A 54,394-nucleotide genomic window follows, 5' to 3' on the forward strand; every position below is an offset into this window, starting at 1 on the left:
GAGCGCGCCGAACGCCACCGGCGCGGTGTTGGCCAGCAGCGCCACCGAGGCGGCGTGGATCGGGCGGAAGCCGAGCGCCATCAGCATCACCACGGTGATGGCAACCGGCGTGCCGAAGCCGGCCAACGCCTCCAGCAGCGCGCCGAAGCAGAACGCGATGATGATCGCCTGGATCCGCATGTCCGGACTGACCCGTTCGAACGAGCGGCGCAACACGTCGAAGTGTCCGCTCTCGACGGTGAGGTTGTAGACCCAGATCGCGTTGAGGACGATCCACAGGATCGGGAAGAAGCCGAAGGCGGCGCCCTCGGTGGCCGACAGCACGGCCTGCCCGACGGGCATGGCGTAGATGGCGACCGCCACCACCAGCGCGACCGCGAGCGAGATCAGCCCGGCCAGCCAGGCCCGCACCTTCAGCACGCCGAGCAGCACGAAGAGGGTGAGCAGAGGCAGGACGGCGAAGATTGCCGACAGCGCGACGGAGTCGCTGACGGGATCGGTGACGACTGTGAACTGGTCGAACATGGGTCACCTCGACGCTCGGAGACGGTGGCGGGTGAGTTGGGGCCCTACAGCAGCTCCTCCACCGGGCGGGCGCGGAGGGAGGCGTCGAGGACCTGGGCGGTATGGGCCAGCGCGATGTCGCCGCCGGCGCGGGTCACCGCGGCGGCGACCTGCATGAGGCAGCCGGGGTTGGCGGTGACGAGCAGCCGCGCCCCGGTGGCCAGTACGGTGCGGGCCTTGCGGTCGCCGAGTTCGGCGGCCGGCCCGGGGTGGAGCACGTTCCAGATCCCCGCCGACCCGCAGCAGATCTCCGGGTCGGCGATCTCCCGCAGCTCCAACCCGGGAATGTCGCGCAGCAGCCGGCGGGGCTGGGCGCGGACGCCCTGGGCGTGGGCCAGGTGGCAGGCGTCGTGGTAGGCGACGGTCACCGGCAGTGGGTGCCGGGTGGCGACCGGACCCAGCTCGTCGAGAAGCTCGGACAGGTCACGCACCTTGCCGGCGAAGTCGGCGGCGAGCGCCGCGTAGCCGGGATCGTCCCGGAGCAGGTCGCCGTACTCCTTGAGGGTGGAGCCGCAGCCCGCCGCGTTGACCACGAAGAAGTCGATGCCGGCGGCGGCGAACGTGTCGAGCATCCGGCGGGCGAAGCGCTGCGCCTCCGCCTCGCGCCCGTTGTGCACGCTCAGCGCACCGCAGCAACCCTGCCGGTCGGGCAGGATGACCACGTCACAGCCCTCGGCGGCGAGCACCCGGGCGGTGGCGGCATTGACCTCGGGGAGGAACGCACCCTGTACGCAGCCGGTGAGCATGCCGACCACGGCCCGCCTTGGGCCGACCGCGGGAACCCGCTTCGGTGGGCGTTGCGGCCGGCGGAGCCGGGGGGCGAGGGACTCCAGCGCCGCCAGGGTGGGCGCCAGCCGGGGCAGCAGTCCGGTCCGCTGGACCAGACGGCGCACTCCGCTGGCCTGGTACGCGCGCAGCGGGCCACGTAGCAGCCGCAGCCGCCGCGGGTACGGGAAGAGCGCGAAGATCGCCGCCCGAAGCGCCCGCTCCCGGGGCCCGCGGTGGTGCCGGCGTTCGACCTGCTGCCGGGTGTCTTCGATGAGGCGGTCGTAGCGGACGCCGGACGGGCAGGCGGTCACGCAGGACATGCAGCCGAGACACTGGTCGAAGTGGGTGACCATCGAGTCGGACAGCGGCTCGCCCTCCAGGCCCTCCTTCATCAGGTAGATCCGCCCGCGCGGCGAGTCCATCTCCTCGCCCCACAGCACGTAGGTGGGGCAGGTGGGCAGGCAGAAGCCACAGTGCACACAGTCCGAGACCAGCTCGGCGGCGGGTGGATGGTGCGCGTCGAACGCGCCCTGGCCGGGCGGTTGGGCGGCCAGGCCGAGCACGTCGCGGGGCCCGCTTGCCGGGCGGGTTCCGCCCGGCGAGCTGAGCGGCGCGGTCTCCGCGGACCGGGCCGCGCTCGCCGGATCGCGACGGTCGGGCTGCCGGGGAATGGCCATCAGATCCCTCCCACGAATCGGCCGGGCGCGAGCCGGGCATCGGGGTCGAAGCGCTCCTTGACCCGGCGCATCAGTGCCAGACCGTCGACGGGCCCCCACAGGTCCACGCGGTCCCGAACGGGCGGGGGCGCGGTGAGCACCACGACGTGTCCGGCGACGGCGGCGCTCGCCGTCCGCAGCGCGTCGGTCAGGCCGGCGACCCGCTCCGGGTCGGCCGTGCCGGGCAGCCCGGCGTAGAGCACCCCGACGCCGGCCGAGCCGCGCAGCGCGAGCGGCAGACCACACCGGTCGGCCGCCGCCCGGGCGTCGGCCAGCAGCCGCGGTACGCCGGAGAGGGCGGCGGTCAGCTTCAGCCCGATGTCGCCGTCCCGCCACGGGTACCGGCCCCAACCGTCCGGAGGCTCGTCGGAAGCGGTGGCGTCGCCGCCGAGGAGCCGTCGGGTCGCCTCCACGCGGGCGGCCACCCCGGCCGCGGTGCCCTCCAGCAGCACCGTCACCGCCGCTCCCCCACCGGCCGGCGCGTCCACCTCCAGCGCGGTGGGCACGAGCTGCGCGGCGCGTACGGTGCCGGCGAGCCGTCCCGCCTCGGCCGGGTCGTCGGTCCGACGGGTGACGTACGCGACCGCGGACGGCAGCGGGTGCAGCCGGAACGCGCACTCGGTGATCAGCCCGAGCGTGCCGTACGCGCCGGTGACCAGCTTGGCCAGGTCGTAGCCGGCGACGTTCTTGACCACCTTGCCTCCGGCGTGCGCGACCACACCGTCGGCGCGGACCAGGGTGACCCCGATGATCAGGTCGCGCACGGTGCCGTAGAGCATCCGGCGAGGTCCGCTGGTGTTGGTGGCGACCGCGCCGCCGACGGTGCCGCCGGGCAGCGGCGCGTCGAGGGCGAGTTGCTGGCGGGCGCCGGCCAGGGTGGCGGCCAGCTCGTCGAGGCGGGTGCCGGCCCGGACCACGGTGATCAGGTCACCGGCGGCGTGCTCGACCACCCCAGCCAGCGCCGTGGTGTCGAGGATCAGGTCGAGTCGCCGGGGCGGGCTTCCCCACGCCTGCTTCGTGGCCGCGCCGCGGACCGTCACCGCGAGGTCGAGCGAGGCGGCCGCCCGCAGCAATGTCGCCGCCCCGGCGGTGTCGCGGGGTGTGGCGACGTAGCGCGCGGGCATCCCGGCGATCACGTCGTGGTCGCCGGCCGGCCGGACCGACTCGGAGCCGTCGGACCGCGGGCCGTCGGTCGCGGCCTCAGGGGCGGCGGCGCGGAGCCGGTCGAGGATCGCGTCGGCGGGCATCAGAACGCCTCCGCCAGACCGGCCTCCTGCGCGGGGTGGACCCCCTTGCGTCGACCGGGGATCTCGCCGCAGAGCCGGGGTGTCGGAAAGACCTTGCCCGGATTCGCCAGACCGGCCGGGTCGAACGCGCAGCGCAGCAACTGCATGGTGTCCAGGTCGTCGTCGGTGAACATGCGCGGCATGTACTTCGCCTTGTCCATGCCGACGCCGTGCTCTCCGGTGATCGAACCGCCGTGGCTCACGCAGAGGTCGAGGATCGCGCCGGAGACCTCCTCGGCGCGTTCGGTCTGCCCGTCGACGCCCGCGTCGAACAGGACGAGCGGGTGCAGGTTGCCGTCGCCGGCGTGAAAGACGTTGGCGACCCGGATGCCACGTTCGGCGGAGAGTTCACCGATGCGGCGCAGCACCGCGGGCAGGGCGGTGCGCGGAATGACCCCGTCCTGGACGATGTAGTCGGGGCTGATCCGTCCGACGGCGGCAAACGCGGACTTGCGACCCTTCCAGAACAGCGCCCGCTCGGCGTCGTCGGCGGCGATCCGGATCTCGAACGCCCGGTTGTCCCGGCAGAGCCGTACGACCTGGTCGAACTGGGCGGCCACCTCCGGGTCGGGCCCGTCCAGCTCGACGATGAGCACCGCGCCGGCGCCGGCCGGGTAGCCACAGTGCACGGCCGCCTCGGCAGCGGAGATGGCGAGCGCGTCCATCATCTCCACCGCCGCCGGCACCACCCCCGCCGCGATGATCGCCGAGGTCGCCGCGCCCGCCTGGTCGGTGCTCTCGAAGGCGGCCAGCAGGGTGCGCACCGACTCGGGCAACCGGGTCAGCCGCACGGTCACCTCGGTGGCGATGCCGAGGGTGCCCTCGGAGCCGACGAACGCTCCGAGCAGGTCGTAGCCGGGGGCGTCGGGCGCGCGGCCGCCGAGGTGTACCCGGTCGCCGTCGGGGGTGACCAGCTCGACGCCGGTGACGTGGTTGGTGGTGAAGCCGTACTTCAGGCAGTGGGCGCCGCCGGAGTTCTCCGCCACGTTCCCGCCGATGGAGCAGATCTGCTGGCTGGACGGGTCGGGCGCGTAGTACCAGCCGTGCGGGACGGCGGCCCGGGTGACCGCCAGGTTGATCACGCCGGGCTGCACTACCGCCCGCTCGTCGGACGGGGCGATCTCCAGGATCTCCCGCATCTGCGAGGTGACGATCAGGACGCCGTCGGCGTGCGGCAGCGCGCCCCCGGAGAGCCCGGTGCCCGAGCCACGGGCCACGAACGGGGTGTCGGCGGCGACGCAGGCGCGGACCACGGCGGCGCACTGCGCGGCGTCGGCGGGGAGGGCGACGAGGGCCGGGACCACCTTGTACTGGGCCAGCCCGTCGCACTCGTAGGTGCGCAGCTGTTGTCGGTCGCTGATCACCCGGTCCGCGCCGATGGCGGCTCGCAGCGCGGCGGTGAGAGTTTCGAGGTCCGTTCCGGCTGTGCTCATCGCCCACCTCCGCGCGTCGGGTCGGTCGTCGGTCAGGGCATCCGTTCGTACGCCGGCACGGTGAGGAAGTCGGCGAAGTCGTCGGCGACGGCGACCTCCATGAACAGCGCCCGGGCGGCGGTGTAGTCGCCCGGGTCGCCGGGGAGCTTGGCGATCTCCTCGTCGGCGATCCGCTCGACCAACTCCCGGGTGACCCGGGCGCCGGTGTCGTCGAGGGTGAGGTCGTTGTGCAGCCACTGCCACACCTGGCTGCGGGAGATCTCCGCCGTGGCGGCGTCCTCCATCAGGTTGAAGATGGCCACCGCGCCGGAGCCACGCAGCCAGCTGGCCAGGTACTGCACCCCGACGCTGACCGCGTTGCGCAACCCGGTCTCGCTGTGCGGGCCGGGGGTGGCGCCCACCGAGAGCAGGTTGGCGGCGACGACCCGTACGTCCTCGCGGGCGCGGTGGAGCTGGTTCGGCCGGTCGCCGAGCACCGTGTCGAAGACCTCCCGGCAGATCGGCACCAGGTCGGGGTGGGCCACCCAGGAGCCGTCGAAACCGTCGCCGGCCTCGCGGGTCTTGTCGTCGCGGACCTTCGCCAGGGCGGTCTCGTTGACCTGCGGGTCGCGTCGACTGGGGATGAAGGCCGCCATCCCCCCGATGGCGTGCGCGCCGCGCCGGTGGCAGGTCCGCACCAGCAGTTCGGTGTACGCCCGCATGAACGGCACGGTCATCGTCACCGCGTTCCGGTCCGGCAGCAGGAAGTCCGCGCCCCGGGTACGGAACTTCTTGATCACGCTGAACATGTAGTCCCACCGGCCGGCGTTCAGCCCGGCGGAGTGCTCCCGCAGCTCGTAGAGGATCTCGTCCATCTCGAACGCGGCCGGGAAGGTCTCGATCAGCACGGTGGCCCGGATGGTGCCGCGCGGGATGCCGAGCCGTTCCTGGGCGGCCAGGAAGACGTCGTTCCACAGTCGCGCCTCGAGGTGGCTCTCCATCTTCGGCAGGTAGAAGTAGGGCCCGGCGCCGCGGTCGAGCTGCCGGCGCGCGCAGTGGAAGAAGTAGAGCCCGAAGTCGACGAGGCTGCCGGAGGTGCGCTCACCGTCGACGAGGATGTGCTTCTCGGTGAGGTGCCAGCCGCGCGGCCGCACCACGATCGTGGCCAGTTCGCCGTCGTGCAACGCGTACTGCTTGCCCTCGGGGGACGTGAAGGCGAGCTTGCCGTCGATGGCGTCGCGCAGGTTGAGCTGACCGGAGATGACGTTCTCCCAGAGCGGGGTGTTGGCGTCCTCGTGGTCGGCCAGCCACACCTTCGCGCCGGAGTTCAGGGCGTTGATGGTCATCTTCGCTTCGGTGGGTCCGGTGATCTCGACGCGGCGGTCGACCAGGCCCGGCGCCGGCTCGGCGACCCGCCAGTCGGCCTCGCGGATCTCCCGGGTCTCCAGCAGGAAGTCCAGCAGCCCACCGTCGGCCAGCTCTGCCTCACGCTGCCGTCGCAGGGCGAGCAGGTCTCGGCGACGCGGGTCGAAGGCGCGGTGCAGATCGGCGAGGAAGGCCAGCGCCTCCGGGGTGAGGATCTCGTCGTACCGGGGGTGCATCGGGCCTGTGACCTCGACGCCCGCAGGGATGGTCATCGACTCGCTCCTCACCGTGACATGCGTGGTGATCGATCGGACGCGCTCCTGCCGACTGTAGTTCTTGCCGTACGGGGCCATGCCTGAGCGACGACACAGTCGCCGGGAGCGGTCGACCCGGTGCGGCGAACGGCGCTTCAGGCGCGGCGAGCGGCAGATGGGCCGAACCGTGCGGCGGCGAGGGGGCGGATACGACCCGAAACACCGGCCCGGCGCCGCCATGATCGGCCGGCCGCGCCGGTCCCCACCTGCGGTCGAGCCGCCCGTTGATCTGCCAGCGCCACCAACCTTCGGAAGTTTCGAACCGAACGACACCAGCACTTCGCAGGTCACGCGACGGATTTCCGGAAGTGTTCGACCTTGACGGGGTCCATCGACAGCCTTAACGTTTCGGGCAGGTTTCGGGTCTCCACCCGAAGAGCTGTCGGAGCCACCACGGTCAGCCCGAGACCTCGGACACCCGACACCGACCCTGCTCCCAGCCCATCAGCACCATGCCCACACCCTCCATCTGATGATCGATCAAGATCGATTGGTGCCGAAAGGAAGGCAGATGAAGCAACGACGGTGGATCAGTGTCGGCGCGGTCGCGGTCGCGACCGTCGCGGCACTGAACGCGGTGCCAGCCACCGCGAGTCGGCCGTACGATCCCACCGCCCAGAGCCTGGCGGCTCTCGGGCTGCGGCACGGTCTCCAGGTCGGCACCGCGGTGGACATGGCGGCCCTCAACGACGCCAACGACCCGCAGTACCGCAGGCTGGTCGCCTCCGAGTTCTCCTCGGTCACCGCGGAGAACGCGATGAAATGGGAGAGCCTGGAGCCCACCCGCGGCGTCTACGACTGGGCCGCGGCCGACCAACTCGTCGAGTTCGCCAGGCGCAACAAGCAGAGCGTGCGCGGCCACGTGCTGGTCTGGCACAACCAGTTGCCCACCTGGCTGACCAGTGGCGTCGCCGACGGCTCGATCAGCAAGCAGGAGCTGCGCGAGCTGCTGCGCAAGCACATCACCACCGTCGTCAACCGCTACAAGGGCAAGATCTGGCAGTGGGATGTGGTCAACGAGGCGGTCAGTGACCCCTGGGACACCCCGTCGACCCTGCACTACAAGGGCTTCTGGGCGCAGAACCTCGGGCCTGGCTACATCGCCGACGCGTTCCGCTGGGCGCGGGCCGCCGACCCCCGGGCGCTGCTGTTCTACAACGACTACAACATCGAGGCGTTCGGCTCCGGCAACCCCGCCGACGACAAGTCTCAGTTCGTCTACGACATGGTCAAGGGGTTGCGCGCCCAGGGCGTCCCGGTCGACGGCATCGGCTCCCAGGGCCACCTGGGCACGCAGTACGGCAACTACGACACCCTCCAGGTGACCGCCGCGCTGAAGAAGTTCACCGCGCTCGGTGTCGCCACCGCGTTCACCGAGGTCGACGTCCGCAGCGAGATGACCGAGGCCGTCCGGGCCGGCAACGCGGCCGAGATCAACCCCCGGTTGCAGGCGTCGGCCGCCAACTTCAGCGTGCTGATGAAGGCCTGCCTGGCCGTGCGTAGTTGCCTGTCGTACACCGTCTGGGGCTTCAGTGACCGGCACTCCTGGGTGCCGGGCTGGTTCAACGACCCGCCAGAGGGCATGGCCACCATCTACGACGAGAACTACCAGCCCAAGCGGGCGTACCACGAGCTGAAGTCCGACCTGATCTTCGCCGGCCCGCCGTACGTCCTGCCGCGCACCACTCCGAAGCCGCGCCGCTGACCGACCGCTTCGGCTGAGCCGACGAGGGTCACCGGAGCACGACCGGGCCGTGTGGGGCTCCGCGCCCCACACGGCCCGCAGGCATGGTGCTCCTGCCGGTGGGCCGGCAGTAGGATCGCTGCACCTCGGCGACGACTGTCGCCTGCTTCATCCGGAGTCCGCGTGTCCGAGCAGTCAGCCGTCGACGTCACCCGCGAGACCCGTCTCCGGAGGTGCCGCGTGCCGGGCGGTGCCACCGTTGGTCAGACTCCGCGATCCGCGCATGGCTGACCGTTGGTACCGATCTCTGCGCTGGGCACTGGCCGTCGTGTGCCTGGTCGCCGCCGCCGCGGTGCCGGCCCGTCCGACGACGACCACCAGGACCGAATCCTCGGCCCTGCGGGTGCTCCAGATGAACCTCTGCAACAGCGGCCGCGCCGGCTGCTACACGGGTCGGTCGGTGACCGCGGCAGCCGAGGCGATCAGCGCGGAGGCGCCCGACGTGGTGGCTCTCAACGAGATATGCCAGGGCGATGTGGCGGTGCTGAAGGCCGCGCTCGCAACCGTCCACCCCGACGGCACGGTCGTGTCGGCCTTCAAGGCTGCGGGCGACCGCCCCAGCGGCGCCGTCACCCGGTGCCGCAACGGCGAGCCCTACGGCATCGGACTACTGACCCGCGTCGATGCCGCGTCCACCCCGTACACGATGCGCAGCGGTATCTACACGGCGCAGGATGTCTCGGACCCTGAGGAACGGGCCTGGCTGTGCGTCCACGTCCCCGGCTCGCTGCACACCTGCACCACCCATCTCGCGGCCACCAGCTTCACCGTGGCGCTCGCCCAGTGCCGTCACCTGCTCGACGCGGTCGTGCCCGCGATCCGCAGGAGCGTGGGGTACGCGCCGACGGTGCTGATCGGCGACCTCAATCTCCGGCACGACCGTTCCCCCAACGTGCGGTCCTGCGTACCGCCGGAGTACCTGCGGATCGACGACGGCGCGCTGCAACACGTCATGACGACAGCCGACGTCACGATCTGTTGCCGCCGGTCGATAGGAATGCACGGGGCGACGGACCACCCCGCGCTGCTTGTCACACTCACGATCGAGGGTAGACATCCCGGCTGGACAGATTGGGCGCGCAGGCGCAGGGACTCGTCGCGGTGAGCGAGCAGCCTTCCGCCGGTGGCTATCGCACGATGCGGGCGACCGCGCCGTTGAAAGACACGTCCTGCACGGATGGCCGCGGCTGCGGCGCGTCATCCGCGCGCCACCGCGCCACGGACACGATTCCCGGATCGACGAGCTCCATCCCGGCGAGCATCTCGGCGAACTGCTCCGTGCTCCGGGCGCGGAACCGTCCGTCGTGATTGCTGGCTTCGAGCCTCGCGGTCACGATTGGCGGCAGGTATTCCCAGGTGACGTGCGAGGCGACCACGTAGCTGCCGGCCGGGAGCGCGGCGACGAGTCGGTCGAGAATGCCCTTGGGGTCTTCGTCGTCACGGATGAAGTGCAGGATCGCCACCAGCATCACCGCGACGGGCTGGGACAGGTCCAACGTGGCCCGCAGGTCCGGGTCGGCGAGGATCTTGTCGGGCTCACGCAGGTCGGCGTCGAGGTAGGCGGTATGGCCCTCGGGCGTGCTGTTCAGCAACGCGCGAGCGTGGGCGAGGACGATCGGGTCGTTGTCGACGTAGACGACCCGGGCTGACGGGTCGATCGCCTGGGCAACCTCGTGCGTGTTGTCGGCGGTCGGAATGCCGGTGCCGATGTCCAGGAACTGCCGGACGCCCTGTTGCGCCAGGAACCGCACCGCCCGCTGCAGGAACATCCGGTTCTCGACCGCGGCCAGGCGGACCGTGGGCATCGCGGCCGCGAGGGCGTCACCGGACTCCCGGTCAGCAGCGAAGTTGTCCTTGCCGCCCAACAGGTAGTTGTACCTGCGAGCCGGGTGCGCGACCGTGGTGTCGATCCGGTCCGCCGCTGACAGTTCCCCGCTCCGGCCAGTCACCAGCCCCCCCATCGCCGCGTTCGATTTCTACAAGGTACACACCCGACGGTCGTAGCGAGCGCCCGCCGAGAGCGGCACCACGGGCGCGGGCCACCGCCCCCATTCCGGCCAGCGCCATGATCACCTGGTGGTTGATCGCCGACGGCCGCCGCCGGGAGTAGCGGACCGATTCTGTCCGCTGGGCGTGGCAGGGTGACTCATGGATGAAGGTCTGCCCGCAGCGCGACCTCCGAAACCCGCTACGAACGGAGCAACCCGATGAGCCGCCACATCCAGGTCACCTTCGACGCCCACGACCCGCGGGCGCTGTCGCGCTTCTGGTGCGAGGTGCTGGGCTACGTGCTCCCCGGCCCGCCCGGAGTCGACCTGCCCGAGGGCGCCGACCCGCTGGCCGCATGGGACGACTTCCTCGCGCGGATCGGCGTACCGGAGGAGGAGCGCAACACGAGATCGGCCATCGAGGACCCGGACGGGCACGGCCCACGGCTGTTCTTTCAGCAGGTGCCGGAGGACAAGGTCGCCAAGAACCGCGTCCACCTCGACATCCGCGCGGCCCCCGGGCTGCAGGGAGAGGAGCGGATGGCGGCGCTGGAGGCCGAGTGCGACCGGCTCCTCGCGCTGGGGGCGACGCGGGTACGTCGCTCCGAGCCCGCTCCCCCACTGGACGCCGGCTTCATCGTGATGGCCGACCCCGAGGGCAACGAGTTCTGCCTGGACTGAGGCGGCTCACCTGTGACGTCGCGGCTGGTGCGGCGACCTGCCGCGCTCGTCAGCTGATGGCGGGGCTACGGCGTTCCAGCAGGACGACGTCCCGCCAACGGTCGTGATGGCGACCGACGCGCTCGCGAACGCCGATGACGCGGAACCCGGCACGCTCGTGCAGGGTCAGGCTGGCGGTGTTCTCCGGAAAGACACCGGACTGGATCGTCCAGATGCCGGCGGCTTCGGTCGAGGCGATCAGCGTGTCCAGCAGCAGTCGGGCGATCCCGCGCCCGTGGGCGGCCGGATCGACGTAGACGGAGTGCTCGACGACGCCGGCGTAGACCGCGCGGGTCGAGGTCGGCGAGACGGCGATCCAACCGACGACGCCGCTCTCGCCGCTGACGGCCACGAACCGGTGCGCGGTCAGGCGCGTGGCGTCGAACGCCGACCAGGTCGGCGCGGTGACCTCGAAGCTGGCGTTGCCGGCGTCGAGCCCGGCCTGGTAGATCGCCAGGACCCGCTCGGCGTCACCGGCAGCCATGGGACGCACGGAGATGTCAGCCATCAGCAGCTCAGCCCTGGCCGGGCTCGCCGGTCTGCTCCCACATCGACTTCATCTCGCCGAACGCCTGCTCCATGATCTGGACCATGGCGGCGCGGGCGCGGTCGCCGTCGCGGCGCTGGATCGCCTGCGCCACGTCGGCGTGCAGTTGGAGAGCCTGCTCGTGGGGGTAGTGCGGCATCAGGTCGTAGTGGTGGCGGCCGGTGAGCACCTCCGCCACCAGGTCCTGCAGCCTGACGAACATCTCGTTACCCGAGGCGGCCAGCACCCGCCGGTGGAACTCGATGTCGAGGTGAAGGAAGCGCTCCTCGTCCCCGGCCTTCCCGGCGGCCCACATCTTGGCCGCCAACCCGACGAGGTCGCTCGCCTCGTCGTGGTCGACCCGGCGAGCGGCCAGCCAGGCGGCGTGCGGCTCGACGGCCGTCCGTAGCTCGGTGATCGAGCGCATCTGTGCCATCCGGCCGTCCGAGGCCAGTCGCCAGCGGATCACCTGCGGGTCGAAGACGTTCCAGTCGCGGGTCGGCCGGATCAGCACCCCGACCCGGCGGCGGGTCTCGATGAACCCCATGGCGGCGAGCACCCGCAGGACCTCGCGGACGACCGAGCGGGACACGCCGTACCGGTCGACCAGCTCGTCGATGTTGAGGACGGAGCCCGGCGTCAGCTGGCCTCCGCAGATGGCGGTGCCGAGGTGGTCGAGAACTTGTGCGTGCAGCCCGGCCTCGGCAGGGGCCTTCTTCTGGACGGCTGCAACCCCTGATGAGGACCGGTCCACGCGTTGCAGCATATCAGTTGGAGATCACCCCTTGAATAAATCCGCTTTATCGGCCTAGCATCCGGACGTTAAGCGGACGTTAACAGCGAGGTCGTGCTCTACCCCCGAAGCGGCGACCACGACAGAAGGAGAGATGGACGTGCGGCGTCGATCGATATTTGGAACTTCTCTGGCCGTGGTTGCCGCCATGGGCCTGTCAGCGTGCGGCGGCGGCGGGGACGACAGCGCCTCGTCGAAGACCGTGCGGGTGACCCTGGCCAACCACGTGTGGACGGAGAACATCAAGCAGGCCCTGCCCGAGTTCGAGAAGCAGTCCGGCCTGAAGGTCGAGATCACGCAGCTCGGCGAGGACCAGCTCTCCGACCAGTACAACGTCAAGCTGAACGCCGGCTCCAGCGACATCGACGTGATGATGTACCGCCCCCTGCAGGAGGGGAAGCTGTTCGCCAAGAACAAGTACCTCGCCGACCTGTCCGACAAGGTGAAGTCCAACAAGGACTGGGACTTCAGCGACTTCCAGGCCGGCCCGGTGGACGCCACCTCGTACGAGGACAAGGCGGTCGGCGTCCCGATCATCACCGAGCAGGAGGTCCTCTACTACCGCAAGGACCTGCTGGGCAAGGCCGGTCTGACCGCCCCGCCGAAGACCCTCGACGAGCTCAAGGCGGCCGCGGCCAAGATCAAGGCCGCCGACCCGAGCATCGCGGGCTTCGTGGCGCGTACCGGCAAGTCGCCGGCGGTCACCCAGTTCTCCAGCTTCCTCTACAGCTTCGGCGGTGACTTCGTCGACAGCAGCGGCAAGGCCACCGTCAACAGCGAGCAGGCCAAGCAGGCGTACGCCTACTACGGCGGGCTCCTGAAGGACCACGGCCCGGCGAACGTCAGCACCGACATGAGCTGGCCCGAGGCGATGGCCATCTTCACCCAGGGCAAGGCGGCGTTCTACACCGAGGCCAACTCGCTCTACAAGAACGCCACCGACCCGGCCAAGTCGAAGGTTTCCGACACCGTCGGCTTCGCGCCCTTCCCGGCCGGCCCCGCCGGTTCGAAGCCCTACAACATCCCCTCGTGGGCGCTGGGCATCAACGACAACTCCGAGAACCAGAGCAACGCCTGGAAGTTCGTCGAGTGGGCGACCAGCAAGGAGCAGACGCTCGCGCAGCAGAAGTCCGGCGTCCCGGGCGCGCGTACCTCGGTCTGGGCCAACCCGGAGGGCACCGCCACGTACCCGAAGGACCTCGTCGAGGCCATCGCGGCCAGCACGAAGGACGGCGTGGGTCACGACCGCCCGCTGGTCAACAAGGTCGCCCAGGCCCGGGAGATCGTCGGCCAGCCGATCGTCGACGCCATCGCGGGCAAGGACGCCGCGGCGGCGGCCGACTCCGCCAACGAGGCGTTCCAGCAGTTCCTGGACGACGAGGCCAAGTAAGCCTGGCGCGGGGGTGGCGGGGCCGTCCGGCTCCGCCACCCCCGCCGGGCCCGCCCACCCCGGAGATCTCATGGCAGCAGTGACCACCCCCACCAGACCGCCCCGCCGAGCATCGGAGACGCCGGACACGCCGGCGTGGGCCCGCTGGGCCAACGACCATCGCAAGTGGCTCTTCGCGACGCCGGCCATGGTCTTCGTCGCCGCGCTGATCGTCTTTCCGCTGGCCTGGACCGGATACCTCAGCCTCACCGACGCCGAGGGCTCGGTTCGGGCGGAGTCCGAGTTCGTGGGCTTCCAGAACTACGTCGAAGTGCTCTCGGACACCGACCGGTTCTGGCCCGCCGTCGGCCGGACCGCCGCGTTCACCGTCGTCGCGTTGCTGTTCGAGGTCGTCCTCGGCATGGCGGTCGCGCTGCTGCTGTGGCGACCGTTCCGGGGTCAGAAATGGGTCCGGGTCGCCATCCTGATGCCGCTGGTCGCCACCCCGGTCGCGGTCGGCATGATGTGGCGGCTCATCTTCGACCCGAACATCGGCATGGCGAACCAGGTACTCGGCTGGGTCGGCATCGGACCCCAACCGTGGCTGGCCGGCCAGCACTCGGCGCTGCCCACGACGATCTTCATTGACGTCTGGCAGTGGACCCCGATGGTGGTGCTGATCCTGCTCGCAGGCCTGACCTCGCTGTCCGACGAGCCCCAGGAGGCGGCGCGCATCGACGGCGCCAGCACCTGGCAGCGGTTCCGGCACGTCACCCTGCCGCTGGTGATGCCGACCGTGATCGTCGCGATCCTGCTGCGCGGCATCGACGCGCTGAAGACCTTCGACATCCTCTACGCCACGAAGGGCCGCGGCGGCGGCTCCTTCCACGAGGTCGAGACGCTCAACGTGTACGCCTACGGACTGAGCTTCGACTACAACGAGTACGGCATCTCATCGACGGTCCTCATCGTCTTCTTCCTGATCATCATCGGGTCGATGTGGGCTCTGACCTCGCGTAGGAAGGAGGCGAAGCGATGAAGTCCAGCCCCGCCTACCGGGTGTTCCGCGTGGTGGCGCTCACCGTCGTGGTGATCGCGCTGCTCGCGCCGCTGCTCTGGATGGTCGCCGCCTCGTTCAAGACGAACGTCGACATCTACGACACGGGCAAGGCGTTCGCCTTCTCGCCCACCCTGACGAACTACGCGAACGTCCTGGAGCAGGCCAACTACGTCGAGTTCATCGTCAACAGCCTCTGGGTGGCCTTCGCGGCCACCGTGCTCTCCATCGTCCTGGGCGTGCCCGCGGCGTACTCCATGAGCCGCTTCAACATGAGGAAGTCCGCGCTCGTCGTGCTGATGGCGCGGGTCATCCCCGGCGTCTCCCTGCTGGTGCCCTGGTACTACGTCTTCTCGAACCTGAAGATGGTCGGCGGCTTCAGCGTGCTCATCCTGAGCCACATGTTCGTGTCGCTGCCGCTGGTGGTCTACATCATGATGGGCTACTTCGACAGCCTGCCCATCGAACTCGAGGAGGCGGCGCTCGTCGACGGGCTGACCCACATCGGCGCGTTCCGCCGGATCACGCTGCCGCTGTCGATACCGGGCGTGGCCACCGCCGGCATCCTGTCCTTCATCTTCTCCTGGAACAACTTCATGTTCGCCCTGGTGCTCTCCGGCGCCGACACCAAGACCCTGCCGGTCGCGATCTTCGACTTCGTCGGCTACGCCAGCATCGACTGGGGCGGACTCATGGCGGCGGCCAGCGTCGTCACCCTGCCGATCATGCTGATCGCCCTGTTCGTGCAGAAGTACGTCGTCTCCGGCCTCACCGCCGGCGCGACGAAGGGCTGAGGACACCGTGACGACAATCGCTCGGGTCGAGACCTTCCTGGTCGCCCCCCGCTGGCTCTTCGTCCGCGTCGAGACCGAATCCGGGATCGTCGGCTGGGGCGAGGCGACCTGCGAGGGCCGCTCGGAAACCGTCCGCACCGCCGTGGAGCAGCTCAGCGAGCTGCTGATCGGCCGGGACGCGCTGCGGATCGAGGACCACTGGCAGACCATGACGAAGGGCTCCTTCTACCGGGGTGGCCCGATCCTGGCCAGCGCGGTGTCCGGTCTGGACCAGGCGCTGTGGGACATCGCCGGCAAGCGGTACGGGGCGCCGGTGCACCAGCTGCTCGGCGGCCCGGTCCGGGACCGGATCCGGGTCTACGGCTGGGTCGGCGGCGACGAGCCCAGCGAGGTCCGCGACCACATCGCGGCGCAGGTGGAGGCCGGACTGACCGCGGTCAAGATGAACGCCTCGGGGCGGATGAGCCCGATCGCGTCCGTCGCCGAGCTGGACGGGGTGGTCCAGCGGGTCGCCGCCGCCCGGGAGGTGCTGGGCGACGAGCGTGACGTCGCCGTCGACTTCCACGGCCGGTTCACCCTCGCCAACGCCCGCCGCGTCGCCCCGCTGCTCGAGCCGTACCGCCCGCTCTTCCTCGAGGAGCCGGTCGTACCGGAGAACTCCCACCTCATCGGCGACTTCGTGCGGTCCACGACCACGCCCGTGTCGACCGGGGAGCGGCTCTACAGCCGGCAGGAGTTCCTGCCCGTCTTCCAGGCCGGCATCGCGGTCGCCCAGCCGGACCTCTCGCACGCCGGCGGGATCTCCGAGGTACGCCGGATCGCCGCGCTCGCCGAGGTCTACGACGTGCAGCTCGCCCCGCACTGCCCGCTCGGGCCGATCGCCCTCGCGGCGTGCCTGCAGATCGGCTTCGCCACACCCAACTACCTGATTCAGGAACAGAGCATCGGCATCCACTACAACCTCGGGGCCGAGGTCCTCGACTACGTCGTGGAGACCACCCCGCTGCTCTTCGTCGACGGGCACATCGAGCGGCTCACCGCGCCCGGGCTCGGCATCGAGGTCGACGAGCAGGCGGTACGCGCGGCGGACAAGCGCGGGCACGTGTGGCGCAGCCCCACCTTCCGGCACCCCGACGGCTCCTACGCGGAATGGTGAGCATGACCCTCGACCTCACCGGTGAACTCGCCGCGGCCCGCCTTCTGGGGATCATCCGCGGCACCGACACGGCCGCCTCGATCGCCACCGGCGTGGCGCTGCTCCAGGAGGGCGTACGCGTCGTCGAGGTGGCCCTCACGACGCCCGGAGCGTTACGCGCCATCGAGGCCATCCGGGCGGCCGCGCCGGTCGGCGCGCTGGTCGGCGCGGGAACGGTGCTGACCGCCGCCGACGTCGCCGACGTGGCCGCCGCCGGAGCGCACTTCGTCGTCACCCCGGCCGTCGTCGACTCGATCCCCGAGGCCGTTCGCCGCGGGCTGCCGGTCGCCGCCGGGGCGCTCACCCCGACCGAGGCGTACACCGCGGTCCGGATGGGGGCGTCGGCGGTGAAGCTCTTCCCCGCCTCGCTCGGCGGCCCGGCGTACCTCAGGGCGCTACGCGACCCGTTCCCCGAACTTCCCCTCGTCGCGGTCGGCGGGGTGGGTCTGGCCGAGCTGCCCGCCTACCTCGACGCCGGGGCCATCGCCGTCGGCGTCGGCGGCCCGCTGGTGGGCGACGCCGCGTCCGGCGGCGACCTCGACGCGCTGCGCGCCCGGGCGCGCGGCTACCTGACGGCGGCGACCCACCGGCCGGTCCCATGACCGCGGTCGACCTGCTCACCTTCGGCGAGTCACTGGTGTCGCTGCGGGCGGCCGGACCGCTCGCGGTCGGTGGCGCCCTGACCATGCACCTGGCCGGCGCGGAGTCGAACGTCGCGATTGGCCTGGCCCGGCTCGGCCACCGGGCCGCCTGGGTCGGTCGGGTCAGCGACGATGAGCTGGGCGAGTACGTGCTGCGGCAACTGCGCGCCGAAGGCGTACGCGTCGACGGCGTGAACACCGACCCCACCCGGCCCGCCGGGTTGATGTTCCTGGAACGGCGCACCGCCGACGTGACCCGGGTGCGGTACCACCGGTCCGGCTCGGCCGGGTCCGCCCTGAGCATCGAGGACGTGCGCGCGCCGATCGCCGAGGGCGCCCGGGTGCTGCATCTGAGCGGGATCACCCCGGCGCTGTCCGACAGCGCCCGCGAGGCCACCACCTGGGCGGCCGAGGCCGCCTCCCGGTCCGGGACGCTGGTCTGCCTCGACGTCAACTACCGGGCCCGGCTCTGGACCCGGGGAGCGGCCCGCACGGCGCTCACCCCGCTGGCCGCGTACGCCTCGCTGGTCATCGCCTCCGCCGACGAGCTGGACCTCGTCGACGAGCCCGGGGCGGACGAGTCCAGCGTCGTCGCGCGCCTGCTGGCGCGCGGCGTGCGGACCGTCCTGGTCAAGCTCGGCGCCGACGGCGCCCGGGCCCACACCCGCCAGGGCGTCCGGCACGTCGCGGCGGTGCCGGTGACCGCGGTCGACACGGTGGGCGCCGGTGACGCGTTCAGCGCCGGCTACCTCTCCGGGCACCTCGACGGGCTCGACCTCGACGGCCGCCTGCGTCGGGCGGTGACCGTGGGCGCCTTCGCCGTCGCCGCTCACGGTGACTGGGAGGGCCTGCCGCGCCGCGCCGAACTGTCCCTTCTCGACGAACACGAGACTGGAAGCACCATCCGGTAAACCCGCCCAGCGCGGCACCTGAGAAAGGCACCCCGTGAAGATTGTCGCAGCGGACGTCATCGTCTCCAGCCCGGACCGCAACTTCGTCACCCTGAAGATCACCACCGACGACGGGGTCACCGGACTGGGCGACGGCACCCTCAACGGGCGGGAACTGTCGGTCGCCTCGTACCTGCGCGACCACGTCGTCCCGCTGCTGATCGGGCGGGACCCGCACCGCATCGAGGACACCTGGCAGTTCCTGTACCGCTCCGCGTACTGGCGGCGGGGCCCGGTGACCATGGCGGCGATCGCGGCCGTGGACGTCGCCCTCTGGGACATCAAGGCCAAGGCCGCCGGCATGCCGCTCTACCAGCTGCTGGGCGGCGCGTCGCGGACCGGCATCATGGCGTACGGCCACGCCTCGGGGCGGGACGTCCCGGAGCTGTTCGACTCGATCCGCCACCATCTCGAACTCGGCTTCCGATCGATCCGGGTCCAGACGTCCGTCCCGGGCATCAACGCCGTCTACGGGGTCGCCGCGCAGCCCAGCGCCGACGGCACGCGGTACGACTACGAGCCGGCGCAGCGCACGCCACTGCCGGCCGAGGAGGACTGGGACACCCGCTCCTACATGCGTCACCTGCCCGGCATCTTCGAGGCGGTACGCAACGAGTTCGGACCCGAGCTTCCGCTGCTGCACGACGGTCACCACCGGATGACCCCGATCCAGGCCGCCCGGCTCGGCAAGGACCTGGAGCCGTACGACCTGTTCTGGCTCGAGGACTGCACTCCCGCCGAGAACCAGGAGGCCCTGCGCCTGGTCCGCCACCACACGACCACGCCGCTGGCGATCGGCGAGGTCTTCAACACCGTGTGGGACTACCAGACGCTCATCCGCGAACAGTTGATCGACTACGTCCGGTCCGCCGTCACCCACACCGGGGGCATCACGGCGATGCGCAAACTGCTCGACTTCGCCGCGCAGTACCAGATCAAGTCCGGCATCCACGGCCCGACCGACATCTCGCCGGTCGGCATGGCCGCCGCCCTGCACCTCGACCTGGCCATCCACAACTTCGGCATCCAGGAGTACATGCGGCACGGCGCCCTGACCGACGAGGTCTTCCGGCAGTCCTTCACGTTCGCCGACGGCTACCTCCACCCCGGCGAGCAGCCGGGTCTGGGCGTCGAACTCGACGAGGAGGCCGCCGAGCGGTTCCCGTACGTGCCGGCCTACCTGCCGTTCAACCGGCTCAAGGACGGAACCGTCCATGACTGGTGAGCAGGGTGCCGCCGCCGGGCCCGGCCGCCAACAGCCACCCCGGCACGTCGTCGTGATGGGCGTGTCCGGTGCCGGCAAGACGACCGTGGCGAGGGGAATCAGCGACGTCGCCGGCCTGACCTTCGCCGAGGCCGACGAGTTCCACTCCGCGGCCAACGTGGCGAGGATGAGTGCCGGGGTACCCCTCGACGACGAAGCCCGCTGGCCCTGGCTGCGCGCCCTCGCCGACTGGATGGCCACCCGTGACGCCGAGGGCGTGTCGACGGTGCTGGCCTGCTCGGCGTTGAAGCGGTCCTACCGGGACGTGCTCCGGCAGGGACCGCCGAGCGTGGACTTCGTCCACCTGGACGGGACCGCGGAGGTCATCCGCGAGCGGATGGCCCGACGCGCCGGGCACTACATGCCGGCGAGCCTCCTGGACTCTCAACTGGCCATCCTGGAGCGGTTCGAACCCGGCGAGCCGCCGGGCCTGGTGCTCGACGTCGCGCTGTCTCCGGAGCAGCTCGTGTCGGCCGTGGTGGACCGTCTCGGACTGCCCACCGGAGCCGCCGTCGTCGGCGGATAGCCCCTCGCCCGCCATACCGCCGTCACCCCGACCTCGGTCGGGGTGACGGCGGTGGTCTGGACCCGTTCGACTGGCCCAATCTCCGTTGCCTGACTAAAGTCAGCTATATGACGCTCGATCTCGTCGCCGCGGTGCGGCGCTTCAACCGGACCGTGACCCAGCGCGTCGGCGCGCTCGACGACGAGTACATGGCCTCCGGACGCCCTCTCGCGCAGGCGCGACTGCTGTGGGAGATCGGTCCGGACGGCGCCGAGGTCGCGGCGCTACGGGCCCGACTCGGCCTGGACTCGGGCTACCTCAGCCGGCTGCTGCGCACCCTGGAAGGCGACGGGCTGGTCACGGTCGGGCCGGCCGAACCGGTCGGCGGTGACGCGCGGGTCCGGGTGGCCACGCTCACCGAAGCCGGGCTGGCGGAGTGGACCGCCCTCGACGCGCGCTCCGACCAGCTCGCCTGGTCGATCCTCGAACCGCTGTCGGGGCAACGACGCGAGCAGCTCGTCGCGGCGATGACCCAGGTCGAGCGGCTGCTCATCGCGTCGATGGTGGTCGTCGAGCCCTGCCCGCCCAGCGATCCGCGCGCCCGGGCCTGCCTGCGCGCCTACGCCCGGGACGTCGCCCGGCGCTTCGACGACGGGTTCGACCCGGCACTGAGCAAGCCTGTCCACGACGAGGAACTCGTCCCGCCCGCCGGCGTGTTCCTGCTGGCCACGCTGAACTCCGAGCCGGTCGGCTGCGGCGCGGTCAAACTGCACCCCGACGCACCTGCCGAGATCAAGCGGGTCTGGGTGGCGGACACCGTGCGCGGTCTCGGCATGGGCCGGCGGATACTGAGCGACCTGGAGCGGTACGCGGCCGAGCGAGGCCGGACCAGCGTACGGCTGGACACGAACCGGAACCTCACCGAGGCGATCGCCATGTACCACTCGTCCGGGTACCGGGAGATCGAGCCGTACAACAGCGAGCACTTCGCTCACCACTGGTTCGAGAAGCAGCTCGACCCGCCCCGGCGCTGGGGCGGCGCGTGAGAGTGGTCCGATGTGGGGGCTTGACGTCCGGCTTCAGTCGCGCCCGGCACCGCGATCGGGTGCGCTCATGTCCCCCGTGCCGGGGATGCCACCGGCGAGCCCGTAGCGCAGGTACACGGTGCCCTTCGGACTGGCCACCGGCGGTTCGAGGAGTGTGAGGTTCGCGGGCACCGCGCCACCGTCGAACACCTTCTTGCCGACACCGAGCACGATCGGGTGCACCCAGAGGTCCAGACGGTCGAAGAGCTTCTCGCGCAGGAGGGTCTGCACCAGGTTCAGGCTCCCGACGACCTTCACGTGTTCGTGCCGGTCACGGATCTCGCGTACCGCGCCGGCCAGATCGGGGCCGAGCTGCGTGGACCCAGCCCAGGAGAGGTCGGGCCTGCCGCGGGAGGCCACGTACTTCGGGACGCGGTTGAAGAGTGTGGCGATCTCGTTGTCCTCGCCGCCCTCCTGGTGCGGCCAGTAGGCGGCGAAGATGTCATACGTCCGTCGGCCGAGCAAAAGGGCGTCCGTGCCCTCGTACGCGGCGAACACCTGCGCCCCGGCGACCTCGTCCAGCAGGGGGGCCTGCCAGCCGCCGAACGGGAACCCCACCGGGTCCTCGTCGGGGCCGCCGGGCGCCTGCCCGACGAGGTCGAGGGTCGCGAACAGCTCGATGTGGATGAGGCCCATGCCCTACTCCTGATGGGTTGATCGTCTCGGTCGGGAGGTAGACCTGTGGGCGCCGGCAGACTCATCGCCGCGACGGCACCCCGTTCGTACCCGCCGACCTACCCGGCCGGAACGTCGCACCGGCCCTCCCCCGCGCACCGTACAACACGGACCGCGTCCAAACTGGTGGCTGCCCACGTCCGGTGTCACCGCAGAGATCCTTCGGGTCGAGCCGTCCCCGATTGACCCGGTCGACGGCGCGGCCACGCACCCCGACGATCCTGCCGCCGGCGACCGCGATGTCCATCGCGTCTCCGTTGGAGTGCAACACCGACGCCGACTGGACCCACCGATCGACGTCCGCCTCGTTGCGGTCACTGTCGAGGAACGGGTCCACCCGGACCGGCCACTCCTGCCCAGGCCCGTACGGGGTTCGCGCACCCCACGGATCGGCGATCCGATCAACCATCACGCGCTCCTCTCGTTGAGGACATGTCGGACACCGCCCACACCGGCATGGGCCGACCCGACACCCGACCGTACGACCAGTCCACGGCGGTGACGAGGACCACCGCGCCGGCCGCGATGAGCAACTGCGTCGGGGTACGCAGCAGGCCCAGACTCACGATCAGCGTCGTCGCGCCCGCCGGGGGATGCGACGCCTTCAGCAGCACCAGCACCAGCATGGTCACGGCCAGCGACCCTGCCGCCGCGACGACCCGCAGCCCGTCGACCCCCTCCTGAAGCGCCGAGGGGTCGTCGGACAGTCCGCAGACGACAAGGAACACGTACCCGGCCAGCAGGGCCACCCCGTGCCCGATGAAGGTGCTGCGGGGCGACGACTGGGGCGCGTCCGGCTTCTCCACGTGCAGCATCACCGCCGGCCCGAGACTGGGAAACAACCACGGCTGATGGGTGAGGACCGCGACCGCTCCGGCAACGACGACCGCCAGCGCGCTGCCCGCGAAGGCGTGCACCGACCGCCGCAGCTGCCTCATCAGACTCCCCTCCGCCTCTGATCGTCACACTTCTCCCGTCCTGGTCAGCGCAAACAACCAACCCGCCCGCAGGGTTTGTCCGCCCGAGGGCCGGGAACTCGGGGCGACCTCACTCTGGCCACGACGGGAGCGGACGAACGATGGCGCGACGTTCCACGGTCACCACCGCCGCGCGACCGGGCACGGACGTGCTCACGCTCGGCGTGGAGGAGGAGTACCTGCTCCTGGATCCGGAGACGGGCGTGAACTTGCCGGTGGCCGACCAGGTCCTGACCGCCCTGCATGGCGAAGCCCGCGAACAGAGCCGTCAGGAGTTCCGGCACAGCATGATCGAGATGGTCACGCCCGTCTGCACGGACCTCGACGAGCTCCGGGACCAGCTGGTGGAGCTGCGCGAGGCCGCGTCGCGGGCCGCTGCGAACGCGGGCGCCCGCCTGGTGGCGGTCGGTGCGACCCCCGTCGCGGAACCACACCTGTCAGTGCCGGACAGGCCGCGCTACCACGCCATGTCGGACCGCTACGGGCCCGTCGCCCACGACCCCGCCGTCTGCGCCTGCCACATCCACATCGGCATCCCCGACCGGGAACTGGCCGTGCAGGTCTGCAACCACCTGCGGGTCTGGCTGCCAGTCGTCCAGGCCATCACCGTCAATTCACCCCTGCACGACGGGGCCGACACCGGCCACGCCAGCTGGCGCTCCATGCAACTCGAACGCTGGCCCAGCATCGGCCCCACCCCGCACTTCGCCTCCACCGCCGACTACGACCAGACCGTCGCCGCGCTGGTCACCGCCGGCGTGATGCTCGACGAGGCGATGGTCTACTGGTACGCCCGACCGTCCGCCGCCTACCCGACGGTGGAGATCCGGGTCGGCGACGTGTGCTCCACCGTCGACGACACGGTGCTGGTCGCCGGGCTGGTCCGCGCGCTGGTCGCCACCGTGATCGAGGACATCAACGCCGGAGTCGCCGCGCCCCGGGTCCGAGGCTGCCTCGTCTCCGCCGCGCACTGGCGGGCAGCGCACGATGGCCTCGACGGCACCCTGATCGACCTGCGCGCCGGCGGAGCCCGCCCCGCCTGGGAACTCATCGACGAACTCTTCGCCACCGTCGCACCGGCGCTCCTGCGCCACGGCAACCTCGGCTACGTTCTGGCCCAACTGGCCCGGCTACGCCGTGACGGCACCGGCGCCCAACGACAGCGCCGAACGCTCGAGCGCACCGGCGACCTCCGCGCCGTGCTGGATCTGCTGGCGACACAGACCACCGCCCGGTGACGGCCTGGATCCGCGGCGCGCCGGTTCTGCCTGGTCACCGACCACCCACCGGAGACCGCACCCCGGCGCGGGCCCCTACCTCCGCCGTCCGGATTCGGCGTGGGCGGTGGCGCGCGGCAGCGGGCCCACGTCGGAACGGCGACCGGGACGCAACGCCGCGTGCCGCTGGCCGGGGCCGGCGCCGCCGCGGGAGGCGAGGGCATCCGCGACCGCTCCGGTAGCGGTCATCACCGCCGCCCCCGCCAGCCCGGCCACCAGCCCCTGCCACACCGCACGCTTCAGCATGGCCACCCCCTACCCGCCGCTTGGGCGCCTACACCCGCCAAGCTGGGGGCGGAGCCCATAGCCCGGAGCTCGGGATCGTGTCGGCCCGAGCAGGCACCAGCCTCCTCGGGCCGGAGGTGTCACCGGTTGCGTGGTGCCACCAGCCCCGATTCGTAGGCGAGGACCACGAGTTGGGCGCGGTCGCGGGCATGGAGCTTGGCCATGGCCCGGTTGACGTGGGTCTTGGCGGTCAGTGGACTGATCACCATGCGTTCCGCTATCTGGTCGTTGGACAGGCCCTGCGCGACGAGGGCCACGCTCTCGCGCTCGCGGTTGGTCAGCCCCTCCAGCCGCCTGTCAGCGGCTGTGTGGAGCGGCTCGGTGACGTACCGATTGATCAACTTGCGGGTGATCGACGGTGCGAGGAGCGCGTCGCCGCGCGCGGCGACGCGCATGGCGTGCAGGAAGTCCTCTGGCTCGATGTCCTTGACGAGAAATCCGGCGGCCCCGGCGCGCAGGGCGTGGAAGACATGTTCGTCGAGACCGTAGTTGGTCAGGATGACGACGTGCACCCGGGCCAGCGCCGGGTCCGCGGCGATGCGCCGGGTCGCCTCGATGCCGTCCATGACCGGCATCTGGATGTCGATGAGCGCGATGTCGGGCAGGTGTTCCCTGGCGAGAGCCAGGCCCTCCTTCCCGTCGGCGGCCTCGGCCACCACCTCGATGTCGTCCTCGACGTCGAGGAGCGCCCGGAAACCACTGCGAAGGAGCGGCTGGTCGTCGACCAGTAGGACGCGGATCATGACGGCCAGGCCACGGGCAGATCGGCCTGGACGGTGAAGCCGCCCTCGTTGCGTGGTTCGGCGCGCAGTCGACCGCCGAGGGCGGTGACTCGTTCGCGCATCCCGAGCAGCCCGACGCCGGGAATCGGGGCGGCGTCCGGTGTAGCCCTGCCGTCGTCGTCGACTCGTATCGCGAGGGCGTCCGGACGGTAGTCGACCCGGACCGACGCCGTGGCGGCGGCGGCATGACGGGCGATGTTGGTCAGCGACTCCTGAACGATCCGGTACGCGGTCCGGTCCACCGCGGCCGGCACGTCGTGCCGTTGTCCCTCAATGGTCAACGTCGCGTCCAGGCCCGCCATGCGGGCCCGTTCCACCAGTTCCGGGAGGTGGTCGAGCCCGTGTGGCGGGGTCGCGTCGTCGCGCAGCGTCTCCAGGGTCGCGCGCAGTTCGCGGTTCGCCTCACGACCGGCCTCGCGGATCGCCAGTAGGGCCTCCGGCACCTGCTCTCCGCGCTTGCGGGCCAGGTGGACGGCCACTTCGGCCTGCACCTTGATGATCGAGATCTGGTGGGTGAGCGAGTCGTGCAGCTCCCGCGCGATGTGCAGCCGCTCCTCGTCCGCGCGCCGCCGCGCGGTCTCCTCTCGGGTGCGCTCGGCCTCGTCCGCCCGCCGCTCGGCCTGCCGCAGCGCTTCCCCCGCGGCACCGGCGGCGATCAGCCACGCCAGTTCGAGAGCACCCCGGGCCCGCGCGAGCGCCTCACCCATGGGCATGTCCTGCGGCGGGGTGAGGGCCGCGAGCGGGAGAGCGGCCAGCATCAGCACGGCCGCCACGACCGTGCTGACGCGGTGGCCCGCCCGCACGGCGGCGTACACCGCGAACAGGAACGCGACGGCGGGCACCTCAATACCGACCGCCTGGTAGCCCACCGCGCAGAGCCCGGTGACGGCCAGGACGGGAACCGGAGCCCGGCGGCGCGCGGCCAGCGCCAGGCCACCGGCCGCCAACAAGGCATAGCCGAGCAGGTCGGTATCCGCGGCAGGGCTCCCGGACCGCCCAGCGACCAGCAGCACGGCCGCCACGCAGACCGCGATCGCCCAGTCTCTGACACCGGCCCGAACACCGGACGGTCCTGTGCTCATGCGCGCACCTTAGCTGGATGCCGCCGGCCGGCGACTCCTGCTCACGGAGGACCGGCCGCCTACCGCGCACGCAGTATCTTCGCGGCGCCTGCGGCGTCTGCGGCAGCCGGGTGCGGCAGCGGCGGCAGCGCGAAGTGCATCCGGCTGTGGGACGACCGGCGGCGCCACCGGCGACATGCTGAGCCTCGTATCCAGACGCACGAAAGAGGAGCTAGACATGAGCCGATCCGGAGCCCTGATGTCAGTCCGACTTGTCCTTGCCTCGATCGGAGCCGCCCTGATCGGAACTCTCGGGCTCGCCGCGCCGGCCGCCGCGCACGTCGCGGCTGGGCCGATCGCCGCCGGTGTCGGCACCATGAGCACCGGGCGACTCGGGGCATCCGTGGGCGCCCTGCTGGGGCTGGCCGGCGTGATCATCGGTGGGCTGGCCCTGGCCCGCCCCACCAGTCGTATCGGCATCGGGAACGGACGAGTCGGAGCCACGATGGCCCTGGTGGTGGGGCTGATCGGCATCGCCCTCGGCGGTCTGGTCGTGGCCACCTCCGACAGTGGCATCGGCACCGGCAACGGGCGAGGCGGAGCCTACGTGGCCCTGGCGGTGGGGCTGATCGCCGTGGTTCTCGGTGGCCTGGCCCTGGCTCGCTTCCGCCGCGTCGGCTGATCGGCGACGGCGACAGCACGGCCTGTGCGACGGCCGACCTCGACGGTCGTGGGCACGTCGCGTGTTGCGCCATCATCGGATGTCTATTGCCCACCGGGCTGAACGAGTGGTAGTCATCTTGGAGAAGGTTGATCACCAAGCGACCCGGGAGGCGGCCATGCTCGTAGCCGCGTCCAGCCACCCGAGCACCCGGATGGTCGGCGCCGCGACCACCTCTGTCCGGTAGGGATCGACCGGCGAGTGTTCGGAACCCGTGGACCGTCCATCGCACCGAGACATCGGGGTACGGCTGGCGGGCGTCGCCGCGCCGGCGGCGGTGATCCTCGCAGCCGGCGTGGCGCAACCACGAGCGGCCGAACCCTCCCGTCCCGACCGCTCCCGGCGGTCCCTCGGGCGCGGGCCCCACCGTGCCGGTCGGCCAACCCGGCACGATCTCCCGCACCCCCGAGAAAGGTGGACCAAATTCATGAACCACCCGCAGAACGAAGGGCTGAGCCGGCGCCGCATGCTGGGCGGAGCAGCCGGACTGGCCGCTGGTGCCGCGGTGGTCGCCGCGGGGCTGCCGTCCGCTGCCGCCGCCGCACCCGCGCGGACCGCGCCCGACGTCGCCCGCTGGCGCAGGCAGGCCGCACACGTGACGATCACCCGGGATGACTGGGGCATCCCGCACGTGGTGGGCAGGACCGACGCCGACGCGGTGTTCGGGATGATGTACGCCCAGGCCGAGGACGACTTCAACCGGATCGAGAGAAACTATCTGGTGAGCCTCGGTCGCCTCGCCGAGGCCGAGGGCGAGAGCGCCATCTGGCAGGACCTGCGCCAGCGGCTGTACGTCGATCCCTCGGCGCTGAAGCGGGACTACGCGCACTGCCCGTCCTGGCTGCGCAAGCTGATGCAGGCCTGGGCCGACGGGCTCAACTACTACCTCGCGACACACCCCGAGGTGCAGCCGCGCGTGATCAGGCGGTTCGAGCCGTGGATGCCGCTGAGCTTCTCCGAGGGCAGCATCGGTGGCGACATCGAACGGGTGCCACTCACCCAGCTCGAAGCCTTTTACAGCGGGCGCTCGGTGCCGTTGACCGATGAAGAGCGCGGGCTGCTGTTCCGCGAGCCCAGTGGCTCGAACGGCATGGCGATCGCGCCGAGCCACACGCGCAACGGCCACGCGTTGCTGTTGATCAATCCGCACACCAGCTTCTTCTTCCGCTCCGAGCAGCACGTGACGAGCCGGGAGGGGCTCAACGCCTACGGCGCGGCCACCTGGGGGCAGTTCTTCATCTACCAGGGTTTCAACCCGAACACCGGCTGGATGCACACGTCGAGCGGCGTCGACAACGTCGACGAGTTCGCCGAGACGATCGTGACCGGCGCGGATGGGCGGCACTCCTACCGCTACGGCGACGCCCTCCGGCCGGTGCTGACGAAGACGATCACACTGTCGTATCGCACGGCCGATGGCGGGCGCGCTCGGCGCAGCTTCACCACCTTCGCCACCCACCACGGCCCGATCGTGCGAGAAGCGGACGGCAAGTGGATCGCGTTCGCGCTGATGAACAAGCCCGTCGAGGCGCTGCAGCAGAGCTTCCTGCGCACCAAGACGCGGGACTACGCGGACTTCATCCAGGTGGCGGGCCTCAAGGCCAACAGCTCGAACAACACGCTCTTCGCGGACTCCAGGGGCGAGATCGCGTTCCTGGTGCCGCAGTTCATGCCGAGGCGCGACGATCGCTTCGACTACCGCAGGCCCGTCGACGGCAGCGACCCGGAGACCGACTGGCGCGGACTGCACAGTCTCCGGAGTCTCCCGCAGGCGGTGAACCCGAGAAACGGCTGGGCGTTCAACACGAACAACTGGCCCTGGACCGCGGCCGGCACGGACAGCCCCGACGCCGCCGACTATCCGCGCTACTTCGACCAGGCCGGGGAGAACCCCCGCGGACCGCAGGCGATCCGGGTGCTCAGCGCCCGGAACGACTTCACCCCGCAGACGCTCATCGCCGCGGCCTTCGACACCTACCTCACCGCCTTCGCCCGGCTCGTGCCCGGGCTGGTCGCGGCGTGGGACAAGCTGCCCGAGGGCAACCAGCAGAAGGCGACGCTCACCGGTCCCATCGGCCTGCTGCGGGGCTGGAACTACCGCTGGAGCGCGCAGTCGACCGCGACGTCGCTGGCGGTGTTCTGGGGGGAGGCGCTCTGGGCACCCCTGGCCCAGGCGGCGCGAGACGCGGGCATGTCGATGTGGGACTACCTGGCCGAGCGCGCCACCGACGCGCAGCGGCTCGCGGCGCTGGAGGCCGCGGCGGATCGGCTGACGCAGGATTTCGGCAGCTGGCAGGTGCCCTGGGGCGAGATCAACCGCTTCCAGCGCAACGACGGCGCGATCGTCCAGACGTTCGACGACGCCAAACCGAGCAGCCCGGTGCCCTTCACGTCCGCGCAGTGGGGCTCGCTCGCCTCGTTCGGGGCGAGGCGCTACCCGGGAACGAAGCGCTACTACGGCACCAGCGGCAACAGCTTCGTGGCGGTCGTGGAGTTCGGGCCGAGGCTGCGGGCCTGGGCCGTAACGGCGGGGGGCGCGAGCGGCCACCCGGACTCGCCGCACTTCAACGACCAGGCCGAACGCTACGCGAGCGGCAACCTCCGGCCCGTCTACTTCTACCCCGAGGACCTCAAGGGCCATGTCGAGCGACGCTACCGGCCGGGCACGTGACCAGTCGCCGACGGCGACCTCATCGGTGCTGCGCTCGTCGAGGTCGATGACGCCGACGTAGGGCAGTTCGTCGACGTCGTCGCGTGTCCCGGCCGGTCACCCGGTCGCTGCACGCGTCGGCGTCGGCGCTGGCCCTGCGCATCCGCCGCAGTGCCGCGGATCTGCTGGTGAACTGCTGCCATCCGCCCTGCCGGCTCAGGGCGTGGCGAGGGTGTGCAGCGTTTCGGTGGTCGCCGGGTCGGCGGGGAAGAAGGCCTCGATGGCCAACCCGGAGACAGTGACATCCAGCGGCGTGCCGAAGAGGGTCGTGGTGCTGACGAAGGACAGCGCCTGGTCGTTGTGGCGGTACCGGAGCGGAACGACGACGCGCGAAACGGCGTCGTCGATCGGTGCCGCGTGGGCGTTGCCGCCGGGATAGCCGCGCAGTTCCTCGTGCAGTTCGTGCAGAACCGGGTCGTTGGCCGCCGCAGCCTGCTGGCGCAGCCGGTTGAGCAGGTGGGCGCGCCACTCCGGCAGGTTCAGGATTCGCGGTGCCATGCCGTCGGGGTGCAGGCTGAGCCGCAGCACGTTGATCGGTGGTGTGCGGAGGTACGGCTGCGCACCGGCGGTGAACAGGGCGACGGCAGGGTTGGCCTCGACGAGATGCCAGTGCCGGTCGACGAGTAGCGCGGGGTACGGGCCGTGTCCGTCGAGGATCTGCCGTACGGCGGCACGTACCGGCGCCAGTTCCGGATCGCTCAGCTCGTGACTGGGGTAGGCGGGCGCGTAGCCGCCGGCCAGCAGCATCGTGTTGCGCTCAGCCAGCGGCATCTCAAGCTGCTCCGCCAGCCGCAGGATCAGTTCCGGGCTCGGCCGGGATCGCCCGGTCTCGACGAAGCTCAGATGCCGGGCCGACACCCCCGCCTCGATCGACAGGTCGAGCTGACTCATCCCGCGAGTTCGGCGCCAGTCGCGCAGCAGCTCCCCCACCGGTCGTCCCGGCCTGGTCATGGTCGTCACGCCACCGACCCTAATGACCGCGTCGGCGCGGCGGCCATTACCTGCGACGTAATCGACAGCCTGCCACGGCGCCGGAAATCATCTGCTCCAGAGGCGACCATTCTGGCGATCGAGGAGAGATCCATGGCAACCACATTCGACCTGCTGGCCGAGCGGTACATCGCGATCTGGAACGAGACCGATCCGGCGAGGCGGCGCCGCGACATCGACGACCTGTGGGCCCCCGAGGGCCGCTACGTCGACCCGCTGGCCGTCGCCGAGGGCCGGGACGCGATCGACGCGACGATCGCCGCCGCGCAGAGCCAGTTTCCCGGCATGACGTTCCGGTTGGCCGGGCCGGTCGACGGCCACCACAACCAGGCCCGCTTCACCTGGGAACTCGGGCCGGAGAACGTCGAGGCGCCGATCGCCGGCTTCGACGTCGCAGTGATCGACGGCAGCGGACGGCTGACCCAGGTGCTCGGTTTCCTGGACCGGCTCCCAGCGGCGTAGGGAGCTCCGGGGCCGCGGACACCCAGCGGCCCGCTGCTCGACACGACCGGCACAGGCGCCGGGAGACCGGCCTCAACGGAGGAAGACCCATGACCGCGTACGCGCTCGCACACCTGCGCAAGGCACCAGTCCACGCCGACGTGCTGGAGTACCTGGAGCGCATCCAGGCCACCCTCGCCCCGTTCGAGGGCCGGTTCATCGTCCACGGCGGGACCATCGACGTACTGGAAGGCGACTGGCCGGGTGACGTGGTGATCATCGAATTTCCCGACCTGGTCACGGCCCGCTCCTGGTACCACTCCAGCGCCTACCAGGAGATCAAACCCCTGCGGACGAGGCACCTCACCGGCGAGGTGATCCTCGTCGAGGGAGCGGAGACCGACCACAGCTCGTCGCAGATGGCTGCCGAAATCCGTCATGTTGATGGTCGGTAGCCTCGCTGATGCGGGGTCAGACCCGTCTGCGCGGCGGAAGGGCGGCGGCAGGCCATGCGGGTGACGATGACGAGTGCCGCGGCTCGGCCCGGCCGCGCGAACGAGGACTTCACCGGGGCCGTACCGACGGCGGCGGTGCTGATCGACGGCGCCGGCATTCCCGGCGCCGAGTCGATCTGCCGGCACGGCGTGGCCTGGTACGCGAGCCGCCTGGGAGGCAGCCTCCTCAGCCTCCTGTCACTCGTGCCGGACCGCAGCCTTCCGGCGCTGCTCGCCGAGGCCATCGAGCAGGTGACGAACGCCCACCGGGACACCTGCGACGTCGCCGACCCCATCAGTCCGTCGGCGACCGTGGCGATCCTGCGCCTGTCCGACGGCCTCATCGAGCACCTGGTGCTCGGTGACTCGGTCGTCGTGCTCGACCGGGCGGATGCTGCGCCCCTCGTCGTCTCCGATCCCCGAGAGGTGATCATCAGTCGGTCGTACCAGTCCGCGCTCGAGGCCGTCGCCGAGGGCAGCGACGAGTACCACCGGATCCTCCGGGACCTGCGCGCCAACCGGAACCAGCCGGGCGGCTTCTGGGTGGCCAAGGACGACCCGCGGGCGGCAGACGAGGCGATCACCGGCAGCTGTCCGGTCTCCGAGCTGACCGGCGCCGTCCTGCTCAGCAACGGAGCCAGCCGCATCGTGGACCGGTTCCATCTCGCCGACTGGCCAGACGTCCTGGCCGGCCTGGCGTCGAGCGGACCGGCCGAGATCATCCGCCGCGTCCGGCAGGCGGAGGCGCACGACGCGGTGGCGGCGGACGACGCGACGATCGCACACTGCACCGATCTCGGCGGGGCGTGACGCGGTGTCACGTACCCCCGGTTGTCGCGGCTGACCACGAGGGCGCAGCCCGCCGTCGTGGCCAGGTTGGCCGGTCCGGTTCCCGCGCCGGTTGCCGGGGTACCGCCGCTGGCAGGACCGAGGGAGGGACGCACCGCGCCGCGCCGGCGCCGGGTCACGGTTTGCCCCCGGACCGCAAGTTCCTCACCCCGGTCTTCGGCACCTCGTGCCCACCCAAGGGCCTCTCCGGGGTGATCCGCCGGTACTCCTCCCGCAGGTACAGCGAGGGACGCGCCGCCCACTGGCTGCTCCTGCTCGCGGCGGACAACTTCAACCGCCTGCGCAAGGTCAAGGCGAAGTACGACCCCCACAACGTCTTCCAGTACGAGCAGAGCATCCCGCCGGCGACACTCTGACCGGAGTTTCCCTCGCGAGCCCGATCCCGGCCAGGCGACGAGCGTGCTCAACAGATGGAGAAGGAGCGCGCTGGCGGTGCACGGCGATCGGGCTCCGCGAAGGCGGACTAACTGCCGGCGGGCACCTGGTCCTTGACCTCGTCGTAGCCGACCTTGGTGGGTGCCACGGTCGGCGCGTAGATCACGCGGATGACGCCCGTCGGAAACGCCTCCGTCGCCGTCACCTTCAGGTGGTACGCCGTGTCCCCCTCGTCGAACAGCTTGCGGCCCTTGCGTGCCGCGACCGGATGCACCAGGAGGCGCAGCTCATCGACCAGCCCCGCGGCGAGCAGTTGCTGCACCACGGAGATCGACCCGGGGATGAGGATGCCTTTGCTGGCGGCATCGGCCTTGAGCGCGGTGACGGCACCGATGAGGTCGCCCTTCATCAGCTCGGAGTTGCGCCAGGAGAACTCCAGCGGCTGGCGCGAGACGACCACCTTGCGCACGTCTCCGAGTTGCTTGGCGAGCGGTGCGTCCTCGCCACCCGCGGTCTCGCGGTCCGGCCATGCTCCGGCGAAGCTGTCATAGGTTTCGCGCCCGATGAGCAGCACGTCGGAGGTGTCATAGTCTTCGCCGACGGCGCGACCCATGTTGTCGTCGAAGTACGGGAAGTGCCAATCGGGGTCGATCTCCGCCACACCGTCGGCGGAGATGAACAGCGTAGAGATGACCTTTGCCATCGGGGTGATCCCTTCGTGTCAGGTGGTGTCGGTGGGTAGACCGGCGCATCATCCCAAACTCATCGGCCGGCCTGGGGCCTCACACGACGAGAAGCTCGACATTTCGTGCTCGTCGCGAGACGTCGCCGCAGACCGCGGCGCACACGGCTGTCGCGGTAGGTTGCAGGGTCATGGCCACGACCGCCGACGTCCGTCACGAACTCGCCAGCCTCGCCGACCCACGTCGGGCCGAGGGATCGAGCCGGTTTCTCCAGATGATCCCGGGCGGATACGGCGAGGGCGACCGGGCAATCGGCGTCTCCATGCCGGAGCAACGCAGGGTGGCCGCCCGGTGCTGGCGCGACCTCTCCCTCGCCGAGACAGCGGAGCTGCTGAGCAGCAGCGTGCACGAGGAGAGGCTGACGTCGCTGTTCATCCTGGTGCGGAAGTTCACCAAGGGTGACGAGGAGGAACGGGGCCAGATCTTCCGCCTCGTCCTGGCCAACACCGGCCGCATCAACAACTGGGACCTGGTGGACTCGTCCGCGCCGTACATCGTCGGCCCCTGGCTGATCGACAAGGACCGCGGCGTCCTGGATCGGTTGGCCGGGTCAAGCCTGGTGTGGGACCGGCGCATCGCCATCATGGCAACGTTCGCCTTCATCAAGGCCGGTGACTTCAATTGGACCTTCCGCCTCAGCGAACGGCTCCTGCGCGACCCGCACGACCTGGTTCACAAGGCGGTTGGCTGGATGCTGCGCGAGGCAGGAAACCGGGACAGAGCGGCGGAGGAGGAGTTCCTGGCCCGGCACTACCGGGTCATGCCGCGCGTCATGCTGCGGTACGCGATCGAGAAGTTTGAACCGCAGCGACGTAGGGAGTACCTGACCGGCGTGGTCCAGATGACTGATGACGCCGGGTGGTGGGCTCGTTAACCTCTCCCCCGTCGACCGGCAGGTGCGGACGCCGGAGCGCTACTCGCCCAGGAGTTGCTCGCGCAGGATGTCTGCGTGCCCGCAGTGCTGGGCGAGCTCGCGCAGCACGTGGAGGTACACCCAGCGCAACGGGAGCGGGCCGCGTCGGTTGCCGTACACCAGGTCGTCCAGCCCGAGGGATGACGTCGCGTGGCGTGACGCCTGGCATGCCTCGTGGTGTGCTCGTCGCACGCTGGCGACCGTGTCGTCGTCATCGAGGATGAAGGACTCGTCCGGCGTCGCGGGGATACCGATCTCGGCGCGTGGCCGGCACGTGACGGCCTCGTCGAACCAGACCTTCTCGACGAAGGTCGCGTGCTTCACCAGGCCCAGCAGCGTGGTCCGGGACGGCACCAACGAACGGCGCGCCTGCTCCTCGGTCAGCCCGTCCAAGCAGTCATTGAGCGCGCGGCGGTGCTCATCGAGAAACGCCTCGAACTGGACCTCGGCCGGTTGGGCGATCACGTCTTCGGCGAACGTCGCCGGGAGGGAGGACATCTGCGAAGCATCCCACGGCCGTTCTACGCGGCGCGGTGAGCCGGCCCCGCCGCCGGGTGACGGGGCCGGCTCGACCGGTCGGCTCCGGTCAGCTGTTCAGCTTGGCGAGCAGGGCGGTGGCCATGCCCTGCTCTCCCCGGGCGTTCGGGTGGAACGGGGCAGCCGAGTTCTGTGGCATTAGTCCCTCGACCCACCGCGTGCCGCTGCCCTTGCACGCGCCGCGGCCGATCGACGGGGCGTAGACGTCGGCGTAGGTGGCGCCGTTCGCGGTCGCGGTGCTGGCCAGCATCGCGTTGAGCGACTTCTCGATGCCGCGCAGGTACGGCACGTCCTGGTAGGCGATCGGGACGACGGGCCAGCAGCCGTATCCGGTGTCCGGCAGGATCGCCGGGTACCCGAGCACCACGACCCGCGCGCCCGGCGCGGCCCGGCGGACCGCCTGCAGCACGGCGGTCACCTTCGGCGTGGCAGCGGCGATCCGGGCCTGCAACTGGTCGGTGCCGCCGGCGGTGTACCGGTTCTTGCACGGAGATCCGAGCGGGCTGCTGAGGCTCGCCTCCGCACAGGCACTGATGATCCCGGAGAAGCCGATGTCGTTGCCGCCGATCTGCACCGTCACCAGTGCCGTGTTCGACGTGACTGCGCTGAGCTGCGGTGGCACCGCGATGCCCAGCTGGCCGCTGCCACCGTAGAGGATGTCGTCCGTGGTGGCGCCGGAGCAGCTCACGTCGGCCAACGACGACGAGCCGGAGGCGGCAACCAGCGATGGGTAGTTGCGGTTGGACCGTAGGCAGTTCAGGTCGACCTGGGTGGGGATCAGCGGACCGGCGGTGTACGAGTCGCCCAGCGCGACGTACCGGCCGGCGGGCACGGCGGCGCTGGCGGGTGTGGCGACGGCGAGCAGCACGCCGACGGTGGCCACGGCGAGTGCGGCCAACCGGGCGGCTGCCGGCAGGAACGGCAGGCGGGGACGGGTCATGACGCCTCCCAAGGGGGATGACGATGGTGGTGGTGCCGAGATCCTGTCGCCCCCAATGACGAACGTCAATATAGATGTGCCTCACTAAATGCTGTTCCGGGGTGTGGGACCGGGGGGTAGGCGAGATTCCGCGAAAGCTGATCGCGTCGGATCAGCCCGGACGTCAGGTCAGCGCCGATCGTCAGCGAAGACCGCACGCGGGTCGAGGTGCCGGCCATTCGCGTACTCCTCGCCGAAGGCCGCCGTGCCGAGCGCCTCGATCGCGGCGGCGCGCACCTTGGCGAGGTCGGCCGCGTCGTCAGGGTCCGGCACCTGGCCGAGCGACGCGAACGCGGCGTCCGCGACACCGATCATCAGCGCCGCCCGCAGGTGATCCGCTTCGGCCGAGGCGAGCGCGGCGCCCGCCACGCAGACGTACGGCACGAAGTCGGCCCAGCCGTTGCGGAAGACCCGTTCACGCCCCTCGGCGAACAGGTTCCTCGCCCCGTCGAGATTGCCCAGACCCAGCTCACAGAACGCGAGGTTGTGATACTCGGAGTTGACCGTCATCGGCTGGTCGAGTGACTCGTTGAGAGCGATGCTCTCCCGATAGAGATCACGAGCGCGGAGCAGGTCGCCGGACATGCGGGCCACGGCGGCCAGCACGTGCCTCGGCCGTTCCTCGAGGCGGCGGTCACCGGAGCGCAGCGCGACCTCGAGGGCCTCCCCCGCCCGGGCCGCTCCGCCCGGCAGGTCACCGCCGCGGATGGCGACCCGGGCCAGGCTGTATCGGGCCTCGACCTCGCCCGCCGGGTCGCCGGCCGCCCGGGCGCGCTCGATCTCGGCCTCGCTCATGCGCACCACGGCGCCGGTCTCACCCCGCCGGAAGGCCGAGCGCACGTTCTCACTGAAGTTCATGGGGTCCTCTTGCGGTCGTGCGGCGGATCAGCTTGGTGGACACGTCCCGCCTCGTTTTCGAGCCGGGGTCTCCGGTCACCGTGCGTGGAACACGGTCCAGTTCTCCACGAGACCGAAGCCCATCGACTCGTAGAGCGGCCGGCCCATCGCGCTGGAGTGCAGGTAGGCCGCGTCCGCGCCGGCTGCGATGCCGTCCCGCAGTACGGCCTCGGTGATCGCCCGGCCGAAGCCACCGCCCCGTGCGGACGGAACGACGGCGATGTTGAACACGCCGACCACACCGGCGGTCCGCATCCCGAGCCCGGTGCCAACGGGCCGGCCAAGTTCCTCGGCCAGATAGCCGGTGATGGGGTCGGCGTCGAGCACCGCACCGCCCATCAGCGAGCCGAAGATGCCCTCGGGAGCATCGAAGCCCCGGGTGAGGGCCTCGGTGTAGAGGTCGCTCTCGTCCGCGCCGACCTGGCGCACCAGCTCCCGCTGCGCCGTGTCGGGCCGGAGCACGATGTCGCCCGCGGTGCAGGCCAGCAGCGGCAGATCACTGCGTTCGAACAACCCGTGCCGGGCAGCGAAATCGGTGACCTCTTCGCCCGCCTCGCCCCGAACCATGATCGACCAGCGCGTCGCCTGCCTGCCGACCTCGGTCGCCATCTCGTCGAGCGACCCGAGATCCGGATCCCGCGTCGTGTCGTAGGCCACGTTCAACGTTGCGACGCCGGCGTGGGTCACCGCCGCGCGGGCGGTGCCCCGCTCGGCGTACCAGCCCTTCGGGGTTACCTCGCAGAGGAACTCGATGGCGTCGAAATACGCCGCCGCCATCCGATCGGCGGTCCTGCTCATGCCTGTCTCCCCCACGCTCAAAGAAAGAACGGACGTTCTTGTTCACCTGGCACGGCCAGGTCATCGCCCCGCCGCGCAGCATATCGCCGACGGATATCAGAAAGAACGATCAGTCTTAGGGGTAGGATCCCACGATGGCGACCACCCGGCAGTCAGCACCCCGCGAGCAGCTCCTCGCGGCGGCGAGCCGCCTGTTCTACACCGTCGGCATCAACAGCGTCGGGGTCGACCGCGTCCTTCAGGAGGCCGGAGTCACCCGCGCCACGCTCTACCGGCACTTCACCGGCAAGGAGGCACTCGTCGTGGCGTACCTCAAACGCGAGGACCAGATGATCCGGGCCCTGTGGAACGACGGCCTCGGCCGCGCCGTCTCCGCCGACCACGCGCTCGAAATGGCCATCGAGGGGATCGCCGAAGACGCCTACCGACACCACAACCACGGCTGCCCCTTCACCAAGGCGGCCGGCGAGTTCCCCGATCCCGGAAGCCCGGTGCGCCAGGTGATCAGCAAGCACCGCGCCTGGTCCCTCGCCGAGCTGCGGCGCCTGCTCGGGGAGGCCGGCCGCGACGACGTCGACGCCAAGTCCGAGACCCTCGCCATGCTGCGCGACGCCCTCATGGTCGGCTGCTTCCTCGACGACCCCGACACCACCCGCCGCACCTTCGTCCGCAATGCGCGCTGGGTGGCCGGCCTGCGCTGAGCTGCTCGGCGGCGAGTGTCCCACCGGGTTGGCGAATCACGCCCGTACGCCCCGGTCGGTGTTGTTCGATGTCATCCAGCCGTTCCCGCCGTTGGCCGCTGAGCGAGCTGGAACGAAGGAGGGAATGCATGGAGGAACGCACAACGGTGCCGTTGACGGTTGTCGGCAGCCGCACGGAGGCGGAACTCATCGTCGGCCTGCTGCGCAGTTACGGCCTCAGAGCCGTCGTTGCGGCGGATGACGTCGGCGGGCAGGAGCCGCACCTACAGCTGCAAGGGGTCCACGTGCTGATCGCCGCCGACGACGAAGCCGCCGCCCGTGAGATCCTGGCCGCCGTCGAGCAGGACGGGACGGACGGGCCGAGCGGGAGACGTTGACACCGGAGCCCCGTCGCCCGAAGGGCGATACGTCCGTCCGTCCGGCCCGGCCGAAGGTCGCCAGCAGGAGGGAAGGTCAAGCCTGGGACGTCGTCCGCTGATCTCCCCCATACCGCAGTGGGAGGGCATCCGAACACCGGATCCGCCGCTGTCCTGGTTCGTGCGAGGCTGCGCGGACACACAGTCGCTGCGCGGGCCGACGGGCCGGTGGAGCCGACGGACACGGGGGCGACGTGAGCGGCGACGAACGAATCCGCGGCCTGGCCGGGGTGATGGAACCTCGGCCCGCGACACCCGTCGGTCCCGCGATGACACAGGTGGTCCTCGTCGGTGCGCTCGGGTTGGTCGCGCTTCCGGTGCTGCTCTGGATCGGGCTGATGGTGCCATCGAACTGGAGCAACTGCTGCCGAGGTTGCCGTTCCACCTCCGCCGCTGAGATCGGGACTGTCGGCCATCGTCTTTATGATCACGGCCATGTCGGCTGCCTTCACCACCCTGTGGACCCAGGACGTCTGCCGCGAGCTGCGCAGACAGCGCGTGGGGCAGCGGCCCCCGGTGGCGTTCAGCGGGTTGCACCAGTCGCTTCCCAGTTGGACGAGCGTCGGCGTCGGCGACGATGTCTTCGCGCTGCACGTCAACCGGTGCGTGGTCCACGTGGTGAGCCGTCTTCGCGTGTTGGACAAGCAGCCGCGCGAGTGTTGCGGCGCCGCGCCGACAACATGGGGCGGGACGGTCTATCCCGGTCACGATGAGTGGGCGGTGCTCGGTGCCGGCGGATGCGAGGCGAGCCCTGTGCACGTGGAGGCGACACCGATCCGCTTCGACGTCGCCATACCCGGCGACCTGCTCACCGTGCTGACCTGGCGCAACCGACGCGGGGACGAGCGCACCCTGAAGTACGTCGCCGACGGCCGTCTCAAACGCTCCATCAGCCTTCAGGGCCTCTATCGCCTGACCGACGAGTCCGCCGCTCGACTGGGCGCGCTGCTCGACAACGCGCCAACCCCGACCCGAACGGCATAGATCGTCCACGCGCGTCCACCGTGACGGTCGACGCGCCGTGCAGGCGAGCCCCGGTCGATCGCTGATGGATCGACCGGGGCTCGCCGTGTGGAGCCGGGTCAGTCGAGGTCGAACCGGTCCAGTTCCATGACCTTGGTCCAGGCTGCGACGAAGTCAGTCACGAACTTGTCGCGCGCGTCCTGGCTGGCGTAGACCTCCGCGAGGGCCCGCAGCTGGGAGTTGGAGCCGAAGATGAGGTCGACCGCGGTCGCGGTCCACTTCACCTCGTCGGTGGCCAGGTCCCGGATCTCGTACACGTGCTCGTCGGACTCCGACGCCTTCCACCGGGTGCCCGGGGAGAGCAGGTTGGCGAAGAAGTCGTTGGTGAGCACGCCGGGCCGGTCGGTGAGGACACCGTGCCGCGCGCCGCCGACGTTGGCCCCGAGGGAGCGCAGACCGCCGACGAGGACGGTCATCTCGGGCGCGGACAGACTGAGCATGTAGGCACGGTCGAGAAGCAGCACCTCCGGCTGGGTCTTCTCACCGGGACGCAGGTAGTTGCGGAACCCGTCGGCACGCGGCTCGAGGACCCGGAAGGACTCGACGTCGGTCAACTCCTGCGTGGCGTCGGTGCGGCCCGGGTGGAACGGCACGGTCACCTCGACGCCGGCGTCGCGCGCCGCCTTCTCGACGGCGGCCGAGCCGGCCAGCACGATCAGGTCCGCGAGCGAGATCTTCGCGCCGCCGGCCTCGTTGAACTCCCGCTGAATGCCCTCGAGGGTCTCCAGCACCGCCGCGAGCTGCTCGGGCTGGTTGACCTCCCAGCTGCGCTGCGGCTCGAAGCGGATCCGCGCGCCGTTGGCGCCGCCGCGCTTGTCGGTGGACCGGAAGCTGGCGGCGGAAGCCCAGGCGGTGGAGACCAACTGGGCGGTCGTGAGGCCGGACTCCAGGACCTTCGCCTTCAGAGCGGCGATGTCGGCGTCACCCACGAGCTCGTGGTCGACGGCCGGCACCGGGTCCTGCCACAGCTGGGGCTCCGCCACCCACGGGCCGAGGAAGCGGTCGATCGGGCCCATGTCGCGGTGCAGCAGCTTGTACCAGGCCTTGGCGAACGCCAGCGCGAACTCGTCGGGGTTCTCCAGGAAGCGGCGCGAGACCTTTTCGTACGCCGGATCGAAACGCAGGGCCAGGTCGGTCGTGAGCATCGTGGGCTTGTACTTCTTGGACGCGTCGAACGGGTCCGGGATGATCTCCGGGGCGTCCTTGGCGACCCACTGCTTCGCACCGGCGGGGCTCGTGACGAGCTCCCACTCGAAGCCGAAGAGGATCTCGAAGAAGCGGTTGCTCCACTGCGTCGGCACGTCGGTCCACGTCACCTCGAGGCCGCTGGTGATCGTGTCCCGGCCCTTGCCGCTGCCGTGGCTGCTCAGCCAGCCCAGGCCCTGCGCCTCCAGCGGGGCACCCTCGGGCTCCGGGCCCACGTGGTTGTCGGCGGGGGCCGCACCGTGGGCCTTGCCGAAGGTGTGGCCACCGGCGATGAGGGCGACCGTCTCCTCGTCGTTCATCGCCATCCGGCCGAAGGTCTCCCGGATGAAGTACGCCGCCGCCTTCGGGTCCGCGTTGCCGTTCGGGCCCTCCGGGTTGACGTAGATGAGGCCCATCTCGGTCGCGCCGACCTCGGGCGTCATCTCGGCCTCGCCGACGTAGCGCTCGTCGCCCAGCCAGGTGTCCTCGGGACCCCAGAAGATCTCCTCGGGCTCCCACACGTCCTCGCGGCCGAAGCCGAAGCCGAAGGTCTTGAAGCCCATCGACTCCAGGGAGACGTTGCCGGCGAGCACGAGCAGGTCGGCCCAGGAGATCTGCTGGCCGTACTTCTGCTTGACCGGCCACAGCAGCCGGCGGGCCTTGTCGAGGTTGGCGTTGTCGGGCCAGCTGTTGAGCGGGGCGAAACGCTGCCCGCCGTCGCCGGCGCCGCCACGACCGTCGTGGATGCGGTAGGTGCCGGCAGAGTGCCAGCTCATCCGGATCATCAGACCGCCGTAGTGGCCGAAGTCCGCCGGCCACCAGTCCTGCGAGGTGGTGAGGACGTTGACGATGTCCTGCTTGAGGGCCTCGACGTCGAGCTTGGCGAACTCCTTGGCGTAGCTGAAGTTCTCGCCCAGCGGATTGCTCTTGGACGAGTGGGCGTGCAACACCGAGAGGTCGAGCTGGTTGGGCCACCAGTCCCGGTTGGTGCGCGGACGACCTCCGGTCTTCGGGGTCGGCGAGTCGATCGCCGGGTTCTCGCTCTCGCTGCCGTGCGCGGTCACGGAGTCGTGCGCGACCGGGCAGCCGGCCGCCTCCTTCTTGTCCACGCCCTGGGCGCTGGAGGGAGCGTTGTCCTGGGTGTCGCTCATGTACTTCCTTCCGAACTGACGGATCGCTGGGCGGTGCGTTCGGTCGCGCAGTCGGGGCAGGTGCCCCAGTAGACGACCTCCGCCTCGTCGACCACGAACCCGTGGTCGTCCGAGGCGGTAAGACAGGGAGCCTGGCCGACAGCGCAGTCGACGTCGGCGATCGCAGCGCAGGAGCGGCACACGATGTGGTGGTGGTTGTCCGCCACCCGCGCTTCGTAGCGAGCGGTCGCACCAGCGGGCTGGATACGCCGCACCAGACCGGCGTCGGTGAGCGCGCGCAGGACGTCGTACACCGCCTGGTGGGAGACCGTGGGGAGATCGGTCCGTACCAGCCGGATCACCGTGTCGGTGTCGACGTGCGGATGGTCGCGCAGCGCGGAGAGCACCGCCAGCCGGGGCCGGGTCACGCGCAACGAGACCGCCCGCAGCTGAGCCTCGAAGTCGGACGCCACGTGCCGAACATAGTCCACTTTTCTGGAGCAGTTCAAGTTTGGCTCAGCCTCGACCCGAAAGGAGGAGTTCACCGAAAGGGCGAAACCCCGCGATATCAGACACGCTACTGCGCACCGCCGATGCCGTACCAGCAGGCCGAAGAGTTGTTCATTCAGCGACGGCAGAGCCGTGGGTCAGCTGGCGGGATCGACGAGGACGCCGGGGTTGAGGATCCAGGACGGGTCGAGCGCACTCTTGGTGGCGCGCAGCGCCAGCGCGACCGGGTCCGGACGCTGCCGGTCGTACCACGGTCGGTGGTCGCGGCCCACGGCGTGGTGGTGGGTGATGGTGCCGCCGGCGGCGAGCAACGCGTCGGAGACGGCATGCTTGATCTGGTCCCACTGGGCGAGGGTGGCGCCCCAGCGGCCGGTGGCGTACACGCCGAAGTAGGGGGCGGGACCGTCCGGGTAGACATGCGTGAAGCGGCAGGTGACCACACCGGTCGCAGCGACGGCCCGGAGCGCTTCCCCGGCCGCGTCGAGCACGGCGGCGCGCAGGGCGGGGAATCGGTCCCAGGTGCAGGCGGTCTCGAACGTCTCCACGATCATCGACCGGGCGGCGAGCGCGTCGCGCTGGTACGGCATCCGCAGGAACGCCGAGCGCCAGGCGTCGGCGGCGGTCCGCTGCCGTGGGCCGGACGGGTCGTCGCCGCGGGACGGCTCCGGCAGGGCTCCCCCGTGGTCGCGGCAGAGCTCGACGGCGCGGTCCAACCACGGTGTGACCGGGTGGTCGGCGGACTCGAAGCCCAGGACGAGCACACCGCCGCTGGTGGCGACACCGGCGTTGAGGAGCGCCTCCACCGGGTCGAGCAGCCGGCAGTTGCTCGGGTACAGGCCGGACTGGGCGATGGCCCGGGTGGCGGCGACCGCCCGGTCGTAGTCGGTGAAGTGCACCGAGGCGCCCGCCCGCCAGCGGGGCCGGTCCTGCAGCCGCATCCACGCCTCGGTGATGACGCCGAGCACGCCCTCCGAGCCGAGGAACAGCCGATCCGGGGACGGCCCGGCGCCGTAGCCGGGCAGCCGGCGCGACTGGCTGATGCCCGCCGGGGTGACCACCCGCATCGACTCCACCAGGTCGTCGATGTGGGTGAGGACGGTGGCGTAGTGACCGCCGGCGCGGGTGGCCAACCAGCCACCCAGGGTGGAGAACTCGAACGACTGCGGGAAGTGCCGCAGGGTGAGGTCGTACCGCCGAAGCTGATCCTCCAACGCCGGGCCGAACACACCGGCCTGGATGCGCGCCGCCCGGCTGGTCGGGTCCACCTCCAGCACCCGGTCGAGGCGCCCGAGGTCGAGACTGACCGCCGCGGGATACGCGTCGTCGATCCTCGGCTCCACACCGCCAACCACCGACGAGCCGCCGCCGTACGGGATCACCGCGATGCCCCGGCCGGCGCACCAGTCGAGCACATCGACGACGTCCTGCTCGGTCATCGGCCGGACCACCAGATCCGGCGGGTCGTGGACGTCCCCGCGCAGGTTACGGACGACGTCCCGGAACGCCTTGCCGTGGGTGCGCGCGGCCCGGTCGGCGAGGTCCGTCGAGCACAGTCGAGCCAGTGACGCCGGCGGATCGACCCGCGGCGCGCGCAGGGCGAGATCGGCCACCGGCGGGGCGACGTGCGCGGTCAGGTCGGCGTCGGGCAGCAGGGTACGCACCCGATCCGCCAACGCCGTGGCCTCCGCGCCGGTCACCGCGTCCTCGACGTGCCCCCAGCCCCACCACGAACGGTGTTTCCCGGCCACGCGGCCTCCCCGTCGTCCACCATCGCCAGACGGACTCGCCGGTAACGTACTCGACGGCCGGCACCACGTCGATGCCGTCGTTCGAGCCGCGAGATTTTCGGCCACGGGCCGGCGAAGAGCGCGACGGCGACCTGGGCGACTCCGGCGGCGACGAGAGTCGGGCCCGCGCCGACGACGCCGATGATCGCGCCCCCGGCGAGCAGACCGATGGACACCGCGCCATCGTGTACGAGACTCTCCGCTGCGAAGGCCGCTCGCCGGTCGGCGCCATCGGTGCGCGTGCTGATGATCCGGTTGAGGGCGCCGATGCCGAGCGGCATGCAGAAGCCACCAACGGCGGCCACGCACGCCAGCAGGACGACGGACGATGCCACGGCGGGCAGGGCCATGAACATCACGCCGAGGACGGCCCATCCGATCGCCATCGTCGCGAGCGCCGGCATTCGCGGAACGAGCATCGGCGCCAGCAGCGCACCGGTGAGCGAGCCCAGGCCGTATCCGGTCATGCCTGCCGCTATGAGTACCCCGGGCCGCCCGGTCTCGGCGCCGAGGATCGCGAGACCGAGGGTGAACGCGACCCATACGAGCCCGCCGACTCCCGACATCGTCACGGCACGACGGATGTCCCTGTGCTGCGCCAGCACGTGCCGCAGGGCCGGAGCACCGGCCGAACGGGCTGGCGGGGCGACCGCCGCGGTGGCGCGAACGGTGAGCAGGAGGACCGCTCCCGCACCGACGCCGGCGGCCTCTGCCCAGAGCAGGGGCAGCGGTCCGCCGACGGCCACGGCCCACCCGGCCAGCGGTGGCGCCAGGATCATCGTGCTGCGGTGCAGGAGATCCTGCCAGGCCAGCAGCTTCGCCGCGACGGTGGACCCGAGGCTGTCGCCGATGTCCGAGAGCACCGCCCGTTGCCCCGGGCCACTCAGAGCGGTGGCACATCCGATGACCAGCCCGGCGACGGCGAGGTGAACCGCACTGACCGTTCCGACAGCCGCACCGATCGGAACGACGAGCAAGCCGACCACCTGGACCGCGAGCACCCAGGCGAGGGCTCTGCCCGTGGTCAGTCGCTGACGCAGGCGCCTGGCCCACCAGGGCGAGGCGAGCATGGGCAGGCCCACCGCCCCACCGACCAACCCGGTGGACCAGGCGGATCCGGTCCCGGCGAGCGCGACGAGCGGAAGCGCGACGGCCGTCGTACGTTGACCCATCCAGCTCACGAAGGTGGTTGTCAGCATGGCGGCGATTTCGCGTCTGGCATTCACGCAGTAATCGTCGGGTGGGGCAGAAAGCGCTGGTAGTTGGCGGATCGGCATCGGAGCTCATAGCCTGGGGATATGAGCTCATTCCCCTCCGTCGAGGATCTCCGGTTGGTCGAGGCGGTGGCGCGGCACGGCTCCCTCGGAGCCGCCGGACGGGAGCTGCTCATCAGCCAGCCGGCCGCAAGCAACCGCCTGGCGGCGCTCGAGCGGCGGGTCGGTGAACGGCTCTTCGACCGGGACACGACCGGGGCGCGGCCGACACCGGCCGGTCGTGCGCTGTGCGCCGAGGCGACCCACGTGCTTGATCATCTGGGACGCATCTTCGACCGGACGCGCGCCGCCGCGCGGGCACGAACGTTCAACGTCGGCACCTTCAGCAGCCTCGCACCGTTGCTCTTTCCGGCGCTCGACGTGTTGATGGACGACTCGACCGTCAACCAGGTGACGGACCATGGCGACAGGCTCGTGGAGTGGGTCGGCGAAGGGTCGCTGGACGCCGCGTTCGTCGCCGTCGCCAACCAGATGCGTCTACCCACCACCGTGAGCGCCGTACCGGTTGCGAGCGACCGACTGGCCGTCCTGACACCACCGGCAGCGTCGCTGCGCAAGGGCCGGCGGCCGTTCGCCGATCTCGACGTTGCCATCTACACCTACGACATGTCCACGGACACCCTGCACCAACGACTCTCCGGCCTCGGCGCCCGGCCTCGCACGGCGGCCACCGCGGAGACGGCCGTACGAATGGCGCGACTACTGGGATGCCCGGCCGTCCTGCCCCGCGGGCTCGGGCTCGCCTACGCCCAGGATGGGGACCGGGTGTCCGCCGCGCCCGTACCCGGCCGCCTCACGCTCTTCATGGTGAGCCGCCGCCCCACTCCGGCCGCCCTCGCGGCGGTGGTGAACCGGCTTGCTGGTCGCCTCGGGCTGCAGCGCCCAGCGCCGGGACGAGCCGAATGATCCGGCCGGTACGCGCCTCGCCAACATTGATATCCGACATCAGCGAGTCGGTGATCCATCAACCATTGTCAGGGCACACGGCGCCCTGTTCGCCGACTGCTCGGCCCCGGGGGCTCAGCCGGTAAATTCGTTGACGCCGAGGGCGAAGTCCCAGTGGCCAACCCCGTTGCCGGCGAGGCCCACCGTGACCACGCCCACTCCTTCCAGCCAGTGCGCCATCTTCAGGCCGCCGACGTCCAGCGGGCGCAGCCCGAGGCTCTCGATGAATGCCGCCACGCCCGCCTTGGCCTGCGCATTGTCGCCAGCGATGAAGACGTTGGGCCGGCCCTTCTCCAGGACATTACGGAAGATGGTGTTGAATGCCTTCACCACGCTGGCGCTGGCCGGGGCCACCTTGGCGACCTCCTGCGCGATCGAGGTCTCCTCGCTGTGGGCCAGTCCGTCGAACGTGGCGTTGAAGGGGTTGCTGATGTCGACGATGACCTTGCCCGCCAGGGCGTCTCCGTACTCGGCGACGACCGGAACGACACCGTCGTACAACAGGGCCGTGATGACGATGTCCCCGGCCGGGACGGTGCCCCACTTGCCCGTCGTCGCGCCGCCGCCCAGAGCCTTGGCCAGGTCATCGGCCTTGGACTGATCGCGTCCCATGACCTCGACGGTGTTGCCGCCCGCCACCGCGAGCGTGCCGATGGTACGGGCCATGTTCCCCGTACCGATGAGGGTGATGCTGCTCATGAGGGTGCTTCCTGTTCTCGAGGTGTCGCTCTGTCTCGTTGTGGGGTGGTGCCCGCGGCATTCCTGGTGTGTGCTCAGATGGCGGTGGTGCCGCCGTCGGCGACCAGTTCCAGGCCGTTGACGTAGCTGGAGTCGTCGGAGGCGAGGAACAGGGCGACGGTGGCGATTTCTTCGGGGCGGCCCATCTTTCCGCGGGGGATGAGGGACTCGAATGCGGCCTTGGTTGCCTCGTCGAACAGTTCTTCCTGCTTGGCGGTGGCGACCTGGCCGGGGGTCAGGACGTTGACCCGGATCTTGCGGTCGCGCAGTTCGTTGAGCCAGACGCGGGCCCAGGCCTGCTGGACGGCTTTGCTTCCCGCGTAGAGGCTCCAGCCGGGGAAGGCGCCGAGGGAGGCGTTGGATCCGGTCATGAAGATCGAGCCGTTGTCGTTGATCAGCGGCAGTGCCTTCTGCACGGTGAACAGGGTGCCGCGCGCGTTAAGCCAGAAGGCGCGGTGGAACTGTTCCTCGGTGATCTCGCCGAGGACGGCGGGTTCGCCCATCCCGGCGCTGGCCCACAGCACGTCGATCGAGCCCTTTTCCCGCTTGACGGTGTCGTACAAGCGGTCCAGGTCGTCCAGTTCGGCCGCGTCACCCTGGACGGCGGTGACGTTGCGGCCGATCAGCTTGACGGCGTCGTCCAGTGCTTCCTGCCGCCGGGCCTGGATGAAGACGTGCGCTCCTTCCTCGACGAACAGTTTGGCGCCGGCCAGTGCCATGCCGGTGGATCCGCCGGTGATCACCGCTACCTTGCCATCGAGCTTTCCCACGATCACTCCGTTGAATTGATGGGTATCCGAAACAGTTCGGTTCTTATATACACCAGGCTGTGTACGTAACGTACCCGATGACTGGTCGGCGCGCAAGCTACATACACCGGTCGGTACCGACCCCACCCGTGGGACGCCCGGTGCGCCATGGCGCACCGACGATCATCGGGACCGCTCTCGCCTTGCGAAATCGCCGTCATCGCGATCGGCGCACGGTCCAGGCGTATGTACACCGTACTGTATGCTTAACGTAACCGATGATCAACCCGTACGCAAGCTATGTAGACCGGTCTGTACCGAACGGTCTATACTGAAGGCATGACGGAGTTGGAGAAGGGCCCCCTGGGCCGGCGCCGTGGCAGGGGCGCACGCGAGCGCATCCTCAGCGCGTCACAGCAGCTGTTCCGCGATCAGGGCATCAACCGCACCGGCATGGACCAACTCTGCGCCGTGGCCCAGGTGTCCAAGCGCACGGCCTACCAGCACTTCACCAGCAAGGACGAACTCGTCGCCGAATACCTGCGCCGATTCGATCCCGACGTCATGCCCGGAGTGTTCGAGCGCACCGACCTCACACCCCGCGAACGACTCCTGGCCGCCTTCGAGATGCCCGCGTCCACGCCCCTGTGCCCCTACATCGGGGCGGCCGTCGAACTCCACGACCCCCAACACCCCGCATCCCAGTACGCACGCGGCTACAAGACCGCCATCGCCGCGCGGCTCACCGAAACCGCCCGCGAAGCCGGCGCCACCAACCCCGAACAACTCGGCGAACAACTGGCGCTGCTCATCGACGGCGCCTCGGCCCGCACCCGAGTCCTCAACAGCGAATCCTTCCCCACCGCCGCCGCCATCGCCGCCGTCCTCATCGACAACGCCATCCCCGCGTCATCTCCTCGGCAGCCCAGCGATGACCGCGGAACTACCGGGTCTGCTCCCGTTCCGGTGGGCGGCCAATGACGGCCCGATCACGCCCCGTCGGCCGGAAGACGACGTCGAGTTCGGCGCGGCCGGAGCGGTAGCTGCCGGGACTCGGGCTGGAGAGCGGGTCGCGAGATCTGGCCGCGGCCATCCGTACGTATCGTCGACTGAGTGACGGGCGTCGGTGGGCCGGACAGCGGTACGTCATCCCCGGAGTAGGGGACCACTCGCGCGCCGGTGGTGGCGGTTCGCTCAGGGCAGCGGGCCGTCGTTCCGCGCGGTCGCGCTGAGGCGATCCCGGATCAGCGCGATCACGGTGTCCGCGGTCCGGTCGAGGTGACTGCGGCCATCGGGTAGCCGGGCCTCCGGGCTGATGTAGCTGCGCGGACCCACGTGGGTGGCCGGGTCGAGGCGGTGCACGGTGATCTTCCCTGCGCGGTCGGCCCGGTTCCATCCGCTCCGGCGGAACAGCCGCCACCGCTGCGGGAACATCCAGGTGCCGACCCGCTCGATCCGGTCGCCGGCACTCGTGAGCTGGTCGAGGTGCTGGGCGTGGCTGATGTCGTTGGCGCCGTTGTGGAACCCGCCGAGAGTGATCAACCAGAGCGGAGGACGCAGCTGGGACCACAGTTCGTCCACCGCGCCGGTGGCGACCTGGGCGCCACCGCTGTAACTGAGCATCACCACGGGAATGCCGCTGTCCCGCCGATAGCCGGCGTCTCGGAGCTGAGTGGCGATCTGCGAGCCGACGGCGCGGTTGTACAGGGGACGGTACCGGCGGTCGGCGGCGACGAAGGTCTGCATCACGTTGTGCAGAAACAGCACCAGACCGATGTGGCGGCGCAGCCAGACCCACACCGGCCGGTCGGCGAGCGGCAGAGCCAGCGGGGAGTACGGCTGCACCTGGCCCAGCACCCTGAGCTCCGGCGCTCCGGCGATCAGGGCCTTGACCAGTCGGCCGCCGTCGCGGGTGTCGTGGAAGCGGCGTTTCCCGATACCGTCCAGATAGACGAGGTACGCGTCCGGGGGGCGGTCCGGGTCCGCGCCTCGGGCGGGGGGCATGCCCTTGGGTCGCGCCGCGGTGGGGCTCCGCCAGCCTGCGGCGTAGACCACCACCTCGTAGCGGGCGAGCAGAGCTTCGGCGAGCAGGACCGGTCCGATCCCGCCGAGCAGCAGCAGGAGCGCAAGTTCGATCACGGAAACCGCTCCGGTGCTCTTGTCGTGTTGAGCCGCACGACCAGGCGGCGGATGCCCTCGACGGCAACGCCGAGCCCGACTCCCGCGACGGCCACGCAGCCGGCGGCATCCCACCAGCCGAGCCCGGCCACCGTGGCCAGGGCAGTGGCGAGGCCGGCCCCCACTCCCACCATGAGGACCAGGTGCAGCAGCGGCCCGAGCAGCGGAAACGCGAGGACCGCGGCAAGCAGCAGCGGGGCGGCCAGGCCCTGTGTCCAGGCCAGCGCGGATTCGTCGGACGACGCGGCGGGCAGCACCAGCTCGGCGAGGGTCCACGCGGACAGTGGCCAGAGCGCGAACACCGCGCCGTCGACCACGGCGCCGGCCAGCACCATCACCAACACCCTGGTGTGCGACACGCCGGACAGGCGTGCCACCACGGGCAGGAGGCGCCCGACGGCCTCGGACAGCCCGGCGAAGAGCAGCATGACGGCGACGACCAGGGACATCGGTCAGCCCTGCGGTGGGAGGTCGGCAGGGGCCGGCTGAGCGAACGAGCCGGTCCGCTGCACATAGCGCTCGAGTTCGTCGGCGGCGCGCGTATAGCCGCCGGCCTCGCGCTGGGCTACCCGCAGGGTGTTCGCGGCGGCCCGGAATCGGGGCTCGTCCAGCAGGCGCCGGGCGAGGGCGCGCAGGACCTCCACCGTGACGTCCTCGGTGCGGATCGCGAGGCCGGCATCGAGCTCGACGATGCGGGACGCCACCAACGACTGGTCGGCGCCCTGCGGGACCACCAGCATCGGGACGCCGGCGTACAGGGCCTCGTTGACGCTGTTCACCCCGCCGTGGGTGATGAACAGCGCTGCACGGGACAGGACTTCCAGCTGCGGTACCGAGCGGTGGACGATCACGTTGGCCGGCAGCTGACCGACCGTGGCGGGGTCGGTGGGCCCGGTGGAGACGATCACGGTGCCGCCCAGCGGGGCGAGCGCGTTGGCAAAGGTGCGCAGCAACTGCGGGTCGGCGCCGAACACCGTGCCCAGCGAGGCGTAGAGCACCGGATCGCGCAGCTGATCGAGCGGGAACGACGAGTCGGCTGGGCGGGCACCGATGCTCGGCCCGACGAACCGGTAGGACTGGTCGAAACTGTCGGCCTCGGGGTGGAACGCCCGCGAGGTGTAGACCAGGTTGAGCGGCTGGCGGATGTTCGCCAGGTCGATCAGGGGCACCGCTTCCGTGTCGTACCGGCGGCTCAGCTCCCAGCGCGACTTCAGGTACCCCGCGGTGGGGCGGGGCTTGACCGCCGCCGCCGCGAGCAGCTCCCAGGAGCCGTGGGTGGGGCTGGGCACGTGCCGGTTGAACGCGAACGTGGTGAACGACGACGCCGCCGGTACGTCGAGTTCGCGGGCGACCACCGGCCCCCACAGGCAGAGGGAGTCGTGCACGACCAGATCCGGCCGGGCACCGCGCAAATCGGTGAGGACGGCGGGCAGTACGCGTACGGCGGTGCGCGCGAGCTGCTCCATCACCGTGACGGGCGTCGGCGGGCCGGACAGCGGTATGTCATCCCCGGAGTAGGCGACCACTCGCGCGCCGGTGGTGGCGATTTCCTCCGCGTAGGCGGGCGTCGTGTGGTAGGTGACGGAGTGGCCACGGCGCACAAGCTCAGCCACGACCGGCAGCGTCGGGTTGATGTGCCCGTGCATGGCGATGTTGAGGAATGCGATCGCGCTCATCATCGGCCGACCCTGGACGGGGGGAAGACCCGCGCCCGACAACACGTAACGATCATGATCCGCCTTCCTCGGTGACAGGGTAGACGCTGCCAGATGGCCCAGTGCCGCGGGCAGAGTTCTCGCCCTGGTTCGCCCGTGCTCCCCCACGTCGCGCGGGTCCTGGCCGCAGTCGGGCCGGCTGCCGGCCCCGCCACCGGGCACGGCCGACCTAAGTCCAGCTCACTCGGCACGGGCGGCACGCGTTTCAGCGGCGCGCGGCCGCGCTGGAGCACATCGTCGCCGCCGCCCACGCGCCAGCGGCGCCAACCAGGCCGGTGCTCGGCAGTTGAACACGGGTAGTACGTGCGACGGCGAGCACAGCGGGAAGGTCGGTTGGATGAATGACCCATCGGAGCTGGCGCGAAGCGCGCTCCAGCGAATCCACCAGGCTGCCGTGAGACATCGGGACCTTGAGCTACACCACGCGGCCGACGACATCGTCCGAGCGGCCCTGGCGAGGGGCCTCGATCCGGGGCCTGTCGAGTCGTACCGCCCCTGCCCCACGTGCGGTGCCGAGCCGGGACAGTTGTGCATCAACGTCCCTGGTCACCCCGTGACCCCGGGCGACATGCACCTTGAGCGTACGCAAAAGGAGACCCCGTAGAGACTTGGTTTGGTCCCGGTAAGCCCTCGAAGGCGACCTCGCCAGGCTCTGCGGGCAGCTACCGCACGCAGCCCATCTCCATCAACGGGGCCTTGACCCGGTTCGGTAGGCCGACCGCGCGAAGCATGCGGTCGGGTTGGCGGCGCAGTCGCTCCATCGCCCGCGCCGTCGCGTCATCGGCCGGCAGGAGAACGACCAGCTCCTGCGCGTCGGTTCGCGGCAACTCGAGCTTCTCCCGCTGCCACCGAAGCTCCTGCCCGATGGGATGGTTGAGCCGAAACGGGGCGGGCGGTGGGGGCAGGTGGCGGTTGAGTCGTCGGGTGAACTCCATGCCAGCCAGGGGGCGAGCTCGGCACGGAACCATGAGGCTTCCGCAGAAGGCCCCAGCCACAGGTCGAAGGCACGCTCGTCGGCCACCTGCTCCCAATCGGGGAAGAATGTCCGGGCGCGCGAGTCGGTGAACACGTAACGCGTCAGGTTTGGCGTTCCGCCCTCGAGCAGCCCGATCCCACGCATCAGCAAGTTGTCGCTCAACCAGGGCGACGACAACTGCGCGCAACCGCTTGCCGGCCCACCGGACGCCGCTCGACCATGTGCGCATGCGGCCAGGACGTCGTGTCATTCTCGGGGTCGACGTGGGCGTCACGGCGGTGCGGGTGGCCGCGTTCGCGCTGGACGGCACCGCGCGACACGTCGCGAGGCGGAAGTACCCGCTCCTTCAGCCAGCGCCCGGCTGGCAGGTACAGGATCCGGAGGTACTCGTGGCGGCCACCCTGGAGGCGACGTCCGCGTGTGTCGCCGACACCGCCGGGGCGGAGGTCGTCGCCCTCGCGATGAGCTCCGCCATGTACGGCCTGATCGGGCTCGGCGCGGCGATGACGCCAGTGACGCCGCTGCTGACCCGGGCCGACTCGCGGTCGTCGGAGGCGGCCCGCGACCTGCGGATCTCCGGGCAGGGGCGGGAACTGCACCGATTGACGGGCACGCCGGTGCACCCGATGAGCCCGCTGTGCAAGCTCATGTGGTTTGCCCGCCATGAGCCGTACCTCTGCATGGCGACCCGGTGGTGGATCGGCCTCAAGGACTACCTGCTGTACCGGCTCACCGGCAAGCTGGTCACCGAGCTGTCCTCGGCCTCCGGAACCGGGATGTTCGACGTCCACCGTCGGGCGTGGAGCCGCGCCGTACTCGACCTCGTCGGTGTGTCGGAGAGCCAACTGCCCCCGGTCCTGCCCACGACCGCGGCGTTGCGGCTCTCGGCCCCTGCCGGACGGGCCGTCGGCCTCCCGTCCGGTACACCCGTCGTCGTGGGTGCGGGCGACGGCCCTTTGCACAACCTCGGCGCGGCGGCGATCGACAGCACCGTCGGCAACCTGTCGCTCGGGGCCACCGGGGCCCTGCGCACGGTCGTCTCAGCTCCGCTCGTCGACGAGGCGGAAACCCTCTTCTGCGACGCGCTGACCGAGGACGCGTGGGTTGTCGGCGGAGCGGTCAGCAACGGCGGCAACGTCGTACGTTGGGCGGGACGTGCCCTCGCGCCCGACCTCGACCATGCCGCGCCCACGCTTCTGGATCTCGCGGAGCGGATTCCCCCGGGAAGCGACGGCCTCGTGATGCTCCCCTATCTACTCGACGACCCGGCAGCAGGATCCGACCCGCCGGGGGCGTACCTGGGGCTGCGGAGCGAGCACTCCCGCGGCCACCTGGTGCGGGCCGCCGTCGAAGGAGTGTGCCTGCAACTCGGCGTCGTCCTCGACCGCGTGGCCGAGCTGACGCCGATCAGCAGCGTCCGGCTGACCGGTGACGCCTTCCGCTCTCCACTGTGGCGCGAGGTGATGGCCGCCGTTCTGGATCGTCCGGTCCAGGCGGCGGGTGACGG

57 protein-coding genes and 1 pseudogene (2 of these 58 only partly in view) are annotated in these 54,394 nt (G+C 70.6%); 27 read left to right on the top strand and 31 right to left on the bottom strand.

Annotated elements, in window-relative coordinates:
* The 5 genes in view from ACWD5O_RS21755 to aceB are tightly spaced (at most 44 nt apart) and all read right to left on the bottom strand, a layout consistent with a single transcriptional unit that may run on beyond the window.
* A protein-coding gene (locus tag ACWD5O_RS21755; RefSeq protein ID WP_450086355.1) for an L-lactate permease crosses the window boundary here: on the bottom strand, positions 1 to 525 show its start. It extends 1,344 nt beyond the left edge of the window; the window shows 525 of its 1,869 coding nt (coding positions 1–525); its start codon is at positions 523 to 525; the stop codon falls past the left edge of the window.
* A gap of 44 nt (positions 526 to 569) precedes the next feature.
* A complete protein-coding gene (locus ACWD5O_RS21760) occupies positions 570 to 2,009 on the bottom strand; it encodes a (Fe-S)-binding protein (protein WP_450086356.1) in 1,440 nt (479 codons plus the stop codon).
* The gene (locus ACWD5O_RS21765) at positions 2,009 to 3,295 is read right to left on the bottom strand and encodes an FAD-binding oxidoreductase (protein WP_450086357.1); all 1,287 of its coding nucleotides are present in this window, start codon (positions 3,293 to 3,295) and stop codon (positions 2,009 to 2,011) included. The genes ACWD5O_RS21760 and ACWD5O_RS21765 overlap by 1 nt, the downstream gene beginning before the upstream one ends.
* The gene (locus ACWD5O_RS21770) at positions 3,295 to 4,767 is read right to left on the bottom strand and encodes an FAD-linked oxidase C-terminal domain-containing protein (protein WP_450086358.1); all 1,473 of its coding nucleotides are present in this window, start codon (positions 4,765 to 4,767) and stop codon (positions 3,295 to 3,297) included. Before ACWD5O_RS21770 ends, ACWD5O_RS21765 begins: the two co-directional genes overlap by 1 nt.
* 32 nt (positions 4,768 to 4,799) lie before the next feature.
* Positions 4,800 to 6,383 (bottom strand): malate synthase A, encoded by a 1,584-nt coding sequence (aceB, locus tag ACWD5O_RS21775; protein WP_450086359.1) that lies wholly within the window; start codon positions 6,381 to 6,383, stop codon positions 4,800 to 4,802.
* 553 nt (positions 6,384 to 6,936) lie between these two features.
* Here aceB and ACWD5O_RS21780 point away from each other — a divergent pair.
* Complete coding sequence (locus ACWD5O_RS21780) at positions 6,937 to 8,130, top strand: endo-1,4-beta-xylanase (RefSeq protein ID WP_450086360.1); 1,194 nt, start codon at positions 6,937 to 6,939, stop codon at positions 8,128 to 8,130.
* A 262-nt stretch (positions 8,131 to 8,392) separates the two neighbouring features.
* Entirely contained in the window at positions 8,393 to 9,274 is an 882-nt protein-coding gene (locus ACWD5O_RS21785; RefSeq protein WP_450086361.1) for an endonuclease/exonuclease/phosphatase family protein, read from the top strand.
* 22 nt (positions 9,275 to 9,296) lie between these two features.
* Here the strand turns inward: ACWD5O_RS21785 and ACWD5O_RS21790 are convergent, their stop codons facing one another.
* Positions 9,297 to 10,118, bottom strand: a complete 822-nt coding sequence (locus tag ACWD5O_RS21790) for an SAM-dependent methyltransferase (RefSeq protein ID WP_450086362.1) — start codon at positions 10,116 to 10,118, stop codon at positions 9,297 to 9,299.
* 258 nt (positions 10,119 to 10,376) lie between these two features.
* On the opposite strand from ACWD5O_RS21790, the gene ACWD5O_RS21795 reads away from it, so the two are divergent.
* Positions 10,377 to 10,838, top strand: coding sequence for a VOC family protein (locus ACWD5O_RS21795; RefSeq protein ID WP_450086363.1), 462 nt, complete (start codon positions 10,377 to 10,379; stop codon positions 10,836 to 10,838).
* Between the two features lie 49 nt (positions 10,839 to 10,887).
* Here ACWD5O_RS21795 and ACWD5O_RS21800 read toward each other — a convergent pair whose 3' ends face one another.
* Both ACWD5O_RS21800 and ACWD5O_RS21805 read right to left on the bottom strand, forming a co-directional pair.
* Positions 10,888 to 11,385, bottom strand: a complete 498-nt coding sequence (locus ACWD5O_RS21800; RefSeq protein ID WP_387327480.1) for a GNAT family N-acetyltransferase — start codon at positions 11,383 to 11,385, stop codon at positions 10,888 to 10,890.
* A gap of 7 nt (positions 11,386 to 11,392) precedes the next feature.
* Positions 11,393 to 12,157 (bottom strand): FadR/GntR family transcriptional regulator, encoded by a 765-nt coding sequence (locus ACWD5O_RS21805; RefSeq protein WP_354965711.1) that lies wholly within the window; start codon positions 12,155 to 12,157, stop codon positions 11,393 to 11,395.
* A 187-nt stretch (positions 12,158 to 12,344) separates the two neighbouring features.
* Here ACWD5O_RS21805 and ACWD5O_RS21810 point away from each other — a divergent pair, with 187 nt between their 5' ends.
* The 9 genes from ACWD5O_RS21810 (at position 12,345) to ACWD5O_RS21850 (ending at position 21,017) form a co-directional block, all read left to right on the top strand.
* Positions 12,345 to 13,586, top strand: a complete 1,242-nt coding sequence (locus ACWD5O_RS21810) for an ABC transporter substrate-binding protein (protein ID WP_450086364.1) — start codon at positions 12,345 to 12,347, stop codon at positions 13,584 to 13,586.
* Positions 13,587 to 13,656: 70 nt separating this feature from the next.
* Positions 13,657 to 14,604, top strand: a complete 948-nt coding sequence (locus tag ACWD5O_RS21815; RefSeq protein ID WP_387327486.1) for a carbohydrate ABC transporter permease — start codon at positions 13,657 to 13,659, stop codon at positions 14,602 to 14,604.
* On the top strand, positions 14,601 to 15,416 hold the full coding sequence (locus tag ACWD5O_RS21820) for a carbohydrate ABC transporter permease (RefSeq protein WP_387327489.1): 816 nt from the start codon (positions 14,601 to 14,603) through the stop codon (positions 15,414 to 15,416). The genes ACWD5O_RS21815 and ACWD5O_RS21820 overlap by 4 nt, the downstream gene beginning before the upstream one ends.
* 7 nt (positions 15,417 to 15,423) lie before the next feature.
* Complete coding sequence (gene dgoD / locus ACWD5O_RS21825) at positions 15,424 to 16,572, top strand: galactonate dehydratase (RefSeq protein WP_354965714.1); 1,149 nt, start codon at positions 15,424 to 15,426, stop codon at positions 16,570 to 16,572.
* 2 nt (positions 16,573 to 16,574) lie between these two features.
* A complete protein-coding gene (locus ACWD5O_RS21830; protein ID WP_450086365.1) occupies positions 16,575 to 17,213 on the top strand; it encodes a bifunctional 4-hydroxy-2-oxoglutarate aldolase/2-dehydro-3-deoxy-phosphogluconate aldolase in 639 nt (212 codons plus the stop codon).
* Positions 17,210 to 18,163, top strand: a complete 954-nt coding sequence (locus tag ACWD5O_RS21835; RefSeq protein WP_450086366.1) for a sugar kinase — start codon at positions 17,210 to 17,212, stop codon at positions 18,161 to 18,163. Before ACWD5O_RS21830 ends, ACWD5O_RS21835 begins: the two co-directional genes overlap by 4 nt.
* A gap of 34 nt (positions 18,164 to 18,197) precedes the next feature.
* A complete protein-coding gene (manD, locus tag ACWD5O_RS21840; RefSeq protein WP_450086367.1) occupies positions 18,198 to 19,427 on the top strand; it encodes a D-mannonate dehydratase ManD in 1,230 nt (409 codons plus the stop codon).
* On the top strand, positions 19,417 to 19,992 hold the full coding sequence (locus ACWD5O_RS21845) for a gluconokinase (protein WP_450086368.1): 576 nt from the start codon (positions 19,417 to 19,419) through the stop codon (positions 19,990 to 19,992). The genes manD and ACWD5O_RS21845 overlap by 11 nt, the downstream gene beginning before the upstream one ends.
* A gap of 107 nt (positions 19,993 to 20,099) precedes the next feature.
* Positions 20,100 to 21,017, top strand: coding sequence for a GNAT family N-acetyltransferase (locus ACWD5O_RS21850; protein WP_450086369.1), 918 nt, complete (start codon positions 20,100 to 20,102; stop codon positions 21,015 to 21,017).
* Positions 21,018 to 21,050: 33 nt separating this feature from the next.
* On the opposite strand, the gene ACWD5O_RS21855 is transcribed toward ACWD5O_RS21850, so the two are convergent.
* The 3 genes from ACWD5O_RS21855 to ACWD5O_RS21865 all read right to left on the bottom strand — a co-directional run bounded on the left by ACWD5O_RS21855 (position 21,051) and on the right by ACWD5O_RS21865 (position 22,669).
* Positions 21,051 to 21,692 (bottom strand): dihydrofolate reductase family protein, encoded by a 642-nt coding sequence (locus ACWD5O_RS21855; protein ID WP_450086370.1) that lies wholly within the window; start codon positions 21,690 to 21,692, stop codon positions 21,051 to 21,053.
* A 61-nt stretch (positions 21,693 to 21,753) separates the two neighbouring features.
* Positions 21,754 to 22,140: a hypothetical protein gene (locus ACWD5O_RS21860; protein WP_450086371.1), complete on the bottom strand. Its 387-nt coding sequence runs from the start codon at positions 22,138 to 22,140 to the stop codon at positions 21,754 to 21,756.
* The gene (locus ACWD5O_RS21865) at positions 22,133 to 22,669 is read right to left on the bottom strand and encodes an HPP family protein (RefSeq protein WP_354965721.1); all 537 of its coding nucleotides are present in this window, start codon (positions 22,667 to 22,669) and stop codon (positions 22,133 to 22,135) included. Before ACWD5O_RS21865 ends, ACWD5O_RS21860 begins: the two co-directional genes overlap by 8 nt.
* A 140-nt stretch (positions 22,670 to 22,809) precedes the next feature.
* Between ACWD5O_RS21865 and ACWD5O_RS21870 the strand changes: the two genes are divergently transcribed.
* On the top strand, positions 22,810 to 23,946 hold the full coding sequence (locus ACWD5O_RS21870; protein WP_450086372.1) for a carboxylate-amine ligase: 1,137 nt from the start codon (positions 22,810 to 22,812) through the stop codon (positions 23,944 to 23,946).
* Positions 23,947 to 24,021: 75 nt separating this feature from the next.
* On the opposite strand, the gene ACWD5O_RS21875 is transcribed toward ACWD5O_RS21870, so the two are convergent.
* From ACWD5O_RS21875 to ACWD5O_RS21885, 3 genes are all read right to left on the bottom strand, one after another.
* A complete protein-coding gene (locus tag ACWD5O_RS21875) occupies positions 24,022 to 24,231 on the bottom strand; it encodes a hypothetical protein (protein ID WP_450086373.1) in 210 nt (69 codons plus the stop codon).
* A 119-nt stretch (positions 24,232 to 24,350) separates the two neighbouring features.
* On the bottom strand, positions 24,351 to 25,013 hold the full coding sequence (locus tag ACWD5O_RS21880) for a response regulator transcription factor (RefSeq protein ID WP_354965724.1): 663 nt from the start codon (positions 25,011 to 25,013) through the stop codon (positions 24,351 to 24,353).
* A complete protein-coding gene (locus ACWD5O_RS21885) occupies positions 25,010 to 26,134 on the bottom strand; it encodes a sensor histidine kinase (protein WP_450086374.1) in 1,125 nt (374 codons plus the stop codon). The genes ACWD5O_RS21880 and ACWD5O_RS21885 overlap by 4 nt, the downstream gene beginning before the upstream one ends.
* Before the next feature lie 238 nt (positions 26,135 to 26,372).
* Here ACWD5O_RS21885 and ACWD5O_RS21890 point away from each other — a divergent pair, with 238 nt between their 5' ends.
* Positions 26,373 to 26,795, top strand: coding sequence for a DUF6223 family protein (locus ACWD5O_RS21890; RefSeq protein WP_450086375.1), 423 nt, complete (start codon positions 26,373 to 26,375; stop codon positions 26,793 to 26,795).
* A gap of 466 nt (positions 26,796 to 27,261) precedes the next feature.
* The gene (locus ACWD5O_RS21895) at positions 27,262 to 29,505 is read left to right on the top strand and encodes a penicillin acylase family protein (protein ID WP_450086376.1); all 2,244 of its coding nucleotides are present in this window, start codon (positions 27,262 to 27,264) and stop codon (positions 29,503 to 29,505) included.
* Between the two features lie 195 nt (positions 29,506 to 29,700).
* On the opposite strand, the gene ACWD5O_RS21900 is transcribed toward ACWD5O_RS21895, so the two are convergent.
* Complete coding sequence (locus ACWD5O_RS21900; RefSeq protein ID WP_450086400.1) at positions 29,701 to 30,495, bottom strand: helix-turn-helix domain-containing protein; 795 nt, start codon at positions 30,493 to 30,495, stop codon at positions 29,701 to 29,703.
* 132 nt (positions 30,496 to 30,627) lie between these two features.
* On the opposite strand from ACWD5O_RS21900, the gene ACWD5O_RS21905 reads away from it, so the two are divergent.
* The 4 genes from ACWD5O_RS21905 (at position 30,628) to ACWD5O_RS21920 (ending at position 32,674) form a co-directional block, all read left to right on the top strand.
* On the top strand, positions 30,628 to 30,996 hold the full coding sequence (locus tag ACWD5O_RS21905) for a nuclear transport factor 2 family protein (protein WP_450086377.1): 369 nt from the start codon (positions 30,628 to 30,630) through the stop codon (positions 30,994 to 30,996).
* Positions 30,997 to 31,085: 89 nt separating this feature from the next.
* Entirely contained in the window at positions 31,086 to 31,430 is a 345-nt protein-coding gene (locus tag ACWD5O_RS21910) for a DUF1330 domain-containing protein (RefSeq protein ID WP_354965729.1), read from the top strand.
* 66 nt (positions 31,431 to 31,496) lie between these two features.
* Positions 31,497 to 32,279 carry a hypothetical protein gene (locus tag ACWD5O_RS21915; RefSeq protein WP_354965907.1) on the top strand — a complete coding sequence of 261 codons (783 nt, stop codon included), beginning with the start codon at positions 31,497 to 31,499 and terminating at the stop codon, positions 32,277 to 32,279.
* A 161-nt stretch (positions 32,280 to 32,440) separates the two neighbouring features.
* On the top strand, positions 32,441 to 32,674 hold the full coding sequence (locus tag ACWD5O_RS21920) for a BBE domain-containing protein (RefSeq protein WP_354965730.1): 234 nt from the start codon (positions 32,441 to 32,443) through the stop codon (positions 32,672 to 32,674).
* A gap of 107 nt (positions 32,675 to 32,781) precedes the next feature.
* Here ACWD5O_RS21920 and ACWD5O_RS21925 read toward each other — a convergent pair whose 3' ends face one another.
* Entirely contained in the window at positions 32,782 to 33,396 is a 615-nt protein-coding gene (locus tag ACWD5O_RS21925) for a dihydrofolate reductase family protein (RefSeq protein ID WP_354965731.1), read from the bottom strand.
* A gap of 170 nt (positions 33,397 to 33,566) precedes the next feature.
* On the opposite strand from ACWD5O_RS21925, the gene ACWD5O_RS21930 reads away from it, so the two are divergent.
* Positions 33,567 to 34,310, top strand: a complete 744-nt coding sequence (locus tag ACWD5O_RS21930) for a DNA alkylation repair protein (RefSeq protein ID WP_450086378.1) — start codon at positions 33,567 to 33,569, stop codon at positions 34,308 to 34,310.
* 39 nt (positions 34,311 to 34,349) lie between these two features.
* On the opposite strand, the gene ACWD5O_RS21935 is transcribed toward ACWD5O_RS21930, so the two are convergent.
* The 4 genes from ACWD5O_RS21935 to ACWD5O_RS21950 form a co-directional block, all read right to left on the bottom strand.
* The gene (locus ACWD5O_RS21935) at positions 34,350 to 34,847 is read right to left on the bottom strand and encodes a DinB family protein (RefSeq protein ID WP_354965733.1); all 498 of its coding nucleotides are present in this window, start codon (positions 34,845 to 34,847) and stop codon (positions 34,350 to 34,352) included.
* An 88-nt stretch (positions 34,848 to 34,935) separates the two neighbouring features.
* A complete protein-coding gene (locus tag ACWD5O_RS21940; RefSeq protein WP_450086379.1) occupies positions 34,936 to 35,826 on the bottom strand; it encodes an SGNH/GDSL hydrolase family protein in 891 nt (296 codons plus the stop codon).
* Positions 35,827 to 35,994: 168 nt separating this feature from the next.
* A complete protein-coding gene (locus ACWD5O_RS21945) occupies positions 35,995 to 36,723 on the bottom strand; it encodes a tetratricopeptide repeat protein (protein WP_450086380.1) in 729 nt (242 codons plus the stop codon).
* 75 nt (positions 36,724 to 36,798) lie between these two features.
* Positions 36,799 to 37,560 carry a GNAT family N-acetyltransferase gene (locus tag ACWD5O_RS21950; RefSeq protein WP_354965737.1) on the bottom strand — a complete coding sequence of 254 codons (762 nt, stop codon included), beginning with the start codon at positions 37,558 to 37,560 and terminating at the stop codon, positions 36,799 to 36,801.
* A gap of 134 nt (positions 37,561 to 37,694) precedes the next feature.
* Between ACWD5O_RS21950 and ACWD5O_RS21955 the strand changes: the two genes are divergently transcribed.
* From ACWD5O_RS21955 to ACWD5O_RS21965, 3 genes are all read left to right on the top strand, one after another.
* Positions 37,695 to 38,261, top strand: a complete 567-nt coding sequence (locus ACWD5O_RS21955) for a TetR/AcrR family transcriptional regulator (protein WP_354965738.1) — start codon at positions 37,695 to 37,697, stop codon at positions 38,259 to 38,261.
* Positions 38,262 to 38,389: 128 nt separating this feature from the next.
* A complete protein-coding gene (locus tag ACWD5O_RS21960) occupies positions 38,390 to 38,638 on the top strand; it encodes a putative signal transducing protein (protein ID WP_354965739.1) in 249 nt (82 codons plus the stop codon).
* Between the two features lie 474 nt (positions 38,639 to 39,112).
* The gene (locus ACWD5O_RS21965; RefSeq protein WP_450086381.1) at positions 39,113 to 39,661 is read left to right on the top strand and encodes a hypothetical protein; all 549 of its coding nucleotides are present in this window, start codon (positions 39,113 to 39,115) and stop codon (positions 39,659 to 39,661) included.
* A gap of 98 nt (positions 39,662 to 39,759) precedes the next feature.
* On the opposite strand, the gene katG is transcribed toward ACWD5O_RS21965, so the two are convergent.
* The 4 genes from katG to ACWD5O_RS21985 form a co-directional block, all read right to left on the bottom strand.
* On the bottom strand, positions 39,760 to 42,036 hold the full coding sequence (katG, locus tag ACWD5O_RS21970) for a catalase/peroxidase HPI (RefSeq protein ID WP_450086382.1): 2,277 nt from the start codon (positions 42,034 to 42,036) through the stop codon (positions 39,760 to 39,762).
* Entirely contained in the window at positions 42,033 to 42,488 is a 456-nt protein-coding gene (locus tag ACWD5O_RS21975) for a Fur family transcriptional regulator (protein ID WP_450086383.1), read from the bottom strand. The genes katG and ACWD5O_RS21975 overlap by 4 nt, the downstream gene beginning before the upstream one ends.
* A 174-nt stretch (positions 42,489 to 42,662) precedes the next feature.
* Positions 42,663 to 44,273 (bottom strand): FAD-binding oxidoreductase, encoded by a 1,611-nt coding sequence (locus ACWD5O_RS21980; protein WP_450086384.1) that lies wholly within the window; start codon positions 44,271 to 44,273, stop codon positions 42,663 to 42,665.
* Positions 44,219 to 45,538: an MFS transporter gene (locus tag ACWD5O_RS21985; RefSeq protein ID WP_450086385.1), complete on the bottom strand. Its 1,320-nt coding sequence runs from the start codon at positions 45,536 to 45,538 to the stop codon at positions 44,219 to 44,221. The genes ACWD5O_RS21980 and ACWD5O_RS21985 overlap by 55 nt, the downstream gene beginning before the upstream one ends.
* A 72-nt stretch (positions 45,539 to 45,610) precedes the next feature.
* Between ACWD5O_RS21985 and ACWD5O_RS21990 the strand changes: the two genes are divergently transcribed.
* The gene (locus ACWD5O_RS21990) at positions 45,611 to 46,492 is read left to right on the top strand and encodes a LysR family transcriptional regulator (protein WP_354965745.1); all 882 of its coding nucleotides are present in this window, start codon (positions 45,611 to 45,613) and stop codon (positions 46,490 to 46,492) included.
* Between the two features lie 114 nt (positions 46,493 to 46,606).
* Here ACWD5O_RS21990 and ACWD5O_RS21995 read toward each other — a convergent pair whose 3' ends face one another.
* Together ACWD5O_RS21995 and ACWD5O_RS22000 are read right to left on the bottom strand one after the other, a co-directional pair.
* Positions 46,607 to 47,230, bottom strand: a complete 624-nt coding sequence (locus tag ACWD5O_RS21995) for an NADPH-dependent F420 reductase (protein ID WP_450086386.1) — start codon at positions 47,228 to 47,230, stop codon at positions 46,607 to 46,609.
* A gap of 74 nt (positions 47,231 to 47,304) precedes the next feature.
* Positions 47,305 to 48,135, bottom strand: a complete 831-nt coding sequence (locus ACWD5O_RS22000; protein ID WP_450086387.1) for an SDR family NAD(P)-dependent oxidoreductase — start codon at positions 48,133 to 48,135, stop codon at positions 47,305 to 47,307.
* A 222-nt stretch (positions 48,136 to 48,357) separates the two neighbouring features.
* Here ACWD5O_RS22000 and ACWD5O_RS22005 point away from each other — a divergent pair, with 222 nt between their 5' ends.
* Entirely contained in the window at positions 48,358 to 48,999 is a 642-nt protein-coding gene (locus ACWD5O_RS22005) for a TetR/AcrR family transcriptional regulator (RefSeq protein ID WP_450086388.1), read from the top strand.
* A 213-nt stretch (positions 49,000 to 49,212) separates the two neighbouring features.
* On the opposite strand, the gene ACWD5O_RS22010 is transcribed toward ACWD5O_RS22005, so the two are convergent.
* Genes ACWD5O_RS22010 through ACWD5O_RS22020 form a run of 3 tightly spaced genes read right to left on the bottom strand, consistent with a single transcriptional unit; the run spans position 49,213 to position 51,875 of the window.
* Positions 49,213 to 50,157: a hypothetical protein gene (locus ACWD5O_RS22010; protein ID WP_450086389.1), complete on the bottom strand. Its 945-nt coding sequence runs from the start codon at positions 50,155 to 50,157 to the stop codon at positions 49,213 to 49,215.
* Positions 50,154 to 50,645 carry a hypothetical protein gene (locus ACWD5O_RS22015; RefSeq protein WP_450086390.1) on the bottom strand — a complete coding sequence of 164 codons (492 nt, stop codon included), beginning with the start codon at positions 50,643 to 50,645 and terminating at the stop codon, positions 50,154 to 50,156. Before ACWD5O_RS22015 ends, ACWD5O_RS22010 begins: the two co-directional genes overlap by 4 nt.
* Before the next feature lie 3 nt (positions 50,646 to 50,648).
* Positions 50,649 to 51,875 carry a macrolide family glycosyltransferase gene (locus tag ACWD5O_RS22020; RefSeq protein WP_450086391.1) on the bottom strand — a complete coding sequence of 409 codons (1,227 nt, stop codon included), beginning with the start codon at positions 51,873 to 51,875 and terminating at the stop codon, positions 50,649 to 50,651.
* A 373-nt stretch (positions 51,876 to 52,248) separates the two neighbouring features.
* Between ACWD5O_RS22020 and ACWD5O_RS22025 the strand changes: the two genes are divergently transcribed.
* Entirely contained in the window at positions 52,249 to 52,515 is a 267-nt protein-coding gene (locus ACWD5O_RS22025; RefSeq protein ID WP_450086392.1) for a zinc finger domain-containing protein, read from the top strand.
* Positions 52,516 to 52,573: 58 nt separating this feature from the next.
* Here the strand turns inward: ACWD5O_RS22025 and ACWD5O_RS22030 are convergent, their stop codons facing one another.
* A complete protein-coding gene (locus ACWD5O_RS22030) occupies positions 52,574 to 52,846 on the bottom strand; it encodes a hypothetical protein (RefSeq protein ID WP_450086401.1) in 273 nt (90 codons plus the stop codon).
* Between the two features lie 71 nt (positions 52,847 to 52,917).
* Positions 52,918 to 53,031, bottom strand: a pseudogene (locus ACWD5O_RS22035) (MmyB family transcriptional regulator); the annotation flags it as partial.
* Positions 53,032 to 53,114: 83 nt separating this feature from the next.
* On the opposite strand from ACWD5O_RS22035, the gene ACWD5O_RS22040 reads away from it, so the two are divergent.
* Positions 53,115 to 54,394: the 5' portion of a gluconokinase gene (locus tag ACWD5O_RS22040; protein ID WP_450086393.1), read on the top strand. Its footprint extends 268 nt past the window's final position; the window shows 1,280 of its 1,548 coding nt (coding positions 1–1,280); the start codon lies at positions 53,115 to 53,117; its stop codon lies beyond the right edge, outside the window.

The sequence above is a fragment of the Micromonospora sp. NPDC005161 genome (assembly GCF_053599855.1).

Excerpts from the sequence above, each read along its gene's own strand:
- ACWD5O_RS21815 (WP_387327486.1), top strand. The coding sequence starts at position 13,657 with ATGGCAGCAGTGACCACCCCCACCAGACCGCCCCGCCGAGCATCGGAG.
- ACWD5O_RS21820 (WP_387327489.1), top strand. The coding sequence starts at position 14,601 with ATGAAGTCCAGCCCCGCCTACCGGGTGTTCCGCGTGGTGGCGCTCACC.
- ACWD5O_RS22025 (WP_450086392.1), top strand. The coding sequence starts at position 52,249 with ATGAATGACCCATCGGAGCTGGCGCGAAGCGCGCTCCAGCGAATCCAC.
- ACWD5O_RS21800 (WP_387327480.1), bottom strand. The coding sequence starts at position 11,385 with ATGGCTGACATCTCCGTGCGTCCCATGGCTGCCGGTGACGCCGAGCGG.
- ACWD5O_RS21785 (WP_450086361.1), top strand. The coding sequence starts at position 8,393 with ATGGCTGACCGTTGGTACCGATCTCTGCGCTGGGCACTGGCCGTCGTG.
- ACWD5O_RS22005 (WP_450086388.1), top strand. The coding sequence starts at position 48,358 with ATGACGGAGTTGGAGAAGGGCCCCCTGGGCCGGCGCCGTGGCAGGGGC.
- ACWD5O_RS21780 (WP_450086360.1), top strand. The coding sequence starts at position 6,937 with ATGAAGCAACGACGGTGGATCAGTGTCGGCGCGGTCGCGGTCGCGACC.
- ACWD5O_RS21885 (WP_450086374.1), bottom strand. The coding sequence starts at position 26,134 with ATGAGCACAGGACCGTCCGGTGTTCGGGCCGGTGTCAGAGACTGGGCG.
- ACWD5O_RS21915 (WP_354965907.1), top strand. The coding sequence starts at position 31,497 with ATGACGAGTGCCGCGGCTCGGCCCGGCCGCGCGAACGAGGACTTCACC.
- ACWD5O_RS21935 (WP_354965733.1), bottom strand. The coding sequence starts at position 34,847 with ATGTCCTCCCTCCCGGCGACGTTCGCCGAAGACGTGATCGCCCAACCG.
- ACWD5O_RS21925 (WP_354965731.1), bottom strand. The coding sequence starts at position 33,396 with ATGGCAAAGGTCATCTCTACGCTGTTCATCTCCGCCGACGGTGTGGCG.
- ACWD5O_RS21810 (WP_450086364.1), top strand. The coding sequence starts at position 12,345 with ATGGGCCTGTCAGCGTGCGGCGGCGGCGGGGACGACAGCGCCTCGTCG.
- ACWD5O_RS21910 (WP_354965729.1), top strand. The coding sequence starts at position 31,086 with ATGACCGCGTACGCGCTCGCACACCTGCGCAAGGCACCAGTCCACGCC.
- aceB (WP_450086359.1), bottom strand. The coding sequence starts at position 6,383 with ATGACCATCCCTGCGGGCGTCGAGGTCACAGGCCCGATGCACCCCCGG.
- ACWD5O_RS21995 (WP_450086386.1), bottom strand. The coding sequence starts at position 47,230 with ATGAGCAGCATCACCCTCATCGGTACGGGGAACATGGCCCGTACCATC.
- ACWD5O_RS21795 (WP_450086363.1), top strand. The coding sequence starts at position 10,377 with ATGAGCCGCCACATCCAGGTCACCTTCGACGCCCACGACCCGCGGGCG.
- ACWD5O_RS21930 (WP_450086378.1), top strand. The coding sequence starts at position 33,567 with ATGGCCACGACCGCCGACGTCCGTCACGAACTCGCCAGCCTCGCCGAC.
- ACWD5O_RS21905 (WP_450086377.1), top strand. The coding sequence starts at position 30,628 with ATGGCAACCACATTCGACCTGCTGGCCGAGCGGTACATCGCGATCTGG.
- ACWD5O_RS21870 (WP_450086372.1), top strand. The coding sequence starts at position 22,810 with ATGGCGCGACGTTCCACGGTCACCACCGCCGCGCGACCGGGCACGGAC.
- ACWD5O_RS21850 (WP_450086369.1), top strand. The coding sequence starts at position 20,100 with ATGACGCTCGATCTCGTCGCCGCGGTGCGGCGCTTCAACCGGACCGTG.
- ACWD5O_RS21965 (WP_450086381.1), top strand. The coding sequence starts at position 39,113 with ATGTCGGCTGCCTTCACCACCCTGTGGACCCAGGACGTCTGCCGCGAG.
- ACWD5O_RS22030 (WP_450086401.1), bottom strand. The coding sequence starts at position 52,846 with ATGGAGTTCACCCGACGACTCAACCGCCACCTGCCCCCACCGCCCGCC.
- ACWD5O_RS21830 (WP_450086365.1), top strand. The coding sequence starts at position 16,575 with ATGACCCTCGACCTCACCGGTGAACTCGCCGCGGCCCGCCTTCTGGGG.
- ACWD5O_RS22015 (WP_450086390.1), bottom strand. The coding sequence starts at position 50,645 with ATGTCCCTGGTCGTCGCCGTCATGCTGCTCTTCGCCGGGCTGTCCGAG.
- ACWD5O_RS21940 (WP_450086379.1), bottom strand. The coding sequence starts at position 35,826 with ATGACCCGTCCCCGCCTGCCGTTCCTGCCGGCAGCCGCCCGGTTGGCC.
- ACWD5O_RS21990 (WP_354965745.1), top strand. The coding sequence starts at position 45,611 with ATGAGCTCATTCCCCTCCGTCGAGGATCTCCGGTTGGTCGAGGCGGTG.
- ACWD5O_RS21855 (WP_450086370.1), bottom strand. The coding sequence starts at position 21,692 with ATGGGCCTCATCCACATCGAGCTGTTCGCGACCCTCGACCTCGTCGGG.
- ACWD5O_RS22020 (WP_450086391.1), bottom strand. The coding sequence starts at position 51,875 with ATGATGAGCGCGATCGCATTCCTCAACATCGCCATGCACGGGCACATC.
- ACWD5O_RS21875 (WP_450086373.1), bottom strand. The coding sequence starts at position 24,231 with ATGCTGAAGCGTGCGGTGTGGCAGGGGCTGGTGGCCGGGCTGGCGGGG.
- ACWD5O_RS21950 (WP_354965737.1), bottom strand. The coding sequence starts at position 37,560 with ATGAGCAGGACCGCCGATCGGATGGCGGCGGCGTATTTCGACGCCATC.
- ACWD5O_RS21895 (WP_450086376.1), top strand. The coding sequence starts at position 27,262 with ATGAACCACCCGCAGAACGAAGGGCTGAGCCGGCGCCGCATGCTGGGC.
- ACWD5O_RS21945 (WP_450086380.1), bottom strand. The coding sequence starts at position 36,723 with ATGAACTTCAGTGAGAACGTGCGCTCGGCCTTCCGGCGGGGTGAGACC.
- katG (WP_450086382.1), bottom strand. The coding sequence starts at position 42,036 with ATGAGCGACACCCAGGACAACGCTCCCTCCAGCGCCCAGGGCGTGGAC.
- ACWD5O_RS21955 (WP_354965738.1), top strand. The coding sequence starts at position 37,695 with ATGGCGACCACCCGGCAGTCAGCACCCCGCGAGCAGCTCCTCGCGGCG.
- ACWD5O_RS21890 (WP_450086375.1), top strand. The coding sequence starts at position 26,373 with ATGTCAGTCCGACTTGTCCTTGCCTCGATCGGAGCCGCCCTGATCGGA.
- ACWD5O_RS21900 (WP_450086400.1), bottom strand. The coding sequence starts at position 30,495 with ATGACCAGGCCGGGACGACCGGTGGGGGAGCTGCTGCGCGACTGGCGC.
- ACWD5O_RS21860 (WP_450086371.1), bottom strand. The coding sequence starts at position 22,140 with ATGGTTGATCGGATCGCCGATCCGTGGGGTGCGCGAACCCCGTACGGG.
- ACWD5O_RS21770 (WP_450086358.1), bottom strand. The coding sequence starts at position 4,767 with ATGAGCACAGCCGGAACGGACCTCGAAACTCTCACCGCCGCGCTGCGA.
- ACWD5O_RS21865 (WP_354965721.1), bottom strand. The coding sequence starts at position 22,669 with ATGAGGCAGCTGCGGCGGTCGGTGCACGCCTTCGCGGGCAGCGCGCTG.
- ACWD5O_RS21880 (WP_354965724.1), bottom strand. The coding sequence starts at position 25,013 with ATGATCCGCGTCCTACTGGTCGACGACCAGCCGCTCCTTCGCAGTGGT.
- ACWD5O_RS21765 (WP_450086357.1), bottom strand. The coding sequence starts at position 3,295 with ATGCCCGCCGACGCGATCCTCGACCGGCTCCGCGCCGCCGCCCCTGAG.
- ACWD5O_RS21760 (WP_450086356.1), bottom strand. The coding sequence starts at position 2,009 with ATGGCCATTCCCCGGCAGCCCGACCGTCGCGATCCGGCGAGCGCGGCC.
- ACWD5O_RS21845 (WP_450086368.1), top strand. The coding sequence starts at position 19,417 with ATGACTGGTGAGCAGGGTGCCGCCGCCGGGCCCGGCCGCCAACAGCCA.
- ACWD5O_RS21960 (WP_354965739.1), top strand. The coding sequence starts at position 38,390 with ATGGAGGAACGCACAACGGTGCCGTTGACGGTTGTCGGCAGCCGCACG.
- ACWD5O_RS21835 (WP_450086366.1), top strand. The coding sequence starts at position 17,210 with ATGACCGCGGTCGACCTGCTCACCTTCGGCGAGTCACTGGTGTCGCTG.